Below are 57,671 nucleotides of genomic sequence, written 5' to 3' on the forward strand. Positions count from 1 at the left end.
CATCATTTTCAATTAGGTAATCATAATCCAAGCTTTAGAAGCTAAAAATATAGCTCACGATTTGGCTAGGTGCAAAGAGGTAATTTGTCTTTATTGCAATATTTTTATGCTAAAATATTATAATATATACTCTATTTAATAATAATTAGCTCTGCTATTACTACTCAAAATATACGCCTCTTTGGCCATTCTTTTCTCAAAAAGCCTAATTCGATTTTCTATAATTTGCAGCATAATCAAGAAATTTAGTTCAATATTTGAATTGCAAATATTTACACACGAGACTTGTGCTAGGGGTCGCTACTAGCACTCTTTTAGACGGTATACTCTGATCAAGTTGATGTTGATGCAATCCGTTCTTACCGTAGGAGTCAACGCATATCGACAGGTAAATTGCACCATAAAATAATAGATTCCATTGAGGATATGCTACTGAGTAATACTAACAGCAATTCTTGATGCAATATCAGCGAATACCTCTTGGAGTTCAGTAGCTGTATCGGCCCTATAACAAACACCAAGCTTTTGGCCATCATAAAGCTTCTGCCCACTGTCACTGGATTTTACATTCGACATTGAGTAGTGTTCATTCTGTAAGCTTCGACCAAAAATTACCGTATAGACTGTTGCGTCGTGATCCTCTCTTGCTAACCAGCACTGAACCTCCGTCAGCCAATTAGCCTCTGTTAGAATTTTGCTTTGCGTAACATTCATCCAGCCCCCACTCTTCCAAGACCAGAATTGAGTGGGATGGCCACTAGTAGAGGACTCATGATCACCACCTAGATTAAATTCAGGATAAATTTCCTGCATACGGAAACTTCTATGAGTCCGCTGTCTATTCTTTGTGTTATTACCATCATGCTGTGCAGACATCCATGAGTCTATGCTGATATCTTCGAAAACATTGTCCCCATCATCCCAAGCACCAAACCGCGCATTACCTTGCACAGGTTTATTATTGTACCGTAAGTGATGGTTTTGGAATGATATACAACCGGGCTCCATTTCCAACTCCTCTACATCCATATTCCGGTTAGGATCGATAAGAGTGCTCGTCCAACGAATACTCTCATCAACATCTGGGGTCCTATAATAATAGTAGGGATACCTGTTAGGATTGGTTTGTAGCGCTTTCCATTCGTCGGGCCAACCAGCGTATAAGATCATCGTTGTGACATCAGTATTTTGATCTGTTGTCCAATTCTGACGAGGAGTGCGTATGCGGCCTGGAAATGTTAAAACTGCGTCCCCAGTCACCCTATTAACTTCATTAAAAATAATATCATCCATAAGTTGTTGCCCAACGAGAAATTGAGGCTTAGAAACTGCTGGACTTACTTCCATACCCGTCGCTGGATCAATCTCATTTGCAAAATAAACATAACTTGATCCATCATTGGAAACATAAGCATCCTTGCCAGCATCGACAACAGCATCGTTGTAATTAGACATCACTATTGGAATGGGTGTTTGGTTGACTAAGTTGTTTGCTCCCCCAAAGGTAGCATTTACCCATGTCCAGGGGGCCCAAAAATCATCGTTACGCGAGTCCAAATCGTTACCCCCTCTCACGGCTGCCTGAATACTGTTAACATCTGTGTCAGTCGAGTATTTTTCGCTCGATGCAACGCTGCGCCATGCGACATTTTTGGTATTCGTATACCATTTACTGATGTTGGTATTAATACCCTCCATGGTGGTCATATCCACGCCCTGTATTAAAGTAGCCAAATCATAATTGCCGGAATCCCCTCCGTTAGCACTCCTTTGATTGAATGTCACTCCAGCGAGATTACTGCTATAGCTAACAGGCTTAACGTAGTGAGTCCAGGGCACACTATCTTGGTCGTGAATCGTGTTATAACCAGGTCCTCGAACCATAGTCCTAGCGGAAGTGAATTGACCGTCTGTGAAGAAGACATAAGAAACTTTTACATTATCTCTAGCTTCTGGAACCGCTGAAAAATAATTCTCCACCATGTTATAAGCTAAACGCATAGCCTCTTGAGCATGAGTGTGTGGGCCTAATATGAAATCCTGCTCGATCTCATCATCAGTGTCCATCATATCCGTAATAGTTGCCTGAAAGCCTGTTCGAGGAACAAAGGGGCCATTCTTTGGAAACATAATCTTGCCTTTTCCCGCAAAGTAAACCACTCCAAATAAGTCTTGCGAATCATCAAATTCACTTACAAAATTTTTTACAGCCTGTTGCAGTGCTTCATAACGACGACCATCACCGGTGTCGTTGTTATTCATTGACTGTGAATTATCTAAAATAAGAATGGTCACAGACGGTCTGCGCGACACTTCAGTTTCTTGTGACATGTCTATCGTATCAATCCTAGCTAATGGAAGAAAATAAGTATTATGACTCACTTCAGCTTTCATTCTCACACTAATAGCCTGACTTTGTTGATAAGCCGTTGTATCAAGATTAGTATCCCATTCGTATCCATCGTAGATCGCATCACGTAATCCATTGGTTGCCGTATAGGTATATCCACCTTTACTCCCGCCCATATTATCCTCTCCATCATAGCCAAGCGTATTGGGCAATGGGAAAAGAGAGGAACTATCACCAGCACTGGTGGAAGAGTTGGCCTGAGTAGCCGCAAAGTAAATTGTATTCCCCTTAGAGCTTACAGATCTGAACTGATAGCCATCTGGATCACTGGTTAATTGAGTCCACCCACCAGGATTTCCCCAATTCGGATAATTCGCCTGAATCATATCCGCTACCACATCCTGCTGATCTCCTATATCCGTGCTATAGTTGGAGGCTAATCTCAAGGCTGCACCATCTACTGCCCGAATCAAGCGTGCTTCGTTTATGTAGTACATTCCAAAATCTAGGCCCATGCCTAAGAATAAAAGCATGGGAAGTAAGAGAATAGAGAAAAGGGCGGTATATTGTCCCTTTCTCTTACATCTATTTCTTTGACGGTGGTCAGGGTGCTCGGTTTTATTTTTTATTTTAGATCTCATGACTTTGCTCCTATCTGCGCTAGTAGTACGCTACTTCATAAATCTCATCAAACCCGGCCCAGCCCATTAAATTATCTAGCCCCGATATCATATTCACTTCTTGGAACAGCTCCACAGCGACGAATGTCTGCAAATATCCTAAGTAAGAAACACTGAGATTATAATTTTCAGGATTTTTTATTACATCATAAGTGGTTGCGGCACCGTCTACGGTTATAATCTTTTCCTCTGTTACAAATCGTGATCTAAAGTTATCACTTGTTCCCGGGAAGGATCTTGAATCATCTATGACCAATATATCATCAGCCTCGCCATCTATAACCCCATCACCATCCACATCAACATCATCATTCAGTGTCCCGGTTGAATCGATGCGCTTGACTACACTTACAAAGATATTCCAGGTATCATTATTTTTAGCGTTTTCACGATCAGCATAGTCTGTGGGCACAACCATTTGCATCGCTATATCTATAGCAGCTTGGAAAGGATCCTCACTGCCATCAGATGATTCTATCGATCCAAGGTTGACATCGCTTTCATCTGATGAGTCTACTGCCGTTGAATTTCCTGAGCCCCCAGTATCAATACTAGATTTCACCGATACGTAAGCTCGTGCCGACTCTCTTGCTACCGATGCTAATGCTTGCCCTCGACTCACTTGAAAAGCTAGATCATAGCCCACAAGTGTCATAGATAAGAAAAGCGCCGCAAACATAGCAAATTCAACAGTTGCCTGGCCTCTTTTAGTCGGTCTACTGCGAAATATCTTTAACTCAACATACTGCTTTGTTTTCATACGCATCCGGCCTTCTTGCAGTCCTTAATTGATAAAGAGCACCTCTGGATTCGTCAGACTAAATCCTTGCTCATTAATAACTGTCATTTGTTTGAAAATATTAAAGCTCTCTCCATCTCTTCCTAAAAAGCCCTCAATTAATGGAGTCACAAAGCTAAATTCTGAAGTTATTGTTAGAGTTAGACGATCTGAAGGCTCACCTCCGTCATTTGGAGTCATTGAAAAAGTTGCATCATCACCATCTGCATCTACCGCAATAATATTTGGTGTTGGGTTACTGACCTCTGCCATCTTAATAATCGAAGCCCTTCTATCCAATTTTGTATTAGCATCACTAGGATCCGTTTGGATCACCCTTCCTGTTACAGCAAATCTCGCCGTAGCTCTAAGCAGTCTATCCATACTCTGCGCTTGTAATGAATAGCGATTTAGGTCAACCACCCCAAATACCATCATCACAAATACAGGTAAACAGAGTGCAAATTCTACGGTGGACTGAGCTTTTTTTTGCTTTATTCGATTAGGTGAATATTGAACCAAACTCATTTTAGTTACCTTTATTATAGATAATATACTCGCTATTGTTTTTATAATCCAGGAGTTTTTTATCTTTTTTTGATCAATTTTCTTTTAATTTAGGTCAGCCTTAATATGGGTATCGTCAAATACGCTCCAAAGTTAACGCTTTTATTGACATGGCCATAAGGATTTTAGCCCGGATAATGGGAGAGAAGTAGCACGAGATGTTTAAAAAATTTGAGCAGGCCGACAGGGAGAGTCCAGGAAAATGTATCAACCATCTGATGCCTTTAGGAAACTCCATACTTCCTGGGGGCCAAGATCTTGCGCAGATCTTTAAGTCTCTATGGCATCGTTCAGTGCAGCTACTTTTTAGCAAAGAAGTTTTGCATTCGTATTATTAAGGAAAATCAAGTCAGCTCTACTCATAGATGCTCAAAAAGGAATATAAAAATGACTCCAGAGCTCTATACGGTGCTTATGTTATAACTTCCAAGCAGCCATCTTACCCTCGTTATTACGACAATAAACAACTCCATTTGCAAAGATAGGATCAACCCAGCTTCTACCACCATCTAGGACCTTCAATTCAGAAAGCTTTTTAAATCCCTGTGGACTAGGTTCTACCAAATAAAGAATATTTTTATCTGTGAGCGCTAATAGATGTTCCCCGACTAGGATAGTCATCCCCACACCCAATTTTTCTTTCCACATCAACTTGCCCGTTTTCCACTCAACACAACTGAGGCCATTATCGCGCTTCTTTGATACATGGTTCGTATGAAAACCGTAAAGATAACCATCTTTTAGGACCGACGTGCTAATTTGATTAGAAAAGTCATTATTCTTCCATATTGATTTGGCACTACTTCCCTTAACTTCCAATAATGCACTACCCGTGCCATAACCAGATGATAAAAACAATTCACTGCCATTGATTAAAGGTGTCGCGGCATTCACATCCCAATCTGTCTTCCACGGGAAATGCCAATTTTTACTACCACTTGTCCAATCAAAACTAGTCAATCCGCTGGCTCGAAAAACGAGCGCACTTGCCTTTCCCTCAAAATCACTGAATACAGGCGCGGCGTAACCTGCATCGCCAGAGCCACTTTTCCAAAGCAAACTTCCATCTTCCAATTTCAGTGCAACAACACCCCCACTTGGAGCTCCGGTATCAACAATGAGCTTGTTGTCATAGACTAAGGGGCTCCCAGCATATCCCCAATCTGGTCTTTGCCCTTTAAAATCATCTTGAAGATGCTTCTTCCACTTGATTGCACCAGAAGCTTTGTCGAAGCAAAAGAGATGTCCCTCATCACTCAAGGTAATCAGATAATCACCGGATACGACAGGCGTAGCTCCTGGCCCACCTTCGTACATTTTAGGTGAAAGCATGCAAGGATAGCTATGCTTCCAAATCACTTCACCCGTCTGTGCATCAAAGCAATAGACGGTGTCTTTGTCATCTACATTACCAAGCGTGTAGAGGCGATTATCTGATACCGCCATAGATGAGCATCCCTTGCCCACCTCGGCGGTCCAAAGTTGATTTGGTTTTTGCGAACTCCAATCTAGGTTTGAAATAGTTTCTTTCGAAACCCCATCTCTAGCCATACCTCTCCATTGTGGCCAGTCATCCCCATACAAATGGATCGAACAACTAAACGTCAACAGTATGAGACTAAGATGATGTAATTTTTCCCTCATAGATAAATCCTAAATCCAATTCATTATGCTTGCAACTTCTCAAACCGTTTGATGAAACAATAAAACATTCATTCAATTTTTAATCGAGAAACCGCATACTGTGCCATCACCTGCGCCAATAACCACCCACCCAGGAACTACCGCAGGACTTGAGGATAAACGCGAACCTATATCATACTGCCATACCAGCTCCCCGTCTTCATAAGTGACGCCATAGAATCGCCCGTCATTAGAGGCAACTAATACTACATCCCCGGCTATTACTGGAGATGAATCAACATCCCCCCTGGTCGCAAAATCCCACCAAAGCTCACCCGTATTCCTATCCAAACAATATACAAACTTATCTCGGCACCCGATGATAAGATACTCTTCAGTCACTGCTGGCGATGAAAAATAAGGGAAGTCGTTTCGCTTGAAACGCCATTTTTCTAAACCACTTCTGATGTCCACAGCTAAAACCTCCTCTCCGTAATGTCCTACATACCCAAAGCCACCTCTAACCGCCATAGAGCCCGCAATATATGATCCCGCTTCAATCAAACGAATTTGCTTACCCGTTGCTAAATCAATGACATAGATATTTGTATCGCACCCGCCGAGTAACACCTCATTCTTCTCTGTAACAGCTGGCGTACCATTGACACGATCCCCCGTTTCAAATTTCCAAAATAGATTTCTTTCCTCCGAGTCAAAACAATAGATTGAACCATCATAGGAACCTATTAGAACGAGTGTTTTATCATTCAATTGAGCGACATTAGGTGAAGACTTGATTTCACCCTCCGTTTCATAGATCCAGAGTGTCTTACCAGAATCCATGTCCAAGGCGTAAAACTCCCCTGCCTGGTTTCCCACAAAGATAACATCGCCAACGACTGCGCCCCCGCCTTCAACATTTGATACAAGCTCACGCTCCCATATCACCGATCCCGTCGACAAAGAAAGCGCTACAAACTTGCCAGCATCATTTCCTATAAAGACCTTATCCTTAGCGATAACTGGTGAACTTTTTACGGGAGCACCAGTATCATATTCCCAAGTCAGTTCTACCCCAGGCACTGATACATTCACAACTCCCTGTAACTGTTTGTTGCCACGAAATGGATTCCACTTTGCTTCGAAATTAGATTCAGATTGTTCAATAGTATTGTGGGTAAGATCTCCATCTCCACAGCTAGCAAGTGCAAGAAGTAACACAACTGGGATGCAACTAGATTGATACCTATCCATTTCTACATTAAGATAACTCTACATGGAGAAAGAACAAGCCATCCAACAAATCCGTGAGGCCTGCAATGAGATTTCAACTAGCCTTATGCAAATCCACCCGGCCCTATCAGGACTAAATCATGAGAAAACTAAAGATGCTATCATCAAGACCAGCTATGAACTGACAAAAAATGTTGAAGGTATTAAGAAGCATATCGCCAAACTCGAACAACGAGACAGCCAAGACACCATCACTTAAACCCGTATCACGCCATAGAAGTTGAAGGACATGGGTAAAAGCTTGGGTGACAAGGAAAAACGAAGCAATCAAGTGCGTGGAGCGCCCATCCAGAAAGAGTAGAAACATGGCCCTCAAAAAGGTAATACATCTTGGAGACTTTATGTTTCTTGAGGACAAGGCCTTACATAGATCCTTGAGTCTCTATGTCATTATTCGGGTTAAGCTCTTTGTATTGGTCTCTATCCTATTCTCCAACTCTTACCATCTGTTTAGGGAACGCCTAGGGTATGCCACCCTACTACTTCAGAGATTTCCCAAGAAGCAAGTGCGCGCAAGAACCTTTCCTCTTTGTGAGTGCCTTATGCTCTTTTTTTTCATTTCTCTAAAAATCTCATATGCAAACCTCAATACACCTAAGACATTAGACAACCGCTTTAAAATAGAATTAGTAGCGAAAGAACCTGATATCGTCACACCAGTTGGCGCATGCTTTAATCACAAGGGCCAGTTACTCGTAATCGAATCTCACACCCACCTTGCCAAAGGCAAACAACCCTTTCCTCATGATCGCATACGCATTCTATCTGATTCAGATGATGACGGCATCCCTGACAAATTCGACACCTTTTACGAAGGGTGCACAAACACCATGAGTCTTATCTACGGAAAAGGCAACTGGCTTTATGTCGCAACACGCCAGAAAATATTCAGAATCAAAGACACGGATGATGATCACAGGGCCGACATAGAAGAAACCATCATCACTCTTGAAACTTCTGAGGACTACCCACACAACGGGCTAGCGGGAGTTTGTTTCGATCGAAACGGAAAGCTTCATTTCGGTTTTGGAGAGAATATGGGCAAACCCTATGAGATCTATGGCACGGACCTGATTTGCTACAAAGGTCATGGCGATGGAGGCAGCATCTATCAATGTGACCCGGATGGCAAGAACCTCAAACAGATAGCAACTGGATTTTGGAATCCATTTAGCATGTGCTTCGATTCAGCAGGAAGACTTTTTGCAGTTGATAATGATCCTGACAGCCGACCTCCTTGTCGATTACTCCATATTGTACCTGGTGCTGACTTCGGTTATCAAGTTCGCTATGGCCGCAAAGGCACCCACCCCATGCAGTCCTGGAATGGGGAACTCCCTGGCACCCAAGGTATGGTATGTGGAACAGGGGAAGCTCCAAGTGGAATTATTGATTATCACGGAATGTTGCTAGGCACGAGTTGGGGACATCACACAATTGAACACTATGAAATCAGCCCGAAAGGAGCCACGTGGACTGGACATAAGAGGATCATCGTCCAGGGTAATGGTCAGTTCCGCCCGGTGGATTTCGCCCTAGCGCCAGACAATTCCATTTACATCACAGATTGGGTAGACACTCGTTATCCTGTTCATGGGAAAGGGCGTATTTGGCGACTCTCCTGGATCGAGCAGTCCTTACCTAAGCCATCCTTTGCTCATCTAACTAAAGCGGAAGAGGAAGCACAAATCATCCTTCAAACCCATGATCATAAAACCCTTTTAGCAGCATTATCTCATGAAGACCCAACTATTCGAACTGCTGCTCGCTGGCAACTACAAAATGATTTGAGCATAGAACAAATCAACCTTTCATCACTCCCCCCGCAGCAGCGCTTTGGTCTCTACCATGCACTCCGCAAACAATTCGACCTAGGAAAGCATTCTTTAGCCAAGCGAGATGAGCTTCTTCGCACTGGGCTTCAAGACCCTGACACCAACATCCAATTTCTAGCTGTGCAATGGATTGCTGACCATCACCTTAAAGAATATGAGAAAGATCTTGAGTTTCTCCTAAAAAATAATATTGATCATCCCTATCTTTTCAAAGCAACTCTTGCCGCCATCAGCCTGCTAGAGGGAGCAAAGGCCAACAATTTTAATATCATCAAAGTTCTTTTCAACTTACTTGAAGACGATAAACAAGTCGCCAAAGTTGGGCCACTAGCCTTAAGCCTTTTCCCACCTCATGAAAGCAAGCTAACCCTAGCTCGCCTAAAAGAACTTACTCTAATGAAGGACCCGCAGATTGTACGACAGGCTACTCGTATCCTAGCGCTCCGTGGATCGAATAAAAACCCAGATGAAGAAACCATGGACCTGCTTGCAGACATCGCCAAGTCCAACCCTCATCCTGAGGCACAAGCGGATGCGTTAATGGCTCTTGCCCTAAGTTCGAAACACCAAGCTCTAGTCGAACAATTTGCCCATGAGAAAAGTCCTAAGGGAAGAGAAGCTAAGCGACTTATTGACTGGCCACCATCCGACACCAGACCAACTCCTAACGACCTCGAACAATGGGTCAGAGAAGCAGCAAAAGGTGGTAATGCCGATGCCGGTTGGCGTATTTTTTACAGCCCTCGTGGCGGAACTTGCGCCACTTGCCATACTTATAATGGAAGAGGTATTGCCATAGGACCAGACCTCACTGGCATTGCTCGCAATTCCTCTATGAGGTCTGTTATCAGATCCATCTTAGACCCTAATGTTAATATTTCTCCCCAACACACTCATTGGACCATGGAAACAAAATCGGGACAGACCAAAATAGGCATTCCCTTAGATGATGTTGGCGGAGCAGGAAAAGAGCGCTATGTGGGACCTGATGGAGAAACCTTTATCCTCCGTCCAAATGAGATTACATCTAAAACCATGGCCACTCATTCCCTCATGCCTCCAGGCCTATTAAATACCATCAGCCTACAAGATTTCCGCGACTTAATGGCCTTTCTCCAAGCTGAGAACTAGCAAGTTTATCAATGCAAACCACATAGTGTGCCTCACACTTCTGTCATCTGAGGTAAGCCCGGTTGATGTCATAGAAGTTGAACCAGATTCATAAAAGCTTGAGTGAGAAGAAAAAGAGAGTCGATGTAAATCTATCAATCACATCCTCTATGCCTAGCTCTTATAAGCAAGCGAAGAGAAAGCGATCAAGCCTGCAAAACCCCAGCCCATATAGGAGTGGGACATGGGTCTGTGGATCTCTAGAGCAGTGATAGTCTAGGGGACTCTATACTTCTTGGGGGTAAGATATTGCGCAGATCTTTAAGTCCCTACTGCACTATCCAGATTAAAAGCGACGGCTTTTTTCCTTTTCATAGTCTTTCCATAGAGACCGACATCAATAGTTTGGAAGTTTTGAACGCCAGGCATCTACAAGTTTTTCCAGTTCTGAGACAACCTCTGGTTTCTTGGAGGCAAGGTTGTTCTTTTCTTCAAGGTCCTTACTTAAATCGTAAAGTTGGATCTGACTGTTTTGACCGCTATAATATTTCCAATTTCTCTTTCTTAGAGCTATGATTCCTCCCTGATTTCCATTATTCCAAAATAAAGGCTTCTTTCGCTTACGATCCTCGCCAAACCAAACCACCGAGACATCTTCTCCCTCCAAGCCATCGGGCAGATTTTTAATGCCTGTGATGGCTGCAAGGGTGGGCAACCAGTCTATGAAAGAAGTAACATTCTCCGTATCCACACGACCAGCGGGAACTTTACCCGGCCAGCGGATAATGAATGGCACGCGAACACCACCTTCCCATTGCGTATGTTTTTCTCCGCGAAATATACCGGCGTATCCAATCATATTTTCCGAGTAGGGCCGCACTCCCTTGGGTTTATAAACAACAGGCGCAGGACCTTGATCACTGGAGAAAACAAAAATCGTATTATCTCGGATCCCCAGTTCGTCAATGGCCTCAAGAACGCGCTTCACATTCAAATCAATCGAGTAGACGTCCGCCATATAATGCTGCATAGAAGAGTTAAAATCCCCACCAACCTCAATGACCTGATCAATTCGTGACTGCATGCGATCTGAGAACTTGGAGCGATCTACTTCAATACCCTTAAATTTCTCAACGAGGTTATCGGGTGGATTTACTGCAAAGTGCGTGCTATGCCCCATGATGTTAACATAGAATGGCTGCTTACCTGCAGTCTCTCTCATAAACTCAATTGCTGCATTTGTGAGATCGTCATCACGACCTGCTTCAAGGTCCTTGCTTTTGCCAATAATCTTTACAACATCGAGACCATAGGTTCCATCCACAGCCATCTCCTTCGGACCTATATGCCATTTACCAAAGAGCCCAGTGCGATAGCCCTTTTCTGTTTTTAAGAGCTCAGAAATCGTCATACGGCCTTGGAAACCGGCTCTGGCTGTAAATTTTTCAAATGTCGCGGGAAACCGTCCCGTCATCAAACCCGTTCGACTTGGATTACATGTGACCCCTGTGACATAGTGTTGTTCGAAACGGGTCGCTTCCGTGGTGAGTTTATCTAGTGTAGGTGTTTTAGCATAGGGGTGCCCGTAACACGCCAGATCTCCATAACCCAGATCATCGGCAAAGAACAAGACAATATTGGGAAGCTTTTCTTCAGCTAAAACACTGAAATGGAGACCCATGACAAAAACAAGCGCAAGCATATGTTTCATCATTTTTACTATGGTGGCTTTCATTAGATACTTAGAAGGAAAATATTTTGTAGTTAGACGTTTTGGTTGAAGTTTTGTTGTCACATATTTCATATTTTTTTCTCAAAGAGTTGCACATCATGCATTAACCATATGGTAAAAATACCCTTGCAGTCACGTCAAGTTGTTTAGAAAAATCCCTCATTTCCGTTGCAACACTAAGCCTTGGTGGCAGATCGCTAAGATTGAAAGCACCGACCTTAAGCCTATTCTCTCCTCATGAACTGTCACGACATGAAATCGTGTGTAAAAGCGAGAGCCTGCAAGACTTACGCGGCTTCAGAGATCCTCTCAAAGCATTTTGCATTCATTTTAAATCCGTATGATGTAATGATAGACATTAACATAAAGGTTCAACATGCATTCTTTTCATACTCCGCTTCTACCGGTGGTATCCAGGTAGAAAATAGCCTATGAGGACTGAATCCCCGAATCGAGTCCGGGATGACAGAGGGTCTGTTAGAGTTGATAATAAATTTGTAATTACTCTAACTAATCACTTAAAGCCAACTGCAATCGCCCGAGAGCCGCAATACTATAAACATAAGGATAAAGCTTTTCGTAGTACCATAGTCGAGCGAAATAGAATCCCATAGGATAAGCATCCACTCTTTCCTGGGTCCAGGCTTTCTCTAACCACTTGACAGCACTGCCACATGCTTCAGCCGCTGACTCACTAAAATGAACCTGCGTCCAAGCTGCTAATGCCTCTACTGCTAATGCCGTTTCCTCAATGGATCCGACAACATCTTGATCTCCACCCCAGCTTCCATCCTTATTCTGTGCCCTTAATAACCAGACAACGCCTTTCCTAGCCAACTTCTCTGACAAGCCCGTTTCCGCTAAGGCGAGAACTACACGAGAAGTTCCGTAGGTGCGGTTAACCTCTTCCCTTGTCTCTTGACACCCAAACCACAAAGGACACCAGCTCCCACCCTGCTCTATTTCCTTAGATAAATATTTCATAGCCTTTCTGCTAAAGCGGTCCATTCTCATTCTCAAGTCACTGCCCACTTGACTGCGCCAAGCCATTAGTGCTCTCAGGGCATGTGCTGTGATATCCGGTGAGCTACGATCAAAAGGTAAAGCGCCCCAGCCCCGGCAAAAAGTTGGAACACCTCCGTCCTTATTTTGTAAATCAAGAAGCCACTGAATCCCTTTCTCAGCACTTTCTTGGTTTCCGGATAAATACTTTAAGGCAAGAATAGCTCCCGAAGTATCATCCGCATCAGGAACGCCACCGCTAAGCGGTGTCCAAGCCCACCCACCGGGTAAAGCTTTTGTATAAGGATGCACCTGAGTAAATTGCTGAGTAAGCAACCAATCACTTACTTGCTTTTGTCCCTGATGATCTAGCAGCATTTCTAAACAAGCACCTGCCCCACTTCCATTAACCGCAAGAGTTGTCACCCAAGTATTTAGATTGGTATCAATAGGCCAGCTCCCATCTTCGCGCTGTGAGCGTAGGATAAAGGAAAGCCCGCGCTCAACAATTGGCGTATCCTTCAAACCAGCCTGGATTAAACTCATCGATACAAAACTCGTAAGAGGGGTCGCCTCTAAGAACCCGCCTCTTATCGGCTGGATAGACATCAGCTTCTGCAGCGCTCGAGGAAGGGCCCACTCACGCAACTTAGCTATGAGTGGATTAAGTGGCGGTTTTTTCACGTAACGGACAACGCCAATAGCTATCAGAGCTGGAAGCGCATAACTCACAACCGGCAAATGGATGCGCTCGAACCAACGATGCGGCAGTAAGGCTAATTCAAAAGGAAGTGACCGAACATTCTTCCATGCTTGTTGCTCATCTCCTAGACACCTACAGATAGCACACAAAGTCAGAATCGGAATAGAAAAGGTACGGTCTTTGCCATAGCGCTTTTCAATATGCTTCACTATATGCTCTGGCTCCAGAAGAATCATATCTCTCTCAAGCCAATGGCTTGCAGATTTATAGGACTCTTTAGAAATGTCACTGTCTGCTAAATGATAGGCAGCCCACACCAGCAAAGTGGTACTGACATTGCTTTTACTGCGAACCGTATCTCCCCATCCTCCATCTGCATTTTGATACTTGACCAACCATTCTAATGCTTCATCAACTTGGCTAGCATACTTCCGGTGGTCATAAAGAAATAACACCACCAATGCTGTTGCAGTCGATAATGCACTACTACTTAAAGCACCCATCCAAGTCCCGTCCTTATCTCTTAACGAAACAAGCTCGGTCAGAACCCGGCTTTTGAGATCATCAATGGCACCTAAGGGTGACGAACCTTCTTTTATCATGAATTTATAGACTCAAATGACCCAGTGCTAATAATCCATAGAATGTATACTCCGCATCTATCACCTCATCTGCCCAGTGACCATAGAAGCCTCCATCATTTACCCACAAAGAATCGACAAAATCCAAGCACTTTTCTTTAATCTCATTAAGTGACACCTGCTCACCTGACAAGGCATGTAAAGCTACCGCAGTAGACAGCAGATCAGGCATCGGAACCCGTGGACTAGCGCAGAAACCTCCCATTGGATGCACTCTCTCTAACAACCAATTAGTCGCTTCTTGGTCTTTTACAACTCCCATATTTCGGAACAGAGTTAGGACGGCTGAAGTAGCTGGGGTAGCACCCTCTTTCATACCACATTCATTTGCGAAACCACCATCCGGGCACTTCAGTTCTAATAAAGCATCAACCAATCTCCTTTCATTAACCATTTCAGACTGTAAATCACCAAATGCTCCATACGCGAGGAAACAACCGTAGGCAGAGGCTCTATTTGAATCCTTTTTGGGGTGATATCCCCCATTGGGACATCGGTAGGTTTCTATTCCCTCCAAGATACCGGACACAGAAATCTTCAGTGCCGCACACAGTCTCGCCAAACAACAATAATCAATAAAGGCCAAATCTCTCTTGCGCTGGACGCTCTCTACATAGTTCTTAATTTTTGCTTCCGGCAAATGCGAGCCGATAGATATCAAAGCATCTACCCCAAAGACTGTGTAATAAAGATCTGGCTTACCTTCTCGGTTCTTGAAACCGCCCGACGCGTCAAATTGATTCTTTAAAAAGTTATCAACCAGCGAAACTGACTCTTCAAGAACTTTGGACGACAGCTTCGCTACCTGAAGCATCTCTAGCCTCAAACTCATGACACCAACCCTTGATCTCGATATCATTAAAAATCTTCCCCATCACTCTTCGCAACAGGCCCTTCAGGTTCGGGTTATCGAGATCTTGCAAAGAACGTATGGCCTCTTCTTTGTAATTCTCCAATAAGCGAAGCGCCCGCTCATTAGCTTTCAGCCTGAAAACCATCTCTTTTATATCCTGTGGGGTCGTCCCATTAAGATACCCGCGACTCCACAATGCATCCATGACTTTCCTATCTTCATCCTTGGCTCTTTCCCTGGTTGTGGAAAGAACAATACTGGGTCGAATAGATTGCAAATCATTCAACCCCGTATCTTCACCAATGTCCTCAAGGTCATCCTTGATTTGATAAGCAATCCCTAACGCTTCGCTAAAGGCCTTTAAGACACCTTCTACTTCAGCATGTTTCCCCGCATAGCTAGCTCCTATTCTCAAGGCAACCTCGAAGGCCGGTGCCGTCTTTTGTTTAAAAATGCCCAAGACCTTCTTGGTAGGCAGTGCATTGGGAGATTGATTCCATTCCAATTCTGCACCCTGCCCCAAACAAAGTTCTCGCTGACCTTCACTTGCAATACGAATCATTTCCGAGCGAATTTCAGGAGCCGCTTCACAGCTAGCCAACAGTCGATAGCCTTCTCCAATCAAAAGGTCGCCTACATTTAAGGCAATGGGAATTCCATGCTCGGCATGCAGAGTCTCTTTACCATAGCGCTCTGCATCACTATCCTCAATATCATCATGCACCAGAGAAGCCTTATGAAAACATTCTACTGCCACCGCAACTTTCTTGAGGTCATCGGGAATAGGCTCCCCCTGATCTTTGCGCAACGCTTGAAAAACTGCGGCTGTTAGGAAAGGCCTCCATCGATTACCTCCACAAGCCAACCATTCTCTTGCTAAGGACTCCGGACCCCCTTCGCTTTGACCCATGATTGAATTCAGTGAACTTTCTGCAAACCACCCTTGGATATCCTCTCTCAGAGCATTAAGATTTAAGCGCCTTGTTTTATCTTCACTATTCAAGTGAATCACATCCCAAACCCAGTCATCATCTACTGTGGTATTGATGCAGTCATCTTGCAGTAAAGGCACAGCAATCCCAGGAATAGCTGCAGCATCCATATAGGGGAAGGTTCTCTCAAGGACTGGCAAACAACTTACTCCAACAATAGCTTCTATTTTGCCAGTCTGAATCAAAGACATGACAATCGCCGAACCCTCGGCCACTAGAACCGCATAACCCAATCGCTCTGCTTCATTTTGGAAATCCTGAATCGTGCAAAGTCCGCATTGCTTACATAACAAACCAAACTCGTCAAAGGGCGCCGGACATTTTTCCTCGACTCGAAGGCACTTGGGCAAGAGTAACAATCTTCTCTCATAGGGAATGGTTGCCAAAATATCCCTCCAGACCTCGTTATTGAGCAAAATACCGGTGTAATCTCTATATTGTCTATTGATTCCTTTAGACTCCAACAAGCGATCGGTAAGTGACTTTAATTCATCCAAGGGGACCGGCGGAACCGGGTTCGCTTCTTCTACAAACTCCCGCACATGCTGCAGCACATAATCACGCTCAATCTTTGTTTGAGGGATGTTTTTTTTAGGTTTTCGAAAGCGTGGTGCCGCCACTGCCTTAGGCAACGCAATACCGGTTGAAAATCTGTCTATTAGTTGATCTGCCATATACTCCTCTCCGCAAAGCTTCGCTAACTTTGCTCTTTGTTCTCCAAAGCGATTCTTGCTTTCTCCTTAGCGGCTATTGCCTTTTGTTCAATTTCTTCTTGAGATGGAAGCGCTGCTAAGACTTCTGGTGGAATAAAACCTCCCTCTGAAAGCTTATTAAGACATTTCTGACGCTCCTTTAATGCCCGCTCCGAATCTCTTTCTTTGGCAAAACGAGATTGCGCCTTTTCTGAGCGATTCCTCAAGGCCGAATAAACATCTCCACCCAGCAAGGCAGAAATGTCTACCTTCATTTTCTCCCTACCCACATCCTCGGCGCTTACTTCATCGCCATTGATAGGCCCGGATGCATACTTGGGAAACATGATCGCCACTTCCGGACAGACACGCGAACAAGCTGGACAATTCGTCTTACAGTTGTCTTGGTTTTGCACTTGAATCTGGTTTTGTTCATCTACTCCATAGACATCAAAAAGACAAAAACTTAGACACTGCATACAATTTGTGCAGCGATCATAATCAATAACTGGAAACCAGGGCTTCCAGTTTCCAGGCTGGTTTACCTTGCCCTCACCTTTTGTCTTCTCGATAAGATCTAGAACCTCTTGCGAGGTCAATCCATACCAGTCCTTTTCCTCAAAGATTACCGTGCCTTGTTCCTCAACAGGCTCCCCTAAGCCAATCCTTGAAATCTGATAACCTTTATCAAGAAGATCTGCGAATAATTCGTGGGATAATTGGGCGGATTGATCCCCCAACACAACTACTCGACAAATCTCGGTCTCCGCCAGTGCACTCATGCCACCTCCTCTTCTACTCCAGCGAGCAATTTATCAATAATAGTCTCTGCTAAATCCTCACGCATATTGACAACCTCAACCTCCTTGGGAAGGTCTTTTCCTGCATTATGAAAAAGTCCTTTCACCGCCCTTGGATAACAAGCGACAATTTTACTCGAACACTCTTCTTGACTATCAACCAAATGCTTGAGCCTTTCATCCTTACGAGCTGACATTTCACATAGATCTGACACCATATCAAAAGAGACACCAGACTCTACTAATGCCCGCAAAACATTATCTTTTACATCCTTAGGCACCACATTTGCGAAGGCGCAGCGGCAATAGATAATCTGTGATTTTGGGCTCATCTTTGTAAAAGCTCCACCTCATTCTCTACTTTAGCAGAATGATCTAACTTTCTATAAGCATTGAAATCATAAAACCAGAAGCGCTTCACCAGCCGGTACATCCAATGCTTCTCGGGTATCTCGTCTCCTGGTATATATTGACTTGTCCGCCTTTCCATTTGATCGAGTTCTGCTAGCGCAGTCTTTCGAATTGTGCTATCTTTAGCCTTATGCTTCTGCACCAAGTCTTTGACCAAATCTGGTCGTTCTAATACCACGCAGCCTCTCGTATGTTGGGCAGCAACCTCTCTAAAATCCTGCAAAAAAGCGGACCCAGTCATAGTCTCATAAATACCCCCCTGGTCCTCAATATTCTCTTTTGCAAATTGGATAATTGGACAGGGCTCGATTTCGCCTTTGGGACTGATATGATGACTAATGCCTGTAGCCATGGGGCATAAAGCATTACCCTCACCATCGTAGTATGCATCCACCAGCCCCAATGGCAGCTTAGCACGCATATCCACCACAAAGCGCCTCACCTTACTTACCTGCTCAGGACTCAAGGCAAGTTCAGGCGTCATCTGCGGTCCGACAGGGCGGTAAGTATGATACCAAGCATAATGCACCCCCATATTCATTAACTTACGCAACCACTCTTCTTGGAGTAGATCATCAATATTTGTTTGGCATAAGCTTGTCGCTACCCCAGTAATGACTTTTTCTCTTAAACAATTGTGAAGTCCTCTTAGGGTCCGCGTATAGACACCCTTCTTACCCCGTCGCTTATCGCTCACCACTTCATCCCCCTCTATACTGATTAGGGGTGTAGCATTTCCTAGCCTGCGTAGTTCCTTGGCAATTTTCTCTGTGATCAGCTGACCGTTCGTAAAGACTTGAAAATAACAATCCGGATGCGCCTCTATCACTCCAAGTAGATCCGGATGCATAAACGGCTCGCCCCCCAATAGACCAAAGAAGCGATTACCATGTTTTTTGGCATCCACAATCAATTTATTAAGAGAAGTGAGTGATATCATTTCACGCGGCGACTCTACATCAACCCAACAACCCTGGCATCTCAGGTTACAGCTATTGATAACTGAAATATATAGAAAGGGAGGAAAATAGATACCTTCTTTTAGTCGCTTTTTAAAGGCCTCTACAGACAACATACCTTTCCATCCAAAGTTATAACAAAACTTCCACAGCAACCTTGGGTCAGTTCCCGCCACCATTCTTGCTGCTAGTTTTAAAGTAACCATCAAATTTACACTTATCCTATGGTATCAATCATTCACTCCAACAAGATCTTTGTCTCTGTAAACAGGCACAGGCTTACCAGGCTTGAAATATTCCTGATGCTTTAAGACCCAACTCAAGCCTTGCGTGCTCAGGCTGTCTGTCACCTCTTTAATCACTTGATTGAGCACTTCTGGCTCGCCTTCGGCTCTCAAATTCAAAATCAACTCACCATCTTCCAACGGGTCCATTAATTCATGAGAAAGCTCAATCTCCCCCTCACTTCTAACAAGATTACCTGCTGCAATTTCCAATGGATCATCCATAGGCCCGAGAGTCATTTTTAAGTGAGCAACTTCACAACCAGATGCCTCCAAACCTCGTTGCACCTCTTGCCCGAACCATTTGAGAAATTCGTTGCCGTCTGTCTCTTCATTCCAGTTTAAATGTAGTGTAGCATTCAGCCAGCCCAGCATGGCTTCACCTTTACCATACCGTTCATAATCTATGGCCATAACGGCATTTGGATTCATACCTTCGCTCATCAACAGATCAAACCATGACTCTACCCCCTCCCCCTCCTTAGCCGAACAGACAACCACTCTCTTATCCGGATATAGTTCAAGCAATTTTCTTTTGAGCAAGTCCAACTGCGCCGCCTCGACTAAATCACACTTGTTGATAACCAGTAACTCCGCTTCCTCCAGTTGCTTCTGGTAAATATATAGAACATTTTTTGAAAACTTTTTCTGATCCAATATCCCTAGCACATTCATGGCCCGAATGGGATCCATCACCACACTAAGCGGTGTGACCACAAAATCATCTCCATAGAGACGGCTCATAGGCAAACAGACCGTTGCCATCAAGTCCGTGCAGCTACCTACAGGTTCTGCAATAAAAACATCCGGCTTATTATCCTCCTGCAAACTTCTTGCCGCTTCCACTAGACTATTAAAGCGACAGCAAAAACATCCTCCTCCTATTTCTCTGACAGGGTGTTCGTGAGACTTAACCAACGCTGTATCAACAAGACCTAAGCCTTGGTCGTTTGTAATCAATCCAACCTTGTAGCCTTTTTTAGTCAGATAATCAGCCAACCGAGTAATCGAAGTCGTCTTACCGGCTCCTAAAAATCCTCCTATCATTACATACCGTGCTATCATGATGCGTCTTCCTGCATTTTATCAATGGTTCGATCCAAAAATTCTACATAGCCATGAACATCCACACATTTTGGATCAGGTTTCCCTTTTACACTATAAAGCCAGCCATCGCGATAAGGATCTTTGCGGATGATGCAGGCATCTGCACTGACCAAAGGATTAATATCACCGAATTCACCAGCTATCACACTATATAAATCGCTGGCCGCTTTAAAACCTTCAATCCAGCCTATCACCTGTCCAGCCTCTATCAATTCCCCTTGCTTAACGTCAAACTCGCACTCGACTATTTCACCAAGCATACGAGTAGCAAATTTTGTAAAACCTATTTGCCAAACTCCATGATCTCCCAGCTCTTTCAACCAGAAATGTGAAGGGGAGTACATTTGATCGACAGGTAATCGAGTAGAAAAATGGGATCGCTTGTAGGCTATTTGTTTGACATTGTTTTGCGCTATGTTTTTCATTTTTCGCAAGATGAATACGCATCCATACGGATGGCATTTTCATATACTTTCACAAAATCCTTTTGCTCAAAATCTCTCGGATTAAATTGAGCTGTCCACTGTTTAGAAGCCATCTCAGCCATTGCTTCGACTCGATCCTTGGTTACCGATATCTCAGACACCATCTCGTGAAAACCTAACTCATGAAGCATCCGCTCAATATAATCAATGACACTATCATCCTTTGATCCTAACTCTAGGGAATCATACATGTGCTTGACATTCTCTATCTCCTGGTTGAGTCGCATGACCTCTGGCAACATCAAACCTACTGTTACGCCGTGAACAATCTTATAATGAGCAGTGAAGGGATTGGCACAGGAATGAGCACAACCCAGCATACTATTTTCAATCGCCAATCCTGCATAACTAGCACCTAACAACATGCTGCCACTTGCTTCGATATCACCGGGCTCAGCAAGAACCCTTTCAAAATGACTACTGAGCAGATGGAACGCCTCTCTTGAATAAAGCCTGGAGAAGCGATTCGCTCTTTTACACACCAAGCTTTCTATCGCATGCGCCAGCGCATCCATGCCTGTTGCCTTAATCACACTTGCAGGAGCTGTCATGACAAGCTCAGGATCAAGAAGCGCTACTTGAGCCATTGCCTTAGGATCCCCTAGAGCTCTCTTAACATGTGTTTTTTCATCGGCAATTAGAGCATAAGCCTGGCACTCGCTACCTGTCCCTGCTGTGGTGGGCACCGCCACAAAAGGCAACATCGGCTTCCTAGCTTTACCATAGCCAACATAATCAGAAATTGTCCCACCGTTAGTGAGTATGAAATTTGCGCCTTTCGCCGTATCCATGCTACTACCACCGCCAAACCCTATAATCAAATCAACTTCACCATAAGACTTGATAAAATCTAAACACTTGATTAGTGACCCCTCTGTCGGGTTCTCCTCCGCTTGGTCAAAGTAGCAGACTTCAACTCCATGCTTTTTCAAAAAGGAAAGCGCTCGGTCAGCATGACCTGCTGCCGCAACTCCGGGATCGGTCACCAGCAAAGCCTTGCTAGCCCCCAGGCTAGAAACTACTTCTCCTAGTCTAGCCACCACTCCCGCACCAAAAAATATTTTAGGCGCTCTCTTTGACTCAAATCCATCCATCATTTCTTTCATCAGGGCTTCAATTGGTAACAGTATAAACGTTCCTTATCCCTGACAAAAAAATGTTTTCCCGAGAGTGCTGGCAAAGCCTGCGTTTCCTCTGTCAATTGAGCCATCCCCAGAACTTTAGGCTCTTCCTTAGAAACGGGTAAAAGTATCAATTTTCCCTCTTGTGTAAAGACAAGCAACTGCGTGCCGTTGGTGATGAATGTCATCATTTCAGAATTAAAAGGCTCCTTTTCAAAATTGCTTTCCATATCTAGAGGCCAGTGCGTTTTCAGAGTGTCAGCATCCGCGCATGCTAAATTATAACTACTAAAGTAAACCAAATCACCCACGACAAGTGGAGTCGCTAATTCACTGGAGTAATCTTCCCCTTCCAACACCACCTTGTCGATGATTTTGCCCTTTGCATCAAAATCATAAACTCGGGCAGAATGATAATCATCTACCAGTAGCAATTTATCCTTCAACTTCACTGGTGCGGGAACTATATAGCCATTGGGCGATTCCAAATCTAATTTCCAAAGCTCTTTACCATCTTTTGGGGACCATCCCCTAAGTGTCTTAATATCAAAACCGATGATTTGCTCCACTCCAGCAAACTTTTCGACTAAAAAGCCTGCATAGTTTGCGTCGTAACACTCTGAGATCCAAACATCCAGGCCCGTTTTGGGATTTAAAGCTATTAGTCCCTCTTCGCCTCCTGCCATTAGAATTAAGTTACCTCCCGCTACTATCGGTGAAGCACAGTACCCCCAAATAGGCACCTTGCCTCCGTAATCTTCTACCAGATCGACTTCCCAGACTTTTTTACCGTCAGCAAGCTGGACTGCTATCACCTTACCAAAGGCGTTCACTAAATAGACTAGCTCATCAAGTATCAGAGGGTTGGCACGCGGACTTGCTCCAAAGTCCATCTCCTTTCCATTTGCAACCTCCACCTTCCACAACTCTTTTCCTGTAGCAGCGTCAACACACAAAAAGAAGTCTTTGCTGCCATCTTCAGCATGATCTGTGACTACTACATATTGATCCTTTACCGCAATACCCCCATAACACTCACCTGCAACATTCGTTTTCCAAATGAGCTTGGGTTCATGCCATTCCTCGGGCACATCAAAACTGAATCCATCCCCAGATGAGCCTAAAAAGCCTAACCAGTCTCCAGCATACAAATCATCTGTTAAACAACACGTGGACCATGCACTGGCCAGACTGAGAGCTACTAATTTATTGAGAAAGTGCATGGGTAGCTTTTACGTAACTTTACATTTTTGAGTGGGCCTAAGTTGTATCCATCAATCAATTATTCAAAAGCATACATATACTCAGATGCTCTAAGATACATTCGATTCCCAATAAAAACAGGGCAACTACGAAACTTTTCTACTTTATTCAGAGCAATTTGCTTGAGGCCCTCGTCCAAGTCCAACACAGCTGTCTGTCCTTCATCAGAACTAACCAGTAAATATTGACCCCCAAGTGTCATACTCGGAAAAGCAGTACCCTTCATTTCATCAATTTTTTGTGATTTTAAAATCTTACCTGTCTCACGATCCAAAACAGTCAATGTATACTCGTGACCCAAAGCATACACTTTTCCCTTGTGCACAATCAACGATGAGTAATAGCGCTCCTTGGCAACTTCGGCTTCCCATATTTTCTTTAGACCGTCTTTAATTTCTGATACAGTATCGGGTATTTTAAAGGCCTGAACCACACCTACTTTGCCATTATATCCCTGTGCATTAAATAACACACCACCATCAACGACTGGTTTATTGAAGGTCGACCACGGTTTTTCAGCCAATGTTTCGGCTAGTTCCAAATTGCTTAACATTTCACCTGTCTTTGCCACTAATATCTCTCCCTTATTTGTGAAAAGCATATCTTTACCCTCCACCTGAAAAACCACCGGGGTGCCAAAGTTCTGAGCAACCTCTGTTCTCCACACTTCCTCACCCGTCTTGGGGTCGAGTGCCACCGCGTCTTTGAATCTCACAATCAACTTGCCTGCGGCTAGCAAGGGTGTTGTCGAACCACCCCAGTTTTTGTGATCAGGCTTAGCCATCTGTTTGATCCAAAGCCGCTTACCTTCCAAGTCATAAGCTGCCACTATCCCAAGGCCATTTGCCACAAAAACAGATTCTCCATCAGTGACCGGTGTATAAGAGCTATATCCATTCGCATCATGAGTTTTGGGTTTTGAAGGCTCTCCCGGAAGAGCCGCTCTCTTTTCCTCTAGCCCCTTTATCTCCGTCACTATCTCCTTCCTCTTAGCTTTTGCGTCTGCATCATCCGGCTTGCGCTTTAGAATGCGTCCCAACTTCCTGTTCTCGGATTGCAAGCTTGCCAACTCCTCATCCAATTTCTCTTTGTCCTCCTTGGCCGCTTCAATTTTTTCTTTCTCTGCCTTAGACAGCTCCATGACATCTAAGTAACCATTCGTTCTCTCCCACAATACTTTACCGCTCTCTAGGTCTAAGCAAATAAGACTGGTTGGCTCAGAACAAATAAAAATTTTTCCATCTAAAATAACCGGACTCGCATTGCTCCAATCACTCATAGCAGTCTTCCAAAGAACATTTTCTGTAGGAGACCATTGCACCGGTGGCTCAATTCCTAGAAACTTGCCGCTGCCATCCCCACGCCATTCATAAATTTCTTTCCCGGGAGTTGCTCGCAACTCCGGCAATGGACTACCTAACAAAACCAAGCCATAGACCAAAGCTAATAACCTTCGACTTTCAAAACATAGCTTCCCTGATATAACAAATTTAAGTTGAAGGCGCGCACCCTTCCATGTAGCGCTTTTGCTTTGCTTTAGCATCGTTGCTTTTCTCCGTTTTAAAATACTTCCTACATCCAGTTTAGGCCGTTGTCTACATATAGCCTATGAAGGCAAAAATGGAATAAGTAATTAAATATTGCCTACCGCTTAAAAACCTATGACAACTCCCTTCGATGTCTCTCAACTCATTGCCATTCAAACTATTTCTAATCAATCAGAAAACGTAAGTCAGCTTTGGTGAGATGCTGTCAACTTTTGCTCGATTAGATCAATCATTTGACTAGGTGAAAATGGTTTAGATAAAAATCCTGCGCCATCAACTTGCTCTAGCAGAACTTGATACCTTTCGCTCATGTTACCCGTCATAAAGATGACAGGAAGAGAGACTGAATCGTTGAGATGATTAGCCTGTGCATAGACATCGAAACCATTTCCTACCTCGAGCTCGATATCAAGGACCAATAAATCAATATTCTCTCTAGCAACACAGTTTAATGCATCCTTTTCGTTGGTTGCTTTAAAAACTTTGTAACCAGATGCATTCAGGCAACGAGCCAAGCTATCAACCATCAACTGTTGATCATCCAATAGCAAAATTTGGAACTTTTCACCCATTTTTGTCCGATAAAGCCCAATAAGCTACCTTTAGATAGGTGTAAGAATCAACTAAAAAACACAACCCTTCTTCCATGCCAGAGCGACTCATTGATTTTCTGCATAGAAGACTCAAGCAAATGCGTTGGGAACGCAAGATAACCCAAGAGGAATTGGCAGAAAAAGCGGGCATGTCTTACAAATACTATCAAGCTGTTGAAGCTGGCCGGAAAAGAGATCTACGTCTCTCAACTCTCGAAAAAATTGCCCGAGCCTTGGACCTTACTGTATCCGAACTTCTGAATACCCAATACAAAAAATCAGGCTCACTCGCGGAAGCCCCTGCTCATTTCAAAATTCGCAAAATATCCAACTCCAAACGATAAACTCCATAGCCCTAGGATCTCATACAGATTCTCTTCTCTCTAACCCATCATGCGGATTCCGTTCATCTGTTCTCCCATGGCTACCTAGCGCAGCAATTTTAGCGACATGGGACACACCTCTTACTGAAAATAATTTAGAGCACTTTTGTCTTACCACAGTTCAACCGGGGTATCCAGGCATGTGATTTCAAGTTATTTTAGAATATAGTTTATTTTGTGTTAGATAAAATCTGTTTTTAAAGCATGCCCCATCTCTTTGATAGTAGGAACACCTACTTGCCTGGCTAGTTTTGTAATCTTTGCTTTGATTCTTTGGCCAACTTCTTTGAGTTCGGTAAATCTACCATTGGTCGCCAGCCCGTTTTTAACGAGGTCGCCATATTTAGCTCTCTTGCCGCTCTGCGCAGCCTCTAGGCATTATGCCAATGCAGGCCACTAGCTTCTTTAGGATTAGCAAAGCAGCTTATCTCTCCAATGATAGCACCCGCGCCAAAGGCTACCACTTCACGCATGCCCATCAGAGGTATGAGTTTTAAAAGCTCTGGATCTTCAAGAACCTCAGCAGCCATGCTCGCTTTAAGTTTTTTTCTGCACGCTTCGGCTTCCATAAACTGGTTAAAGAAGTCTTGGAGTAAAAGCTTTTGCATCGGTTGCCAGTTTCTTACTTTAAGAGCTCGGTCTCTTTGGCTAGTTTGTGTCAGTCGACATCCTTTGGCCAGGCGGACGCAGTAGTCACTTAAGAGGCTGCGAATATGGTTAGATTGACGCGATGAGTTCTTAACAGCTTTACAATATGCGTAAAAGATGTCTCGGCGAGTTCGGATTTTCTCATCAGGCTTCCATACACTATGAACCATACCACTTAGGTAGACACCTGCGAGTTTGATTGCACTGATCTTATCATTGCTACACTAGCTCTTAGGTATCTGACCAGATCATTTTTTCTGTAGATGCTTTTCACTCCACGTCACTGCGACGTTGAATACAAAATGAGAACTGAAGACTATATAGATGCATTGTTTACTTTAATACCTGGATTAACCTAGTCATTTGGGCAGGACGATCCATCTTGCTTGGATTATGGAGCAGTAGGTGGCCGAGAATACCTTGTAAGATAGACTCTTTGAGTTATAGACCTGAAGATTGTGCCAAGTCTTCAATAAACCGATTTCCGAGGTTATATAGAATATTTGCATCCTACTCTTGTGAAGTAGATGGGCGTGTCATCAACTCGTCTAGAATTGCATTTTCAGATATTATTTTTTAGAAGTTAAGTATAAGCAATGCAGTTTATAGAAAAAGTCGAGCGGCATCCTCAAACCTCATACAATCCTGATAACCCCTTACTATCGTGTCTTGTAGCTGGTCGAACATGAGAGGCGATAATAGCTAGTGTATTTGGATTTATATTAGTAGCCTTTTTATAGGTATTGTTTATTAGGAAAATATAATGGAACAATCTAGTCGATGCTCACGCTCTCAGCCGCCAGCTGGAGCTGCTCCTTCTTAAGAGATTGCGCTCCTCACCCCGCTCTGGCACAGTCTCTTAACCTGAGGGGATTCAGATCAACTTGGACATTGGAGAGAAAAAATATTGAGTATGAAATCTATCACTAAAATCCTTACCCTGTGCTTAGGCTTGTTTCTGCCCATAGTGATCGAAGCCGAAGTAACTGTAATGGGAAAAGTCCAATCACCAACTTGCTCCCTAGACGAAGAAGCCCTTGAGGAACGTAAAAACACCATCCTAAAGCAGATCAAAGACAAAACGGACCAAGTCGAAAGAATGAAAGAGGGATACAGATTAAGGTTCCCTAGAAGTGAAGAGAATATCAAGCTAACTACCTCCATCATCTTGCTGGAATCTCAGTGCTGCCCATTTTTAAATTTCCATATTACAGCCCTCGCTGGTTCGGATGACATCCAGTTTACGATCACGGCACCTCCCGATGCTCAACATCTCATCGATGAACTCTTCGTTTTAAACGAAAAATCCTCTAACAAGCTGCTTCAATCAACCTCGGCCAACGCCGAAGCCGACTGAGCTAATCGTTAGCAGTAATGAAACCAATCGTATTAATAGCGATCACAACACGTTTTTGTTCCTTATACCTTTTATGTCTAGCTATAAGCACAGGAATAAAACTCAATAATATCTATACAAATTATTCACTTAAACAAACATTTGGAGAAATAACAGAATGACAAGAAGTCGAATGCACTTCATACGCACAGCTCAGAAAAAAGCTAACGAGTGGTTTCATGGATTCTGGACCTTCTTTTTATCTCCTTTGTATTTCAAGGTCAACAAGTTGAACAACAGTCTAGAATAAAGATGATTAGAATATTTCAGCATGGTGACCATATTGAAATAGCCGAAATTTTTTTTAGGGCTATTCATGAAATTGGTTCAGAGGCCTACAATAAAGAGCAATGTTTAGCTTGGTCTGATAGAATCCCAGATTATGAACATTGGAAAAGCCGCTGCGAATTAAAAAAGCCATTCGTTTCAACTGAAAAGAGGGAAATCACTGGCTTCCTAGAGTTAGATTCCAATGGTCATATCGACTGTGCATATATTAAACCAGAGTTTAAGAGAAGGGGGATTATGACCAAGCTCGTTGAACACGCTATTCAGACATGCTTTGAAAACAAATTGGACAAAGTAGTTGTGGAGGCATCAATCTGTGCAAAACCTTTATTTGAGAAACTAGGTTTTACTGTGATGGAGGATTGCTTGGTAGATATCAAAGGAGTTAAATTAAGAAATTACAAAATGGAATTTCTCAAAAAGCACCCAGCCAAATTCAGTCGAGCAAATACACCTTGCTTATGAGCCTGGCTCTTCGTTAATTCCAGGTTCTTGCTAAATTTCTTGCCACATCATCCTCTCTGTCATTACGCCTGGCCGCCACCAAGCGGCTTTTATAAGAAGATGCATCAAATCCCTAAGCTGATCAGACTTACTACTAGGATCAAGTATCAGCATATTGCCATTCTCAATAGGTGCTCAGACCAGACGAAAGAAATCATGATTTCACGCAGTATAGCTACAGGTTGATTGAAGATGGTGTCTGCAATCTATTGGTAATAGTAAAACTAGAGATAGACTAGGTGAAGGCAGCCAACCAGTCTCGTCCTAACGCCCTAGCATCACTCAAAGGATCTTGCGTTAAAAAATTACTTTCCACAAAATTCCACCATGGACTTTAAGAATGGAAAACCTCTAAAGTATCTCCGTGAAACACTAGCCTATAAAGCTACCGTTCCCGTTTTTAAAGGAATTCCCATCATCCTTTTTCTCTTAAGATCGGTTATAATCCTAACACTAAACCTCCCGTCTCCATATATAGGCCTGAAGATGAAAAAGAAAATAATTTTTGAGTATTTACTACTGACCTTTCTAGCCTCCGCTAGCGAGATCATATATAGCCTGGTAAAGTTCTAGTTACGAGTGGCTCAATCCAGCACCCATAAGACACCTTTGAACATAGCTATGTAATCCCTCGGGTATGGAAGTCACCCACTTTGATTCTTCATGATGACTATCCAGCTTAGGCTCGAACTCTGCATTTATTGGATAGAGAAAAAAACAGCTGTTTATACTGTGAACTGGAATACCTTCAGGCCCATCGTGAAAGATTGTTTCCGTTGTATAGATAATCGGACCGACATGACAATCAATACCAACCTCTTCTTTGGCCTTGCGACAAGCGGTCTCTTTCATCATTTCCCCTTTTAATACTCGACCGCCCGGCACCCACCATTCGCCCTTTGCTGGAGAATCTTTACGCCTCACCAAAAGGACAGCGCCCCGTGCGACGATAGCTACATCCACACAGGCAATGGGCATGTTTGTTAATATCTGATAGTATAACGACTGAGGGATGAGTGAATGGGACACTTTTTCTCCTGATTTTTACTACATCTCATTAGTTCGACATTGCTTGAGCTTTTTTAAGCTCGGTATAAGGTCCAACAAAGAGCTGATGATACCATCTGCCAGCTTGCTCACTTCCTCCGTAGGCGGCAATAAATCAGGCACCATCACTACCACTGCGCCCGATGCGTGGCCCGCCCTAACACCTGGATGCGAGTCTTCTAAAACAAGGCATTTCTCGGGCTTAACCCCTAAATTTTCAGCTGCTTTTAAATAAATATCAGGGAAAGGCTTTCCTTGTTCCACTTGGTCGCCAGCTACTACCTGCTCTACTTTTGCCAACAGGCCTGTTGCCTTTAACTTTTCAAGTGCCTTAGCACGGTGCGTAGAGGTAGCTATTGCGCTGGGAATATTAATCTCATGAAGGATTTCAAAGACTTCGGAGACGCCTTTCATCACCGGTATTCCCTTCTCTTTCACTTCTCGATCATAATGTTGATAAAAAGCTTTTTCATATTCACTATAGGGAAAGTCTGGAGCTATTATCTCCTGAAACCTTTTCTTTGCATCCTTACCATTCCGACCAATTAGACCAAGAGAAAATGCCTGATCTAGCTCATAGCCAAAGCAAGCTGCTGCCCTTCGAGATGCTCTCTGGCTCATGCTTTCCGTATCCAACAACAATCCGTCCATGTCAAAAAGCACGGCCTCAATCTTTTCTATTTTCTTTTGCCACATTTTTCTAATCAATTTATAGAAGCTCTTTTGGAAATAGCTAGCAGTGGCTGTTCAAAAATTTGCCATATCCCCTAGCTATTTCACCTTGCCAAATCAGCACATATCTCCAACTATAAGCTTGAGAATGATCTATTTTACTTTGCAGCCACTTAGGGTCGCCATTGATACCTCGATTCTCAACGGAACGGCAAAAAAGATTTTGAAAGGATGCTCAACTTTAAAAGGGCTTCAAGAAACATTGGGATATGAAGATCAAACTTCAATGCCAGAGGAAATTATTAAAGGATTTCAGCCTCAGAAAAATAACAGAGATTTTGTTGACATCGTTCTGAATAACCAGAAACGCTCTAGTATGCGAGCCAAGCGTATTGCCAAAGGGTTTCCCGACTTCCAAAACCGTCTAGGCATTCGAGGATGGGTCCAGAAGACTTTTTTTGATAAGTCGGAGCTCTCACTCAATATCGAGTATGAGGCAATCGAATGGATCCATCAGTCGCTTCGGTTCAATTTGCTCGTTAGCCTACATGACATGCTTATTGGCACGGTTGCTTCAGGGGAGCCTAGGGAAGTCGATTTTTCGGAGATATCCAGCTACCCTAACCCTATATCTGAAATGTTAACAAATCATGACAGGGGCAGGGCCCAACGCATCACCCAAGCACTCAGCTCACCTCTGGACAAAGTTTCGCCAGAGGTGCTTGTGGACGATTTTGCAGGTTACGTGATCTACCAAAGATCCAGGGGGTTTGCCTACTATTATTCTGAAAATGAGTAAAACTGCCTCAGGATTTAGGCGCAATATCTTTTCTTAATTCTTCGAAGTCAGATGACTCACATTTAAGAACAAACCCCTCGGTACAGGACTTTAAACGCTCCCAGTCTTTTCTTAAATCCTCTGCTTCCTGAGTTGTGATCTTACCATCTTCAGCTGCCTTTGCGACCACCATTAACATATCGGCAAAATTCTGCACGACTTGGTTGGTTGCAGAAGAGAGATTCGTATCTAGCTCTATAGCCTTTGGGTCCTTTAAAAAAAAACCACCCGCTTGGTTGCAGAGCCATTCGATTATGCGCCTTTCTTTTGTGTAGCGGATTAGTAAAGCAACCCGATCCAAGGGGTTCCTACTCCCACTCTGATCTTCCCCATAAGGCTCCGACCATTTATAGACTAATGACAGCGAGACACCAATCGCGTTTGATATCTCCTTGGGATTCTTCTTTTTAAAAACCTCTCGAAATACTTCCCAAGACTGCATTCAAGCATTCTCTTTGGATTCTAAATTAAATAAAGCATAATTAGCTTGAAAACTTTTCTAAGGAATCTTGACGTGAAACATAGCTCTTTTGGGTGCTGGGTATCCTTCTATTGTCTTGCTTCTATCATGTGAATCTAGGAAATCTGGTAGTGATTCAAAGCGCATCCACTTAGTAGAGCGCTGCTCTGCTTGGGTAGTGTTAGTGACATCCAACAAGACAATCTCCTTCATACCTACCCGCTTGAGCCAACGCTCTAATTCAAGACAGGAGGGAATGAACCAGACATTGCGCATTTTGGCGTACCTACCTCCTGGCACCAGAACCTCTCCAGCTTTTCCATCTATGACTAGCGTCTCTAGAATTAATTCACCTCCATCTCGCAAGCAGCTTCTCAATTTAATAAGATGGTCAAATGGCGACCTTTGATGATAGAGCACACCCATAGAGAAAACGGTGTCAAATGCCGTAACATTCTCTAGAACATCTTCGAACCCAATGGGCAAGACCCAGAATCGTTTTGCATCTTCTGGAGAAGCAAAACGTTTAGCAACCTGGCACTGCATCACATATAGCAAGTAGGGATCAATGCCTACCACATATTCAGCACCTTCACCCAACATCCTCCATCCATAATACCCATTCCCTGACCCCACGTCTAAAACGCGCTTGCCTGCTAATGATATTCTCTTTGTTTTCAAGCGATCCCATTTAACATAAGAGCGCCATTCAGTATCTATTTCGACACCTCCTATTTCAAAGGGCCCTTTTCGCCAGGGATGAAAGCTTTGTAATTGATCCGTTAGGATCTTCCTATTTGGCAAATCTAAAACATTACCTAGCTTGACAACATCTGAGGAAAGCGAGCGTGTCTTGGCAGACGCTGAGGGCATTTTAGCTAATTGATCCAACCAAATAGATAGATGCCCATTTTTCTGAGTGTCAAAGGCTTCCTTGAGTTTAAAGGTTAGTTTATCTACCCAAGAGCTAAGAGCCTTATCTCTTTCAAATACCTGGTAAAAGTTTTGATAGAAATCTTCCGGCATGCACAAAACAAATTAGCGCTCAAGAACTACCCACCCAACTTTCTGCAGAGCTTGACATCAGGTTCAGATACTAATAATCCATCCAATTGCTTAAAGCCATTTTGAATATGCGACTTTTGTAAGTGCTCATCTAAATCCTGCATAGATTCCCATTCTTCTACAAAGCTGAATTGTGCTTCATTGCCTGCACTTACCCACAACTCATACCGTATACAACCTTTATCTTGCGCGTGGGTGGGCCCAATGAATCCCTCTAAAATCTCTTGAACTTTGTTAGCTTTTCCGGGCAAAGCCTCAGCACATGCAATGACATAAACTTTGGAATTCTCCATAACTTATGTTATATGGCAAATGACTCTTTAGACAAGAAAGAGAATTCACCATAAAACTAATATAAGGAAAAAGTATGAAATCATTAAAAGCATTAGTCGTTACGGGCTTAGCGCTCTTTGCACTTAGCTCTCAAATAACCCTGCAAGCACATTGCCAAGTACCCTGTGGTATCTATGGCGACCCTACTCGCTTTGAAATACTCAAAGAACATGTTAAAACCATCAAGAAGGCAATGACTGAAATTGAAAATAGCTCTACCAATAAAAACCAAGTAGCACGCTGGGTTCTAAACAAAGAAGAGCACGCAAGTAAAATCATTGATGAGGCAGGTAACTACTTTTTGGCTCAACGAATCAAGTTTGATCAAAAAGACTATGAGGAAAGTTTGAAACTTTTGCATCAAATGATTGTTCACTCCATGAAGTGCAAGCAAACCACTGATCCCACAAATGCTGACAAGCTAGAAAAAGTCATCCTAGACTTTGAAAAGCTTTACAATACCAAATAGATTCAACTGCTTTTCATAATTTTCTCAAAAAGGCTCTTCCCATAGATGAGGAGCCTTTTTTATGGAATAAATACACGTCACAAGCATCTAACTTCGTATTGTGAATAGAACTATAAATATTAGATGCATTATCACTCTGCTACTAATGTCTATATCTGCACAAACTGCGCAAGCGACCTTCCTTTTTGAAAGCACCGATAAGCAAAGCACTCTCCTAGAACTCTATACTTCGGAGGGGTGCAGTAGCTGCCCTCCTGCCGAAAAATGGCTCAACTCCTTGCAATCACATCCCGAGCTTTGGAAGTCTTTTGTTCCTATAGCTTTCCATGTAAATTACTGGGACTATCTTGGCTGGAAAGACCAGTTTGCTGACCCTAACTATACGAAACGCCAAAAGGAATATTCACGCGCCTGGAAATCGCAGTCTGTTTACACACCAGGCTTCGTTAATAATGGAATGGAGTACAGGCATTGGTTTCAGACTAAGAAGCTGCCCCATCCATCAAACAAAAATGTAGGGCAACTTAGGTTAGAAAGCTCTGAAAAGGGCTATGTCAGCATATTGTTTACTCCAGCATCGCCAGCAAAAGGACTATTTTCAGCCCAATTGTCATTATTAGGTTTTGATCTATCCTCTCAAGTAACACGAGGGGAAAACAGTGGCAAAAATCTTAAGCATCAGTTCGTAGCACTCTCATTGAATAAGGTTGCTCTCACAACAAATAATAATCGTGCTTGGACTGGACAAGTGCCCTTTCCTAAAAATAAATTCAAATCTGAGAAAACAGCCATGGTTGCTTGGGTCCATAGAGAAGGGGCGCTAACACCCATACAAGCTACAGGAGGCTGGTTAAACTAATGTTTAAAATTAATGAATAAATTAACACAATATTTCGCAATAGTTCTTTTGCTAGGATTTCTAAATACCTCGATCCAGTCTAAAACAGAAAGTGCAACTTTTGGTGCAGGATGTTTCTGGTGCGTTGAAGCAATCTATGAAAGCTATGACGGTGTCATTGAAGCAGTATCTGGCTACACAGGAGGAAGTGCATCTAACGCCACTTATAAAAAAGTAAGCAGCAAGCAAACCGAGCATATTGAGGTGGTTAGAGTCACATTCGACCCAAGTAAAATATCTTATGAAAAGCTACTCGACCTTTTTTGGGAAATACATGACCCTACCAACCCTAACGGAGTATGGCCAGATTTTGGGAAACCCTATCGATCTAGTCTCTTCTATGAAAATGACTCTCAGAAGGATATTATTGAAAAATCCAAACAGAGGCTGACCGCGTCCGGAGTTTATAAAAAGCCAATTGCAACACTTATCCGTCCTCTAGAAAAATTTTATCCAGCCGAAGACTACCATCAGAATTTTGTCAAACGGAACCCGAATCAAAGGTACGTTAAAAATATAGCTCTTAAAAAATTAAAGAAGCACGGCTCTAAATAAAACAAGCGTTTCCAGCTTTTCATATCGGCTTGTAACTCCCCATCCGCTCAGCAGCGAAAACCCCCGCGAACATTGCTTTCGCTATCTGAGTAAATCGCATTAGTAAGGAATTTAAACTTTATCTTAGCTCGTGCTTACTGTAGTATTAGTTTTTGTTATTAAACTAATAACCTCATAAGAACTACAATATGAAGTGTGATTTATGAAAAAAATTTACTCTACCACTACTAGAAGCACGCGACGGGACTTTCTTAAAAAATCGGCAATCTACGGCACTTTTAGTATATTACCTAGTTATCTTGCTCTGGGAAATAAGTCGGGTAAGCTCCCCGCTAGTGAACGCGTAAACGTAGCTTTTGTAGGAATTGCCAATCGGGGTAAAACCAATCTTGGGGGCTGCAAGAAAACAGGCCTTGCCAACTGTGTAGCACTCTGCGACATAGATATTCATAGCGAAGAGGCTAAAGAACAGACTACTAAATTCCCAGACGCCAAGACGTTTACGGATTGGAGAAAAATGTTCGATGAGATGGGCGACGAGATTGATGCCGTAGTCATTAGCACCCCTGACCACTCGCACTTTTCAGTAACTATGCAGGCCATGGACCTGGGTAAACACGTTTATTGTGAAAAGCCACTCGCGCACACCTTTGGTCAATGTGAAAGACTCATTGCTAAAGCAGAGAAAACCGGTGTTGCCACCCAGATGGGCAACCAAGGCCACTCGGGTGGCAATTACTTCCAATTTAAGCTATGGTCAGAAAAGCGAATCATCAAAGATGTTACCAAGATAACGGCTCATATGAATAGCAAGCGTCGCTGGCACAGCTGGAAAAACATCTCAGCATATCCAGAGCAATCAGTTAAAGAGGGCGTTGACTGGGATCTTTGGCTTGACTCTGCACCAGAGCATCCTTACAGCGACAAGCTTCATCCTGGAGACTGGAGAAGTTGGTATGACTACGGAAGCGGAGCCTTCGGAGACTGGGGACCCCATATATTAGATACCTGTCACCGATTCTTAGAGCTTGGATATCCCACCAAAATAAAAGCTGTCAAACGTGATACGACCAGCAGCCTTATTTACCCTGTTGCCAGCACGATTCAATTTGACTTCGCCCCTCGTAATAACATGCCTGCCTGCCATGTAACTTGGTACGATGGACAGGGTAATTTTCCTGAGGTTGAAGAGGAACTAGGTAGACTCAATTCAGATGGCATAAGACAACCAGTTAATTTGAGCAAGCCTGGTAAGATCATCTATGGAAAAGCAACTGATGGCTCTGATCTCGTTTTCCAAGGCGGCTCACACGCTAAAACTTTACGCATCATTCCCGATGAGAAGCTAAAAGAATTAGCAGCTACTCTTCCTAAGATCGCAACTAAACAATCAGGACACTATAAAAACTTCCTACTAGGCTGTAAAGGAGAAGAGGAGCCCCGTTCTCCATTTGCAGTGGGAGGCACGCTAACTCAAGTATTCAACCTAGGTATTCTAGCCCAACGTTTTGGAGGTGAAATTCAATTTGACCCGAGCACCAAGCAAATCACCAATCATCCAGAAGCTAATACACTTCTTGACCCCGAGCCACGCAAAGGATGGGAGCAATACTACAAGGTATAAAAATTTCCATTTCGATTGATTATGTCATTACTCAAACACTATGAAACGAACAAAAGAGCCTGATGACCCGAATAAACATATCGTTTAGAATTTAAACAAAAAAAACTGGCACTTCTCTCAATTAAAAAGAAGTTTTTTTGATGATCTGAAAACTAAGCATTCCTCGCCCGATATCAGGAGAGGGGGACTAGATTTAGCCCGGATTATCTAATAGAAATTGAACGAGATGCGTTAAAGCTTGAGCCAGAAGGAAAAGAGAGTCGACGAAGATGTATCAAAGGGTGATACCTCTAGGAGGCTCTATGTTTCTTGGGGCCAAGATCTTGTGCAGATCTTTAGGTCTTTGCTGCATCATCCGGGTTTAAGGTAGAAGACCTCGCTAGGTTTCGTAGGAGGAGGGAACACTTGATATTCAACCTAATTATATGTTACTTACAAATATAGAGCTTATAAAAAAATAATTAATCACACTTCCAACAATCAAAATCTTATGTTAATCTATAAATATGTCTACTTCTTCTAAAATCAATATTTTTAGGTTAAGCACGCCTTTAGTAGTATCTATTCTATTTCATGGGCTACTGTTTGTGCTAATTGGGGGAACTATCATTTTCGAAAAGCAGCTTACTCAGACCTTTTTCGAACCTGCCAACATTACACCTTCAGTCCAAGAAGACACCTTGATAGAGGATGAGCTTGTGTTGGAAGAACCTCAAGAAGTCGCCTTGGACTTGCCTACCGAAGAGCTAGAGGTTGAGGAGGTAAGCTCTGCCGCACCAGACTTTTCTGCGCTTGCTGAAACAATTACCTCTACTGCAACGATCGATACGGGATTTAATACTTCTTTTTCGGAGGATGCAGTATTCGAAATTAATGCAGTACCCACCTCGAAGCTGGAAGCCGGAACTGGGGTAGGCAAAGGATTAGGTAAGGTAGCTTCTAAAGTTAATTTCTTTGGCCTGCAATCTGAAGGCGGGGATATTGCTTTCGTTATCGACCTATCTCTGTCCATGAAGCATAGAGGAAGGACTGAAAAACTAAAGGAGCAGCTGACGAAAGCCATTCGTGGAATGGGTGAAGGAACCCGCCTTTCGATTATTTGTTTTGCAGGACCGGTGTGGAACTTTGGTGAAAAACCTCCACCAAAGAAGCAGAATCCGCCTAAGCCTAGGTGGATCGAAATAACCAGCGACTCAAAGCCTCAAATAATTTCAGAGATCAAGGGTCTTTCACACAAGGATCTAGTTCTTGGGACAAATTGGACCAGGGGGGTAGTTCAAGCAAAAAGGCTTTCTCAAAAGCCAAGCGCGGTTTTTTTCATGACCGACGGAAATTTACAAGGTTCATTACCTGATTTTAAAAAAGAATCTAAAAGTTGGGCGGCTGGAGGCTTCCCCATCAACACCATAGTGCTAGGTGCCAAAGATGTTAACAAAAGCCCAGATATTAAAGCTCTAAAAGAAGTCGCATCAACTTCAAAGGGCTCATTCAAAATTGTAGACTAGTAAATATACCAGTCATACTGGCTTAAGCTGGTTGTTTAGACCTGCTAAAGGGAAAGTAGTTTTTAGCATTATTGTAGCAGATATCTTGGACCATTGCCCCTACAAGTTTCATATCATTGGGTATCAGACCATCTTCTATATCTTGTCCAAGAATATTACAAAGAATTCTTCTAAAATACTCATGACGTGAAAAAGACAGGAAAGAACGACTATCTGTAAGCATACCAATAAAGCGACTAAGTAAGCTCAGCTGCGAAATTGCCTCCAGATTTCTCTGCATTCCATCTTTCTGGTCTTGAAACCACCAACCACTACCAAGCTGAATTTTACCCGGAATGGAACCATCCTGAAAATTACCTATCATCGTAGCAAGCATCTCAGTATCTCCCGGATGGTGATTATATAAAATAGTCCTCCCAAGCAGTTTCTCGGTGTTCAAAACATCCAAGTGCTTGGAAAGAGCCTCTGCATAGTTTCCTTCCCCAATGGAATCAAAACCTGCATCTGGTCCAAGCTGTTTAAACATGCTTGAATTATTATTTCTCATGGGGCCAATATGTAGCTGTCGCACCCAATCTTTTTGTCCGTCCATGCGAGCTAGGTCTAAAAGTAATGCTGTTTGGAAGATCTGAACCTCCTGTTCAGATGGAACCCTACCCTCCCTTACCCTTTCAAAGATACCACTCACCTCTTCTATAGAGTAAGGAACAAAATAAAACTGGCTTAAACCATAATCCGAAACTCGGCACCCTTGCTCATGAAAAAACTCATGCCTTTTTTGCAATGCCCTGAGCAACTCAGCATAACTATTAATAGAAAGGCCCGAGACTACTTCTAGTTTTTGCATATAGGCATTATAACTTTCTGGATCTCTAATATGTAGATTCTTATCAGGTCGCCAGGCGGGAAAAACTTTAAAACCAGGATCAGATTCTGTAGCCATTTTCTGGTGGAAGCGCAAATCGTCAATAGGATCATCGGTCGTACAGAGTATTTCTACCTTTTGCATGCTCATGCAATCTCTAGCAGTTAACCCATTGCTAAGCTTAGCTTCTGTTTCAGACCAAATTTGATCAGATGTTGACTCACTGAGAAGCTCTTCAATCCCAAAAAAACGCTTCAATTCTAATTGGCTCCAATGATAAATCGGATTTCGCAGGAGTTTAGGCATGGTAGCGGCAAAATGGTCAAACTTTTCGCGGTCGGAGCACTTGCCCGTGCAGTATCTCTCTGCAACTCCATTCGTTCGCATAGCCCTCCATTTATAGTGATCCCCATACAACCAAACTTGTGTCATATTATCCCAGCTTTTATTTTCCGCTATCTCCCTGGGAGAGAGGTGGTTATGATAGTCAATAATTGGCATCTCCTCAGCATAGTCGTGGTAGAGTATGCATGATGACCTGCTTTTAAGCATGAAGTTATCATTAATAAAAACTGAACTCATTCCTCACTTACTAACACAATCTTCGCTATCAATCCCAGTTTATTTATCAAGCGCAAGCCTTGTTTTCATTATTATGAGGCTTTGTTAAAAAAAATTCAAAAGATGACTAAAGCCCATGGGATCTTAGTCGAATTATTTAACTACAGTTTTAACCGCGAATTGCTCATGAAGAGCTAACAAAGGAAGCACGGATGCTAGATAATCAACGCAACTCACCAAGTCAGTCAGAACCACCAACCGAACAATCGCTTCGCTTCCACCTTTCCAAACAGCGCGGAACACCTTTCTCCGACCAGGAATGGGTCAGGGCCAAGCACGGCATGCTCTTGCTTGATTATTCACAGGACCACAACAACCCGAAAAGATATAAAATCAGTAAGAAATACGCCAACGAGACCAACCAACCAATGCCATTAAATAATGCCACAATGTTTGGTCCTGGCCCATCCAAGTCGAGGTCTAAAAAGACCACTCCTCACAATACCAAGATGGAATTCATCTATTACTTCGCCATTGCGGCTATACTATTTTGCAGCAATACACTTCTACCACCAGAGATGGCTGCATTAGCCTCAACTGGATTTATTTTAGGCCTAATTGGAATCGCAGGCATCTACTGCTTTCGCCTCATTCGTAATTCATAAAACCGCTAACTTCTCTCAGAGAATACCTACCTCAATCTTTTTGTTAGGGAATGGACACAGATGCCGAATTGGCATTAGTATAAGTAATGTAATGATTATGGGGTTAACATATATTGGATGCTATGATGGATAGAACTAGAGGTGTCACAATCGCTATTTTAGGAATAGCATTGGTGTCTTGTTCAAAGAACGAGACAAATAAAGTTTCTAGCACTCAAGATCCAATGCTCCAAGTAGAAACAGTTGAGGAGCCTCAATCTATGGCCTCCGCTGAAGAGCTCGTAGTGCCTAAGGTGCCTGAAGTCATTATTGACCCGAAAGTAGAGGCTCTCACTAAGTATCTAGAAGAAAGCCTACCTTCTCTAACAAACGCTAGCACACTTGCTCAAATACAGGACTTCTATAAAACTAATAGTCACGAATTGGCTTGGTCCTTAGAAGAGCAACAACTCTCCGTATACCCACCTACTGAAGGACTTTTCCGGGCCATAAGATCTTCCAGCACTCATGGACTCAACCCAGAGAGATATGACTCAGAGCTACTAGAGGCCAACTTACATAGCCTCCTGAAGACTAATCCCGCCGAACGCACTGCCCAACAACTCGCAGAGAACGACGTTTTGTTAACCCTTATTCTTCACACCTTTATTAAAGACCTGCGGTATGGTCATGTTAACCCCTACAGAGCGATCGGTCAAAAGTGGAACAGGCACTCACGCAAAGTAGCATTGCATGATCACATCAATCTCATTCTCAAACTCCAAACTAGCTCAGAAATTGAAAAGGCCATTCTATCCCTTGCGCCACATTGCTCAGCCTACCTTGAATTACGCAATCAATTAGCCACCTATCAAAAGATTGTAAATCAAAGAGCATGGGAAGCCATTCCTAGGCCTTCTGATCGAGCTGACTGGACTATAGAGCCAGGTCAGCGATTCTCTAAACTACCTCTATTGAAAAAGCGCTTGCGGGCAACGGGGGAATACCGCCATTCAAGAGAAAAATCTGAAGACCCGACATCTACTAGATACAAAGGAGAAATAGTAGAAGCGGTCAAAAAATTTCAGCAACGTCATAGTCTTTATGTAGACGGCATTCTAGGGCCCAATACGCTTCGCGAACTCAATGTCCCCGCAGAAAAACGCATCGAACAAATTTTAGTCAATCTGGAACGCATACGCTGGATGCCTAGAGAATTAGGGAATCGCTATATTATGGTTAACGTACCGGAATTCACACTTCGCGCCTATGATCAAGGCCAGCAAGTCGAGAATATGAGGGTAGTGGTGGGCAGCATGAAAAAAAGGACCACCACACCTGTCATTCATAAGCCCATGAAGCACATCATCTTTCGCCCTTATTGGAATGTTCCATTTAGCATTTCTCGCGATGAACTCATACCCGCTGCTGAAGCCAATGAAAATTACCTTGCTCACTACCATTACGAAATCATCTGTAATGAAGATCAAAGAGTCATAGAAGATCTCGAAGCAGGCCTTGAGCTCGTAAAAACTAATGGGGCATACATCCGCCAAAAGTCAGGCAGCTTCAATGCTCTAGGGCATGTGAAATTTATTTTTCCAAATGATTATTCCGTTTACATGCACGACACCAATGAAACGCGATACTTTGACTATACTCAACGCGATTTCAGCCACGGTTGCATAAGACTCCACCGCCCTGATGACCTAGCAGTTTATGCCCTTGGCAGCGTAAGAAATTGGGACAAAGAAAAAATACACTCTATGATGTACGGAGAAAAACGAAAGTATGTGCCCCTTAAAAAACCTATAGAAGTTTACATCTACTACATGACTGCCTTTTATGCTGATGAAGAAAGGGAATTTCGTTTCTGCCATGATATCTATGAACATGACTCCAGAGTGCTCCACATTATCCAAAAGAAGGAGCACCTGGCCTTAAAACTGGCTTCTACGCAATAGTATTATCATTAAGTGATCAACCTTCTTCTATCGGGCTTTGCCCTCTGCTGACCTCTCTCCATTTATAAATATAGCGCCTCATGGCCAATACATTTTAACCCTTTCTGGCTTGAATAATCATTTGGTCTCTTCTTTACATTATGTCTTCAATTTATCTGCTTGTAAATACATGCTATACCACTTTGTAAGGAGCGAGTAACAGCTTATCACTGAGTGTTGACCAAAGCCTACGAAAGTAAGATTAAGGCGAAATGGTGAAATAGAGACTTAAAGATCCAGGTAAGATCTTGCCTCAAGAAACGTGAAATCTTCTAGGAACATCACCTACGAGACCCATGCCCGGTCTATCCGAATTGGTGCTCTGCACTTGATAGTTTGGCCTTCACTTAGCTTTTAAGCTGCGCTCAGAGGATGAGATTGAATACATCTTCGTCGACTCTCTTTTTCATCTGGCCAAGCTTTTACGCATCTCGTCCCATCTCTATGACATCGTGCGGATTAAAGTAGATAAAAATCACAGCATTTAACCTATAGGGTATAGATCTTGCTGAATCAGTAACACCAAATTAATTCAACAAAGGTCAAGATAATATGAGACATGGAGATATTTCAAGTAGCGCAGATACTGTAGGGGTAGCCGTAGTAAATTATAAAATGCCCAGGCTTCATACACGAGAAGAAGTCTTAGCTAATGCACAAAAGATTGCAGATATGATCAAAGGAATGAAGGTCGGGTTACCAGGAATGGATTTAGTAATTTTCCCTGAATACAGCACAATGGGCATTATGTATGACCAAGATGAAATGATGGAGACCGCAGCAACCGTGCCAGGAGATGAAACTGCCATTTTCTCTAAGGCTTGCATAGAGGCTGACACCTGGGGCGTTTTCTCGCTTACTGGGGAGAGACATGAAGAACATCCAAATAAGGCGCCATACAACACGCTCGTCTTGATCAACAACAAAGGCGAGATCGTTCAAAAATACCGTAAATGCATTCCATGGTGCCCAATCGAAGGATGGTATCCAGGAGAAACAACTTATGCTACAGAAGGGCCCAAAGGTTTAAAAATCAGCCTCATCATATGTGATGATGGAAACTATCCGGAAATCTGGCGAGACTGTGCCATGAAAGGGGCTGAATTAATTGTGCGTTGCCAGGGCTACATGTATCCTGCTAAAGAGCAGCAAGTCATGATGGCTAAATGCATGGCCTGGGCCAATAACAGTTATGTAGCCGTTGCTAATGCCACAGGCTTCGACGGTGTTTACTCTTACTTTGGACATTCGGCAATCATTGGTTTCGACGGACGCACCCTAGGAGAATGCGGCGAAGAAGACATGGGGGTACAGTATGCTCAATTGTCGGTAAGCCAAATTCGTGACGCTCGAGCCAATGACCAATCTCAGAATCATCTCTTCAAACTCCTTCACCGCGGGTATACTGGAGTTTACAATTCTGGCGATGGAGATAAGGGAATGGCCACTTGTCCCTTTGACTTTTATCGAAGCTGGGTGATGGATGCTGAAAAGACCCAAGCTGATGTAGAAAAAATCACAAGAAGCAAAATAGGCACAGCCGAGTGCCCAGTTGGCAGCTTGCCCATGGAAGAGACCAAGGAGGCCACTGCGGGTTAGTGAGCCCCACCCACATCATACCAACGCTGAGGTGAATCAATGCCTTTTATTAATGATGTGCTAGAAAACAATCGAGAGCAACTTGAAGAGAATAATATCAAAAGAGCGGGGCAGCGCGTGTCCCGCTTTCGCTTTGAGCCAAGCGAAGTGATTGAACTTCTCTCTAGTCGTATAGTGGGGCAACAAGAGATGATCACTGCTGTTGGCGACATGCTGCATATGACCAAAGCAGATTTCAACTCACAAGACCGCCCCCTTGCTGTTTTCTTCTTTTTAGGATCCACAGGCGTGGGCAAAACAGAAACTGTTAGAATACTTTCTGAAAAAATTTTGGGGAGCAAGGATCAGATCTGTCGGATTGATATGAACACATTGGTCCAAGAACACTATGCTGCCGCTATTACTGGCGCGCCTCCTGGTTATGTAGGAAGCAAGGAAAATAACACGTTGTTGGATAGCGAAAAAATAGAAGGCTCATTCAGCCGCCCTGGCATTGTACTGTTTGATGAGATTGAGAAAGCTAGCAAAGAAGTTATACGCACCCTTTTAAATATTCTAGATACGGGCCAATTAAATCTATCTGGGGGCACGAAAAATATAAATTTTCGAAACGCCATGATCTTCATGACAAGTAATCTTGGCGCGCAAGCTCTTATGAAATATCGAAGGAAATTCGAGTCCGGTTGGCGATCCTGGTGTAGAATGAACCCAAGCAAGAGCCAGGAAAAAGGGATATTACAAGAGGCACTACAGCGAAAATTTGACCCTGAGTTTCTCAATCGGATCGACCGAACTGTTTTTTTCGAACGTCTGGATTCGCGCTGGCTAGACCAACTATTGACTTTAGAACTATTAAAGCTAAACAAACGCCTTTCAAAATGCAGAGCATCCATAGAATTAACAAAGAGCGCTAAAACTTTTTTGCTTACGCAATACGATAAAGAATATGGGGCACGTCACTTAATACGAATGCTTCGGAGTCAACTTGAGCCTAACATAGCAAAGGCATTGAATAGTCATCCGGATAAAACAGCATTCCTTGCACGACTCCAAGGGACAAATTTAGAAGTGATCCCAACTTCCGCCACAAAATAGAACAATTTAGGCGCTATGCGACTCTCCTTATACAATCTAGTCTTTACAAAAACATAGATCCGTGTCATCTAGAAAACATCCATGAATTTTGAAGAGCTAGAGAAGAAACTCTGCTACACCTTCGAAGATAAGGATCTATTAGATCAGGCCTTGACTCATCCCTCAAAAGGATACGAGCTAAAGCGTAAAGTTCCTGACAATCAACGTTTAGAATTCTTAGGCGATGCAGTACTCCAACTTGCATTGACGGTACTTTTGTACCAAGAGCTTCCGGAAAAACCTGAAGGGGAGTTAACTCAGCTTCGGGCCCGCTTGGTGAACCGTGATTGCCTAGCCACAGTCGCTACAGGCTTTGATCTAGGAAACCATTTACAACTCGGTAAAGGAGAAGAACTTAATAAAGGAAGAACCAAAGTTTCTAATCTAGCTGATGCACTTGAGGCTATCATTGGAGCAATCTATCTCGACCAAGGCTTTGATCAAGCTTCTCTATGGATTTACCGCCACTTCAATCACCTCATCCGTACTCAAGAGGATAGCGAATCATATTTTAACCCTAAAGGGGCCTTGCAGGAACACTTACAAAGCCAAGGCAAGGGAACTCCTGTTTACGAGACTCTCGAGGAAACTGGCCCCGACCACAGTAAGAGCTATAAAGTTGCCGTCAAGATTGGCCAAGTTCTATTAGGAATAGGCGAAGGCTCAAGCAAAAAGAATGCTGAAGCTGAAGCAGCCCATCATGCTCTGCTAAAATTTAATAGCGACACATCCACTTCACAGAAAAAAGAAAGTGACAGCATTTGCTGAAAATCCCCATAATAAGTTATGCCATCATTTGACGTCGTTTCTGAAGTAGACATGACTGAAGTCAAAAATTCTGTCATGCAAGCCCGCAAAGAGCTTCAAAGCCGCTATGATTTTAAAGGACTAGAATGGGGAATCGAAGAAGAAAACAAAACAGTGATTGTCTCCTCAAGTGAAGAGTTCAAGGTCGATGCTATTCGCGAGATCCTTTTCAACAAGTTTTCTAAGCGCGGCATTAGCCTCAAAAATATAGAAGTCGGCAAAACAGAGAGGTCTTCTATGGGAAGGGGTCGGCAAGTGCTTACTATGAAGCAAGGACTCGAATCACTAGTTGCTAAACAACTTTGTAAAGAGGTACGAGGAACCGGTCTTAAGGTGCAAGCGCAGCAGGAGGGCGGCAAAATAAGAGTGAGTGGGAAAAACAGAGATGATTTGCAAAAAGTAATCAGCTACCTCAAAGAAAGAGATGATCTTGAAGTGGGCCTGACCTACGAAAATTTCCGCGACTAATGAAGCGGCAACCGCTAAGCAACTAACATCACACCCTATTACCTGTTATCTCCGCCTTCACCCATTGGGTAGGATAGGGGTACGTATTTTCAACCCAAATGATACATGGAGAAAAGCTATAAAAAGGTATCTTTGACTTCTTGTGCTATTTTCAGAGACGTATCTAGTTCTTGGTTAACAATATTCAGGTGACCCATTTTTCTTCCAGCTCTTGCTTTATCCTTGCCATATAGATGTAGTTTGAGACTAGGGGGCTTGAGTAGTTGGCTCCAATCTGGTTTGTTATCCTCAGACTTAAGCCAAGTATCACCTAAAATATTTACCATAACAACTGGACTTAGGAGTTTGGTAGAGCCGAGCGGTAAATTGCAGATAGCCCTTACGTGTTGTTCAAATTGACAAGTGAGGCAAGCATCTAAACTATAATGGCCAGAATTATGGGGTCTAGGAGCACATTCATTGACCAGTAGCTCACCATCTACTGTAAAAAACATTTCAACAGCAATAAGGCCTATCACGTCTAGGGTCTCCGCAATTGAAATGGCCATCTCTCTAGCTTGTTTCTGCACTTTTTCCGGCACTTGCGCAGGAACAATAGAAAGATCCAGTATGTGGTTGGTATGTTTGTTTTCAGCTACTGGAAAGGTAGAGCATTCTCCACTACGAGAGCGGGCACAAACAACTGAGAGCTCACTCTTATAGTTGACCCATTTTTCAAGCACTGCCTTAGAAATCGCATGCTCATTAAGTTCTTGCCAAAGCTTAGAGACTGCATCTATGTCCATAGTATTTTCAGGGGTCAATTTTATTTGTCCTTTACCGTCATACCCAAAGTCTGCAGTTTTTAAAACAGATGGAGTGCCTATTTCCTCTATGGCTTGGGAAAGTTCACTAGGGGAAGTAACCATCTTAAAAGGAGGTAGCGGGTAACGATTTTGGTTCAAGAAGAGTTTTTCGCGCTCTCTATTTTGACAAGTGTGAAGCACCGACCAGTGTGGAAATATTTGGTCGGTAGTAGTGTATTCTAACTCCTTCAAGACATCTCCAGGGATGTTCTCAAATTCAAAGGTAATGAGATCTATTTGCTCAGCAAATTTCTTGAGAGCTGTAATATCACCATAATCAGCTTGGACTGTCTGGTCCGCTACGTGACTGGCAGGACAATGCGGATTCGGATCAAGCACCAGAATTTTATAGCCGAGTCGTCTTGCAGCTATCGCAGTCATGCGCCCGAGCTGACCTCCGCCAATAATGCCAATTCTGGCGGGTGGAAGGAAAATTTGTTGATTCAATGCTTAAAGATTTTCTGAGGTTTTGAGAACTTTATCGGTCTGGTTTTTTCGGAAGCGTTTAAGTCGCTGTTTGACTTCTCTGTCTTGTAGCGCAATGATAGCAGCAGCTGCTAATCCGGCATTAGTAGCGCCTGCTTTACCAATTGCTAAAGTTGGGACAGGAATCCCTGCTGGCATCTGAACGATTGATAAAAGCGAATCCACACCCTTGAGTGTTCTGGATTCCACAGGAACTCCCAATACGGGTATTTCTGTCATAGCTGCTGTCATTCCCGGTAAATGAGCTGCTCCACCAGCACCCGCGATAATGCACTGTAGCCCCCTACTTGCAGCTTTCTTAGCGTAATCATAGAGAAGTTCGGGGGTACGGTGGGCGCTAACCACTTTTTTTTCGTAGCACACAACAAGCTTCTCAAGCGTTTGGGCACTGTATTGCATGGTTTCCCAATCTGAAATGCTACCCATAATAATGCCTACTTGAGGTTTGGAGTTCGCTTTGGTCTTTGCTTTGGTCATGGAGCTCTAACCAGTATCTTCATCTATGCTTTGACAGGCTTGCATAAGGTTGCCCATAGAGTCTCCGTGGATCGTTTTCATAGGACTATTCTCGTCAAATTTAAAATTGAAGCTGCCGTTGCGTTGGTTCACTATGCGTTTGAGCCCATTAACACCAGTATGTCTATCTGCCGTTTCTGCATGGATTATGACCCCTTCATCGAAATAGATATGATGATTTTTTTCATCTGGATCGGTAATAATCAAGTGCCCCGTCTTGGTTCCTTGAACAAGTATTTGACATAGATCAATAATACTAAATTCCGATAGGTCTCCGTTTAACAAATGATTACTGTTTTCAGGAGTTTCCGTGTCTGGTGAATGAACCCTATCTTCGATTTTCTCTGCTACATCTATAATAGACTCCAGTTTTTTCATCATGGAGTCAATGTGGTGTTCTTTATCGATGAGGTTGGAGGCAACAGATCGAGCGAGCCCAATGGCTTTTTCATCCTCAAGTTTTAGCTGGATGGCTTGGGTGATTTTTCCTGCTGACTTTTCCTCAGACTCGTCAAATACCTGATGAAGAGCTTCAGCGGGTTCCATTTCCCCTTGACCAATCTGAACAATACTCAAAATAACGAGTCCTGTTTCCTGTGCAAGCTCCGTGCAGATCTCTACAGAGAATGTAGGACCCGCTTCGGGGATCATATTCAATTGGCGGAAGACAGGTTGTGATACTTTTTGTTCGCGCCAATTAGCACTGAGTTCATTATACAGAATGTCAAAATCAGTTTCAAAAATTTGGTTAAAGGAGTATCCTGCTTGAAGATTGCGTATTTTACTCTGATGGATATGTGCAAATCGAGGATTTACATTGATGAGCCGACCATTCTGATCAAATGAAGCTACCGGCAAAGGCAGATGGTCAAATAGTATTTGGAATTGTTGGTCGACTTGTACCTGCCTAAAGCTATCGCGGAAGAGTTCTTTATTCCTTTTGACTAGTGCTGCCTGCTGAGCTTCCATGGCAGTTAGGCGGTGCATGAGGTCCTCGATATGGTCGACAATAAGATCTCTTACGGAAATAAGACCAACAAAAATGTTATCATCTCGCACAACGATATCCGTGAGAAAAGATTCCTCATGCCCTTTCTCAGTAACCAGGGCAGTGACAACATCACCAATAGGCCTATTGATTTCTACCACAACAGGGTCATCAATCATGAGATCTTGAATAGGTGTATCAAGAATAGCTGGGTCGAGGCCTCTACTGACTAATATTTCGTTTAGATGGAAGCGACTGATGACGCCAAATTTCCCAGGCTCGATTACGACACCCAAGCAGGAAACTGACGGTTGTGTTTGGAACCAGATCTTAACTTCACGCATCGGCAGCCGGCCCTCGACATAATTGGTAGTGTATACGAGATCTTGAGCAAAATTAATCTTAGTAGACGACACGGCTATTAATTAAGGAGGATTACACCCAAGTGGCAAGTTTTCACTCGTTTTTTATAAAACAGTTCTAGAATTAACAAAAGCCAAAAAGCTTGTTATATTACGTCTTATTTCAAAAATCTTCTGGAGATCCAAGGAAAGATAGCTAGAGTTCTGCTTTCCTTATGAAAGAGATACGGAATCTTCATGTTAAGAACTGTGAGCGCCTTATATCACCCAAGGCATTGCGCCATGAAATCCAGCTGTCTGAAGCAGTGGTTGATTCAGTACTAGGCGGAAGAGAAGCCGTCCGGAAGATTCTAATGAAACAGGATAAACGTTTCTTAGTTGTCGTGGGACCTTGCTCTATTCATGATCCTATCGGGGCATTGGAGTATGCGGAGAGGCTTAATCAAGTAAGGAAAGATCTAGAAGACCGCTTATTCATTATGATGCGTGTCTATTTCGAGAAACCTCGAACGACTATTGGCTGGAAAGGGCTTATAAATGATCCACATTTAGATGGAACAAATGATATTCAAGAAGGTCTGAAACTAGGTAGAAAGCTTCTTTTGCAAATCACGCAAATGGGGCTTCCTGCGGCCACTGAATTTCTTGATCCCATTGTGCCACAGTATACTTCTGATTTGGTGAGTTGGGCGGCAATAGGTGCACGCACTACCGAGTCACAGACTCATCGACAAATGGCTAGTGGTTTATCTATGCCTGTTGGTTTTAAAAATAGCACGGATGGAAGTTTACAGGTGGCGATTGATGCCATGGGAGCTGCTATGCATCCGCACTCTTTTATCGGAATAGATGAGGACGGTGCAAATTGTATTTTTCATACAACAGGTAATAGTTGGGGCCATATCATTTTAAGAGGCGGTGCTAAGCGCACTAACTATGATACCGAGAGTATAGCTGAATCTATGGGGCGTCTGGATTCATCCAGACTTAACCCTGTATTGATGGTAGACTGCAGTCATGCCAATTCAGGCAAAGAGCCAGCACGTCAAGAGTTGGTCTGGAACAGTATTTTGGATCAGAGAATCGCTGGTAATGATGGAATTATAGGTGCTATGGTAGAGAGCAATCTTTTTGAGGGTAAGCAGTTTATTGGGGACGGTAAAAACCTATGTTATGGGGTTTCTATAACAGATCCTTGTCTATCTTGGGCGAGCACGGAAAAATTGCTGCTTAGTGGCTATGAGAAATTGGCTGCAAATGGTACAAAGTAAGTATCCTGAGGATATTCGATCTATCCTTTTCTATACTAGACTAATTTTTGTAATAGGTTAAAGTATGAAGCGTAGGAGAGAAGATCGCAGTTGACAATTTTTGTAGTAGGATATGGCTATTCAAAGACCTTCAAGGAGAACTATTTTATCAAGCCTCATATCACTTAATTTTTTGGAAAGTGAATATGCACTACTAAGACCTAGGCAATATGAAGCTAAAAAGAAACTTCAAAAGGAAATAGACCGGGATAGAAAAAAGCTTCCTCACCCTATTTTAGGTCATCATGACCGTATTAGAGTCAAAGGGAGATCCAGTACGAGTCCTGTTATTAATTGGGTTTGTCGTGGTTGTTTCATAGCGGTCCCAGTAGGTTTAAGATCTGCTTTGGCTCAAAAAGAGGACATTTTAATCTGCGAAAATTGTGGATCCTATATTTATATAGGTGATGAGACTGAAGATCTCTTAGGTAAAAAGAAGTTCAAAGAGCTCTTTCCAGAGGATGAAACTGAGTCTAAAAAAGGGTCTTTGGCCAAGAAAGCACCAGCTAAAAAAACAGCCACTAAAAAGGTCGCAGTCAAGAAGAGAACTGCCAAAAAGACGACTAAGTAGTTGCCTACAAAAATTAGTCCTACACATTCACTCTATAAAGAGGTATCCAGCTCTTCTTCTACAATACCTACTTTTGCTTAAATTTACTTTTGAAGGCTTTTGGTGCGTCATGAGTAGTCTTACAGCCTCAATTTGGTCGTAAGATGGAGCCCTGATGTTTTGAGAATGTAGCCAGCTTCTAATGTAACGCTTCTGATACGCAGGGTGTTTATGTTTGATATCTTTGATAAATACTTTGGTGGGCAACTCGTTGGGAATTAATTTTTGCCAGTAATCATTTTCATCAGAGATAAGTTTTGCAGTTCTTAAGATTAGAGGTGCACTCTCTCTGCCACTCATTTGGCTCATCATGGGCAACAATTGGTGTCGTATACGGTTGCGAAAAAAATCCAGTGATTTGTTTGTTTTATCCTCTTTCCAAGCGACTTTTTGATCTCTGGCAATTACCTCGAGTTCCTTCCTGCTAAATTCCAACAAAGGACGAATAATTTTTACACCACCTCTAAAACGCTCTTTTATTAGGCCTGCAAGACCGTCGGGACCGGCTCCTCTACAAAGTTGCAAAAGGAACGTCTCTACTAAATCGTCAGCATGGTGGGCAGTCCAAATAGAGTGTAAATTGTGCCTTCGAGCCTCTTTAAGTAAGAATTCCCAGCGTTCATTACGGGCCTGGCCTTCACTGGTAACTCCTTTGGTCTTTGCTTTGCCAATGGAATAGGGCATCTGAGTCTTTTCACAATGGACTTCGATCCAGGTCACAACCTCATCGCTTTCCTCTTTCCTCCATTTGTGATTAAAATGTAGTAGATGTATAGGAACCTTTGATTCGTTAAGAATATGCAGAAGTAACATAGAGTCCATACCTCCTGAGCATGCCAATCCTATAGATCGTCCGTCATGAGGCTTGCAAGAGTGAATTTCTTGTATTACGCGGTTTAAGATCATTTTCTTCTAAGGGGGCTTGCGAATTATAAAAATACTGTCATGGTTCTAAAACAATGAAAAAATACGCCTTGGGCTGCATAGGCTCTATTCTAATTGTCGCCCTAATGGGTAGCTTAATAGTTAATCTAGTGCTAATCGTCTCGAAAGGTGCTACATCGAGTGGAATGTCTGCTTCTAGTGGCTTTCTGGATCCTTTTGAAGAAGTTGTTGTCACAGGTAAGGGATCTTCAAAAGAACAGATAGGGCTTATTAATGTATTTGGTGTTATAGGTTATTCTCAGCCTGGAGATGTTTACGACTCTATGGTGGACGATATTATTGCAAAGATTAAAAAGGCCAAAAAGGATTCATCTATCAAGGCAGTGATTGTTCGCATCGATAGTCCTGGAGGGGAAATTACAGCTAGTGATGTCATTTACCACCACATCAAACAATTAGACGAGGTGAAGCCTGTGGTTATATATATGGACAGTGTAGCTGCTTCAGGGGGGTATTACTCTGCTATTGCAGGGCGTTACATCATGGCCAATGAGCTCACGATTACTGGAAGTATTGGAGTCATTATGCAAACCCTCCAATTTAAAGAATTGATGGACAAGATTGGTGTAAACGGAGTTACCATTAAATCAGGCAGGCTTAAAGATCTGCTAAATCCCTTTCGTGATGCAACTCCTGAGGAAATTCAACTCCTTCAAAACATGATCGACGAGAGCTATGCTAAATTTGTAGGCCTTGTCGCCGAGGAAAGGGAGCTAGCCATAGACTTATTAAAATCAGAAATTGCGGATGGCCGCATTTTAAGCGGTAAGCAGGCCCAGGAAGTTGGACTAATTGATCAAACAGGTTATTTCGAAGACGCTATCAAGAAGACAGCTGAAATTGCTGGAATCAGTGAAAATTCGCAGGTTATCAGATATGAGACACCATTCAGCTTTAACCGGCTGATCAGAATATTCGGTAAAGCTCCAAGCCATCACGGTAAGAAAGTGGAGCTAGACCTAGGCTTAAATGGTGTTCAGCTACAGCCGGGGAAACTTTACTACATTGCCCCGACATTTGTTCGGGGCCTTTAATAGATGCTCTTCTCTCTTATTACGTTGTAGCTTAATCGCCAGGCCTAGGTAGTTTTCTATCTGTGGATGATATTTTTTCCCAGCAATCGATGATACAACTACTTTCGGGGTTGTTGATTTTCCCTATTAGTTTGCTAGCCCTTAACTATGTGAGAAAAAGGCATAGAGAGTTATTGGCTTATCGCAATCATCTAGTAGAAGCAGACGTGCCTTGGTCTCTTATGCTGATGATTGTCTTGTCAGTAGCTTTCATTCCCCTCTTACCTGGCCTTAATATGTATCTAGCTGCACTCATGCCTTTCCTCATAGTGCTTGGAGCTATCATGGTCTTTCTTTCACAGCGAATAGACATCGAGCAATTGTGGATTGGTGGGAAGCTACCCTATCTATTCGTTCTAAAATGGATGATCATCATCTATCTTGCTTTACCTCTACCTATGGCGCTGTTAGCCGCTCTCTCAACCTTAATTTTGCATTTCGTTGGGATTGAGACAGATGCTCAAGATACTGTCCAACATTTTTTAACTTTAGAGAACACTGAGGACTACTTGTCATTTGTGATCTATGCTTGTGCTATAGCTCCTGTTTTGGAAGAGATTTTCTTTAGAGGATTTTTATTTCCTATTATGAAAAAGAGAGCAGGTTCCTTGTTTGCCTACTTGGTGACCGCTATTTTGTTTGGTGCAGTGCATGGTCATCTCCCTTCATTCATTCCACTTTCATTTTTGGGACTAGTCTTAGCTTGGTTGTATGATGCCTCAGGCAGATTATGGCTATCTGTATTACTGCACGCGCTCTTCAATAGCATCTCTCTTGCTCTGTTATTTGTGCTTAAAATGATGGGCATATTGACGCTTTGAATCTTGTTTTCAAACAGTTACTAAATTTTTTATGTAAAACATCGTGAAAAATTGATTAAAGTTAATTTATTATGGCGATGTTATTTTTTGCAGGTTTCACTCGACTTCTTTTTTTTAAGGCAGAATATGGAAGTAGCTCATGAACAAGATAAACGCAATCTTACGAAAATGTTCCTCTGCTTTTGGTGCTAGCAAAGAGGAACAGCATTTCGCCTTTGCTCGCTTTCATCATGTTGATTTTAATTCTCAGACACTTAGCCAACTAATGTTAGTGCAAAAGAGAAAAATTAATCTAAATGCCCCATCTAGGGAAGAAGTTGAGTCTCAGAGTCCTAGATATTGAAACGAGGCCCTAAATAAAGCTCCCTAGCAACAGAGTCGTTGATCAGAAAGTCGCTCGTTCCCTCGCTTTCCACACGCCCTTCACATATGAGGTAAGCGCGATCAACAACTGATAAAGTCTCTCGAACGTTGTGGTCCGTGATTAGAATAGCCAGTCCTTTTTCCCTCAAAGACAATATAATTTGCTGAATATCATATACGGCCATCGGATCAACGCCACTAAAGGGCTCGTCAAGCAGCAAGAGAGAAGGGTTCGTAACCAAACAGCGTGCTATGGAGAGCCTCCTTTTTTCACCTCCAGATAGTGTGTACGCTTTGCTTTTACGAATATGTTCAATACCTAGTTCCATCATGAGCTCTTCACATCTGTCACGACGCTCCTTGGGGGTAAGCTGCAGAGTTTCCAAAATTGCCAGGATATTATCCTCCACCGTGAGCAGGCGAAAAATCGATTCCTCTTGGGGCAAATAACCAATGCCATGCCGAGCTCGGCGGTACATGGGCATATCACCAACGCTCCTTCCGGAAAAGGAGATGGTACCACTTGTTGGTTTGATAAGACCAACTATCATGTAGAAGCAGGTGGTTTTTCCTGCTCCATTCGGTCCTAATAGCCCGACAATTTCTCCATTGCCCACACGCATACTAACGCCGTTCACTACGTTGCGGTCGCCATAATTTTTAATGAGAGACTCAGTAACAAGCAATTCAAGCATAAGCAGGAGGTAAGAGGAGATTGAGAAGTGAGCTTATTCTAAGTAAAACTGAAGCTTACTGCGGCCTGTTACTTCCATTTTGTCAGTTTCAGGATAGATATTAATAGTATTGCCCGAGACGATGTTCTCACCCTGGGTTACAACAGGGTTCCCGGTTAAAATGATCTTCTTCTCACCCACAAGATACTCTGCTTCGCGGCTTTCAGATGATTTATCGGCTTGTTTGATACGCACCTGCCCCTTGGCCAACATGCGCTCTACTTTGTTGTCCACAGTAAAATAGACAACCATTTCTTCGGTAAATAGTTCAAATTTGGGGTGAGAAACAACTACCTTGCCAGCGAAGACCCCTTGTTTTTCTTCTAGGTTTAGAGTAAAGCTCTCACTTGATATAGTTGTTTCGGCGTTCTCATTTTGTGCCAGACAAGCGTGCTGCCATGTGAGCGTCAGGATGAGATTAAGGTAGATGAGATGTCTTTTCATTTTACTAATAAATCGTCTTGGTTCGTGAGTTTAACTTTTACATTGCCTTTTAAATTTCCTTTAGAGCCTGCAAGCTCCCAGTCCATTTGCTCTGCCTCTATGATAAGGCCAGGACGAATAATCTTAACACCTTTGTCAGTTGTAAGTCGGTTCTGGCTTCGCCAGAAGTCGCTTTGAGTAGAGGTGATTTCCATCACTGTGTCACCCTTTTCAAAGAATTCAATTTTAAGTCCTCTAACTTTAATACGGCTGGAGGTCATGACCGTGGCCTCTTTACCATGTATTTTCGCTTTGATTTGCCCTTGAGAGTCATGTTGAGGCATTTCAAAACCCTTAATGATTGAGCCTATGCTGAAATCGGTTTGAGCGAAAAGCAGAGCCAAGGGTAGACATAAGCAGATTAGGATAATAAATACTGCACTTACTTTGGTGTTTGGTCGACGCAGTGAACGCTTGTATTTTCTGTCTGCAAACAGTTGACCAGTAAATCTCTCAAGATTGGCTTGCTTCATGAATAATCTTTAATTTTCGCAAAATTTTGGGAAGAAGAGCAAGAGGAATCATATTCGCACCATCAGAAGGAGATTGAGAGGGTTTCGGATGGGTTTCCATAAATAGACCGTCAACTCCAGTGGCCAAAGCAGCTCTAGCTAAATGTGGAGCCATAGCCCCGTCCCCACCTGTGGCTTGGCCTAGAGCTCCAGGCCTTTGCACCGAGTGTGTGGCATCAAAGATGACTGGATGCCCTTGTTCTCGCATCCAAATTAACGAGCGCATATCTACTACTAGGTTTTGATAACCAAAACTTGAGCCACGCTCTGTTATGTAATACTTCTTACACCCTGCCTCTTTTAATTTATCTGCAATAGGTTGTATCTCAAGTGGGGAAAGGAATTGGCCTTTCTTGACATTAATGGTTCTCCCTGTTGCTGCAGCCGCGGAAATGAGGTCCGTCTGCCGGCATAGGAAAGCAGGCACTTGGATGATATCAAGAACCTTTGAGGCGGGTTCGGCTTCCTCAACCAGGTGAATATCACTGGTAACTGCAATGTTCAATTTGCTTTTGATCTCATAGAGAATTTCAAGTCCCACTCTAAGGCCAGGGCCTCTATAGGAATTGATGCTTGTGCGGTTAGCCTTGTCGTATGAGGCTTTAAAAATAAATGGAAGCTCTAGACTCTCTGCAATACTTTTGAGGCGTTTGGCAATTTTTAAGGCAGAGCTTTTATCCTCAAGAACGCATGGACCTGCGATGAATGTAAAAGGCTTTATTTTCTTAGGCATCTGCTTGAGTATAAAACGGTGGTTATGAGGCCTTATTCGCTTGAGAGTGCTCCAAGCTGGCCTTTACAAAATTAAAAAATAAGGGGTGAGCTGCTGTAGGTTTTGATTTAAATTCTGGGTGGTACTGTGCGGCAACAAACCAAGGATGGTCGATCACCTCAACAACCTCAACTAGATCTCTATCCTTATAAGTTCCAGCAACGCGCAGTCCTGCATTTTCAATTTGTTCTTTGTAATGGTTGTTGAATTCATAGCGATGACGGTGCCTCTCGTAAATAAGTTCCTCTCTATAAGCAGCATAGGCTTTACTACCTTTTGATAAAACACAAGGAGAGTCACCTAGCCTCATTGAGGCGCCCTTTTGTTTGACCTCCTTTTGCTCCTCTAGCAATGAAATAACTGGATCAGGGGTGGCCTCTTGAAATTCCGTACTATGAGCACCATTCATGCCACAGACATTGCGGGCAAACTCAATCACCGCGATTTGCATACCTAAGCACAGACCCAAGTAAGGAGTTTTATTTTCTCGAGCAAATTGTGCGGCTGCAATCTTGCCCTCAATACCACGCGACCCGAAGCCGCCAGGGATCAGAATACCATCAATCCCTGACAGAAATTTTCCAGCACCTTCTGCTTCAATGTCCTCAGCGTCCACCCGTAGAACATAAACGCCACAGTCGGCCTTAGCTCCAGCATGAGTCAG

Annotated in this window: 55 protein-coding genes (1 of these 55 running past the window's edge); 21 read left to right on the forward strand and 34 right to left on the reverse strand. The window is 43.0% G+C overall.

Features of this window, described 5'->3' with window-relative positions; genetic code table 11:
* Window positions 1-429: 429 nt before the first annotated feature.
* The 5 genes from AAGA18_03610 to AAGA18_03630 all read right to left on the reverse strand — a co-directional run bounded on the left by AAGA18_03610 (window position 430) and on the right by AAGA18_03630 (window position 7,252).
* Complete coding sequence (locus tag AAGA18_03610; protein ID MEM9444416.1) at window positions 430-2,991, reverse strand: VWA domain-containing protein; 2,562 nt, start codon at window positions 2,989-2,991, stop codon at window positions 430-432.
* Between the two features lie 19 nt (window positions 2,992-3,010).
* The gene (locus AAGA18_03615) at window positions 3,011-3,790 is read right to left on the reverse strand and encodes a TadE family protein (GenBank protein ID MEM9444417.1); all 780 of its coding nucleotides are present in this window, start codon (window positions 3,788-3,790) and stop codon (window positions 3,011-3,013) included.
* 24 nt (window positions 3,791-3,814) lie between these two features.
* Window positions 3,815-4,336 (reverse strand): TadE/TadG family type IV pilus assembly protein, encoded by a 522-nt coding sequence (locus tag AAGA18_03620; protein ID MEM9444418.1) that lies wholly within the window; start codon window positions 4,334-4,336, stop codon window positions 3,815-3,817.
* Between the two features lie 456 nt (window positions 4,337-4,792).
* Window positions 4,793-6,019 carry a PQQ-binding-like beta-propeller repeat protein gene (locus AAGA18_03625; protein MEM9444419.1) on the reverse strand — a complete coding sequence of 409 codons (1,227 nt, stop codon included), beginning with the start codon at window positions 6,017-6,019 and terminating at the stop codon, window positions 4,793-4,795.
* A 72-nt stretch (window positions 6,020-6,091) separates the two neighbouring features.
* A complete protein-coding gene (locus AAGA18_03630; protein MEM9444420.1) occupies window positions 6,092-7,252 on the reverse strand; it encodes a PQQ-binding-like beta-propeller repeat protein in 1,161 nt (386 codons plus the stop codon).
* Between the two features lie 22 nt (window positions 7,253-7,274).
* On the opposite strand from AAGA18_03630, the gene AAGA18_03635 reads away from it, so the two are divergent.
* A complete protein-coding gene (locus AAGA18_03635; protein ID MEM9444421.1) occupies window positions 7,275-7,490 on the forward strand; it encodes a hypothetical protein in 216 nt (71 codons plus the stop codon).
* 106 nt (window positions 7,491-7,596) lie between these two features.
* A complete protein-coding gene (locus AAGA18_03640; GenBank protein ID MEM9444422.1) occupies window positions 7,597-10,257 on the forward strand; it encodes a PVC-type heme-binding CxxCH protein in 2,661 nt (886 codons plus the stop codon).
* 376 nt (window positions 10,258-10,633) lie between these two features.
* On the opposite strand, the gene AAGA18_03645 is transcribed toward AAGA18_03640, so the two are convergent.
* The 13 genes from AAGA18_03645 to AAGA18_03705 form a co-directional block, all read right to left on the reverse strand.
* Window positions 10,634-11,950 carry a sulfatase-like hydrolase/transferase gene (locus AAGA18_03645; protein ID MEM9444423.1) on the reverse strand — a complete coding sequence of 439 codons (1,317 nt, stop codon included), beginning with the start codon at window positions 11,948-11,950 and terminating at the stop codon, window positions 10,634-10,636.
* A 528-nt stretch (window positions 11,951-12,478) separates the two neighbouring features.
* A complete protein-coding gene (locus AAGA18_03650; protein MEM9444424.1) occupies window positions 12,479-14,275 on the reverse strand; it encodes a prenyltransferase/squalene oxidase repeat-containing protein in 1,797 nt (598 codons plus the stop codon).
* A gap of 4 nt (window positions 14,276-14,279) precedes the next feature.
* The gene (locus AAGA18_03655) at window positions 14,280-15,146 is read right to left on the reverse strand and encodes a prenyltransferase/squalene oxidase repeat-containing protein (protein MEM9444425.1); all 867 of its coding nucleotides are present in this window, start codon (window positions 15,144-15,146) and stop codon (window positions 14,280-14,282) included.
* A complete protein-coding gene (locus tag AAGA18_03660; protein MEM9444426.1) occupies window positions 15,091-16,833 on the reverse strand; it encodes a polyprenyl synthetase family protein in 1,743 nt (580 codons plus the stop codon). The genes AAGA18_03655 and AAGA18_03660 overlap by 56 nt, the downstream gene beginning before the upstream one ends.
* Before the next feature lie 23 nt (window positions 16,834-16,856).
* Entirely contained in the window at window positions 16,857-17,633 is a 777-nt protein-coding gene (locus AAGA18_03665; GenBank protein ID MEM9444427.1) for a ferredoxin family protein, read from the reverse strand.
* On the reverse strand, window positions 17,630-17,983 hold the full coding sequence (locus AAGA18_03670; GenBank protein ID MEM9444428.1) for a hypothetical protein: 354 nt from the start codon (window positions 17,981-17,983) through the stop codon (window positions 17,630-17,632). Before AAGA18_03670 ends, AAGA18_03665 begins: the two co-directional genes overlap by 4 nt.
* Entirely contained in the window at window positions 17,980-19,227 is a 1,248-nt protein-coding gene (locus AAGA18_03675) for a radical SAM protein (protein MEM9444429.1), read from the reverse strand. Before AAGA18_03675 ends, AAGA18_03670 begins: the two co-directional genes overlap by 4 nt.
* A 24-nt stretch (window positions 19,228-19,251) precedes the next feature.
* Window positions 19,252-20,370: a GTP-binding protein gene (locus AAGA18_03680; protein MEM9444430.1), complete on the reverse strand. Its 1,119-nt coding sequence runs from the start codon at window positions 20,368-20,370 to the stop codon at window positions 19,252-19,254.
* On the reverse strand, window positions 20,367-20,837 hold the full coding sequence (locus AAGA18_03685; GenBank protein MEM9444431.1) for a glycine cleavage system protein H: 471 nt from the start codon (window positions 20,835-20,837) through the stop codon (window positions 20,367-20,369). Before AAGA18_03685 ends, AAGA18_03680 begins: the two co-directional genes overlap by 4 nt.
* Window positions 20,834-22,003: an iron-containing alcohol dehydrogenase gene (locus AAGA18_03690; GenBank protein MEM9444432.1), complete on the reverse strand. Its 1,170-nt coding sequence runs from the start codon at window positions 22,001-22,003 to the stop codon at window positions 20,834-20,836. The genes AAGA18_03685 and AAGA18_03690 overlap by 4 nt, the downstream gene beginning before the upstream one ends.
* Window positions 22,003-23,241: a PQQ-binding-like beta-propeller repeat protein gene (locus AAGA18_03695; GenBank protein MEM9444433.1), complete on the reverse strand. Its 1,239-nt coding sequence runs from the start codon at window positions 23,239-23,241 to the stop codon at window positions 22,003-22,005. Before AAGA18_03695 ends, AAGA18_03690 begins: the two co-directional genes overlap by 1 nt.
* Before the next feature lie 59 nt (window positions 23,242-23,300).
* Entirely contained in the window at window positions 23,301-24,824 is a 1,524-nt protein-coding gene (locus AAGA18_03700; GenBank protein ID MEM9444434.1) for a PQQ-binding-like beta-propeller repeat protein, read from the reverse strand.
* A gap of 189 nt (window positions 24,825-25,013) precedes the next feature.
* Window positions 25,014-25,400 (reverse strand): response regulator, encoded by a 387-nt coding sequence (locus tag AAGA18_03705; protein MEM9444435.1) that lies wholly within the window; start codon window positions 25,398-25,400, stop codon window positions 25,014-25,016.
* A 74-nt stretch (window positions 25,401-25,474) separates the two neighbouring features.
* Between AAGA18_03705 and AAGA18_03710 the strand changes: the two genes are divergently transcribed.
* Complete coding sequence (locus tag AAGA18_03710; protein MEM9444436.1) at window positions 25,475-25,765, forward strand: helix-turn-helix transcriptional regulator; 291 nt, start codon at window positions 25,475-25,477, stop codon at window positions 25,763-25,765.
* A 410-nt stretch (window positions 25,766-26,175) separates the two neighbouring features.
* Here the strand turns inward: AAGA18_03710 and AAGA18_03715 are convergent, their stop codons facing one another.
* A complete protein-coding gene (locus AAGA18_03715) occupies window positions 26,176-26,622 on the reverse strand; it encodes a hypothetical protein (protein MEM9444437.1) in 447 nt (148 codons plus the stop codon).
* A 743-nt stretch (window positions 26,623-27,365) separates the two neighbouring features.
* Between AAGA18_03715 and AAGA18_03720 the strand changes: the two genes are divergently transcribed.
* Both AAGA18_03720 and AAGA18_03725 read left to right on the forward strand, forming a co-directional pair.
* Complete coding sequence (locus AAGA18_03720; protein ID MEM9444438.1) at window positions 27,366-27,809, forward strand: hypothetical protein; 444 nt, start codon at window positions 27,366-27,368, stop codon at window positions 27,807-27,809.
* 291 nt (window positions 27,810-28,100) lie between these two features.
* Window positions 28,101-28,601 (forward strand): GNAT family N-acetyltransferase, encoded by a 501-nt coding sequence (locus AAGA18_03725; protein MEM9444439.1) that lies wholly within the window; start codon window positions 28,101-28,103, stop codon window positions 28,599-28,601.
* A 612-nt stretch (window positions 28,602-29,213) separates the two neighbouring features.
* On the opposite strand, the gene AAGA18_03730 is transcribed toward AAGA18_03725, so the two are convergent.
* Window positions 29,214-29,669 (reverse strand): NUDIX domain-containing protein, encoded by a 456-nt coding sequence (locus AAGA18_03730; GenBank protein ID MEM9444440.1) that lies wholly within the window; start codon window positions 29,667-29,669, stop codon window positions 29,214-29,216.
* A gap of 18 nt (window positions 29,670-29,687) precedes the next feature.
* Window positions 29,688-30,383 (reverse strand): HAD family phosphatase, encoded by a 696-nt coding sequence (locus AAGA18_03735; protein MEM9444441.1) that lies wholly within the window; start codon window positions 30,381-30,383, stop codon window positions 29,688-29,690.
* A 124-nt stretch (window positions 30,384-30,507) separates the two neighbouring features.
* Here AAGA18_03735 and AAGA18_03740 point away from each other — a divergent pair, with 124 nt between their 5' ends.
* The gene (locus AAGA18_03740; protein MEM9444442.1) at window positions 30,508-31,158 is read left to right on the forward strand and encodes a hypothetical protein; all 651 of its coding nucleotides are present in this window, start codon (window positions 30,508-30,510) and stop codon (window positions 31,156-31,158) included.
* 7 nt (window positions 31,159-31,165) lie between these two features.
* Here the strand turns inward: AAGA18_03740 and AAGA18_03745 are convergent, their stop codons facing one another.
* The 3 genes from AAGA18_03745 to AAGA18_03755 are packed head-to-tail and all read right to left on the reverse strand — an operon-like array spanning window position 31,166 to window position 33,015.
* Window positions 31,166-31,639, reverse strand: a complete 474-nt coding sequence (locus AAGA18_03745; protein ID MEM9444443.1) for a phage regulatory CII family protein — start codon at window positions 31,637-31,639, stop codon at window positions 31,166-31,168.
* A 57-nt stretch (window positions 31,640-31,696) separates the two neighbouring features.
* Window positions 31,697-32,683: a tRNA 5-methoxyuridine(34)/uridine 5-oxyacetic acid(34) synthase CmoB gene (gene cmoB, locus AAGA18_03750; GenBank protein MEM9444444.1), complete on the reverse strand. Its 987-nt coding sequence runs from the start codon at window positions 32,681-32,683 to the stop codon at window positions 31,697-31,699.
* Window positions 32,684-32,709: 26 nt separating this feature from the next.
* Window positions 32,710-33,015: a putative quinol monooxygenase gene (locus AAGA18_03755; protein MEM9444445.1), complete on the reverse strand. Its 306-nt coding sequence runs from the start codon at window positions 33,013-33,015 to the stop codon at window positions 32,710-32,712.
* Between the two features lie 74 nt (window positions 33,016-33,089).
* On the opposite strand from AAGA18_03755, the gene AAGA18_03760 reads away from it, so the two are divergent.
* From AAGA18_03760 to AAGA18_03780, 5 genes are all read left to right on the forward strand, one after another.
* Window positions 33,090-33,524 carry a superoxide dismutase [Ni] gene (locus AAGA18_03760; GenBank protein MEM9444446.1) on the forward strand — a complete coding sequence of 145 codons (435 nt, stop codon included), beginning with the start codon at window positions 33,090-33,092 and terminating at the stop codon, window positions 33,522-33,524.
* Window positions 33,525-33,669: 145 nt separating this feature from the next.
* Window positions 33,670-34,383: a DUF1223 domain-containing protein gene (locus AAGA18_03765; protein ID MEM9444447.1), complete on the forward strand. Its 714-nt coding sequence runs from the start codon at window positions 33,670-33,672 to the stop codon at window positions 34,381-34,383.
* A gap of 12 nt (window positions 34,384-34,395) precedes the next feature.
* Window positions 34,396-34,977: a peptide-methionine (S)-S-oxide reductase MsrA gene (msrA, locus tag AAGA18_03770; protein ID MEM9444448.1), complete on the forward strand. Its 582-nt coding sequence runs from the start codon at window positions 34,396-34,398 to the stop codon at window positions 34,975-34,977.
* A gap of 202 nt (window positions 34,978-35,179) precedes the next feature.
* Window positions 35,180-36,601, forward strand: coding sequence for a Gfo/Idh/MocA family oxidoreductase (locus AAGA18_03775; protein ID MEM9444449.1), 1,422 nt, complete (start codon window positions 35,180-35,182; stop codon window positions 36,599-36,601).
* A 506-nt stretch (window positions 36,602-37,107) separates the two neighbouring features.
* Window positions 37,108-38,106, forward strand: a complete 999-nt coding sequence (locus AAGA18_03780; GenBank protein ID MEM9444450.1) for a vWA domain-containing protein — start codon at window positions 37,108-37,110, stop codon at window positions 38,104-38,106.
* 22 nt (window positions 38,107-38,128) lie between these two features.
* Here the strand turns inward: AAGA18_03780 and uxaC are convergent, their stop codons facing one another.
* Window positions 38,129-39,553: a glucuronate isomerase gene (uxaC, locus tag AAGA18_03785; protein MEM9444451.1), complete on the reverse strand. Its 1,425-nt coding sequence runs from the start codon at window positions 39,551-39,553 to the stop codon at window positions 38,129-38,131.
* Window positions 39,554-39,744: 191 nt separating this feature from the next.
* Here uxaC and AAGA18_03790 point away from each other — a divergent pair, with 191 nt between their 5' ends.
* From AAGA18_03790 to AAGA18_03815, 6 genes are all read left to right on the forward strand, one after another.
* Window positions 39,745-40,197: a hypothetical protein gene (locus AAGA18_03790; GenBank protein ID MEM9444452.1), complete on the forward strand. Its 453-nt coding sequence runs from the start codon at window positions 39,745-39,747 to the stop codon at window positions 40,195-40,197.
* 122 nt (window positions 40,198-40,319) lie between these two features.
* Window positions 40,320-42,140, forward strand: a complete 1,821-nt coding sequence (locus AAGA18_03795) for a L,D-transpeptidase family protein (protein MEM9444453.1) — start codon at window positions 40,320-40,322, stop codon at window positions 42,138-42,140.
* 591 nt (window positions 42,141-42,731) lie between these two features.
* On the forward strand, window positions 42,732-43,778 hold the full coding sequence (locus AAGA18_03800; GenBank protein MEM9444454.1) for an aliphatic amidase: 1,047 nt from the start codon (window positions 42,732-42,734) through the stop codon (window positions 43,776-43,778).
* 39 nt (window positions 43,779-43,817) lie between these two features.
* A complete protein-coding gene (locus AAGA18_03805) occupies window positions 43,818-44,873 on the forward strand; it encodes an AAA family ATPase (GenBank protein ID MEM9444455.1) in 1,056 nt (351 codons plus the stop codon).
* An 81-nt stretch (window positions 44,874-44,954) separates the two neighbouring features.
* Window positions 44,955-45,680 carry a ribonuclease III gene (rnc, locus tag AAGA18_03810; GenBank protein MEM9444456.1) on the forward strand — a complete coding sequence of 242 codons (726 nt, stop codon included), beginning with the start codon at window positions 44,955-44,957 and terminating at the stop codon, window positions 45,678-45,680.
* A gap of 18 nt (window positions 45,681-45,698) precedes the next feature.
* Window positions 45,699-46,187, forward strand: coding sequence for a YajQ family cyclic di-GMP-binding protein (locus tag AAGA18_03815; protein MEM9444457.1), 489 nt, complete (start codon window positions 45,699-45,701; stop codon window positions 46,185-46,187).
* A 116-nt stretch (window positions 46,188-46,303) separates the two neighbouring features.
* Here AAGA18_03815 and AAGA18_03820 read toward each other — a convergent pair whose 3' ends face one another.
* Genes AAGA18_03820 through AAGA18_03830 form a run of 3 tightly spaced genes read right to left on the reverse strand, consistent with a single transcriptional unit; the run spans window position 46,304 to window position 49,438 of the window.
* The gene (locus AAGA18_03820; GenBank protein ID MEM9444458.1) at window positions 46,304-47,479 is read right to left on the reverse strand and encodes a 5-(carboxyamino)imidazole ribonucleotide synthase; all 1,176 of its coding nucleotides are present in this window, start codon (window positions 47,477-47,479) and stop codon (window positions 46,304-46,306) included.
* 3 nt (window positions 47,480-47,482) lie between these two features.
* On the reverse strand, window positions 47,483-47,995 hold the full coding sequence (purE, locus tag AAGA18_03825; GenBank protein ID MEM9444459.1) for a 5-(carboxyamino)imidazole ribonucleotide mutase: 513 nt from the start codon (window positions 47,993-47,995) through the stop codon (window positions 47,483-47,485).
* A gap of 6 nt (window positions 47,996-48,001) precedes the next feature.
* Window positions 48,002-49,438, reverse strand: coding sequence for a DUF4388 domain-containing protein (locus AAGA18_03830; protein MEM9444460.1), 1,437 nt, complete (start codon window positions 49,436-49,438; stop codon window positions 48,002-48,004).
* Window positions 49,439-49,599: 161 nt separating this feature from the next.
* On the opposite strand from AAGA18_03830, the gene AAGA18_03835 reads away from it, so the two are divergent.
* Together AAGA18_03835 and AAGA18_03840 are read left to right on the forward strand one after the other, a co-directional pair.
* A complete protein-coding gene (locus AAGA18_03835; GenBank protein MEM9444461.1) occupies window positions 49,600-50,655 on the forward strand; it encodes a 3-deoxy-7-phosphoheptulonate synthase in 1,056 nt (351 codons plus the stop codon).
* 112 nt (window positions 50,656-50,767) lie between these two features.
* Window positions 50,768-51,265: a C4-type zinc ribbon domain-containing protein gene (locus tag AAGA18_03840; GenBank protein ID MEM9444462.1), complete on the forward strand. Its 498-nt coding sequence runs from the start codon at window positions 50,768-50,770 to the stop codon at window positions 51,263-51,265.
* Window positions 51,266-51,292: 27 nt separating this feature from the next.
* Here the strand turns inward: AAGA18_03840 and tilS are convergent, their stop codons facing one another.
* On the reverse strand, window positions 51,293-52,210 hold the full coding sequence (tilS, locus tag AAGA18_03845) for a tRNA lysidine(34) synthetase TilS (GenBank protein MEM9444463.1): 918 nt from the start codon (window positions 52,208-52,210) through the stop codon (window positions 51,293-51,295).
* Window positions 52,211-52,263: 53 nt separating this feature from the next.
* On the opposite strand from tilS, the gene sppA reads away from it, so the two are divergent.
* Window positions 52,264-53,283: a signal peptide peptidase SppA gene (gene sppA, locus AAGA18_03850; protein MEM9444464.1), complete on the forward strand. Its 1,020-nt coding sequence runs from the start codon at window positions 52,264-52,266 to the stop codon at window positions 53,281-53,283.
* An 89-nt stretch (window positions 53,284-53,372) separates the two neighbouring features.
* Window positions 53,373-54,143 carry a type II CAAX endopeptidase family protein gene (locus tag AAGA18_03855; GenBank protein MEM9444465.1) on the forward strand — a complete coding sequence of 257 codons (771 nt, stop codon included), beginning with the start codon at window positions 53,373-53,375 and terminating at the stop codon, window positions 54,141-54,143.
* 332 nt (window positions 54,144-54,475) lie between these two features.
* Here the strand turns inward: AAGA18_03855 and lptB are convergent, their stop codons facing one another.
* The 5 genes in view from lptB to AAGA18_03880 are tightly spaced (at most 33 nt apart) and all read right to left on the reverse strand, a layout consistent with a single transcriptional unit that may run on beyond the window.
* Entirely contained in the window at window positions 54,476-55,201 is a 726-nt protein-coding gene (gene lptB / locus AAGA18_03860; protein ID MEM9444466.1) for an LPS export ABC transporter ATP-binding protein, read from the reverse strand.
* Window positions 55,202-55,234: 33 nt separating this feature from the next.
* Window positions 55,235-55,684, reverse strand: coding sequence for an LptA/OstA family protein (locus tag AAGA18_03865; GenBank protein MEM9444467.1), 450 nt, complete (start codon window positions 55,682-55,684; stop codon window positions 55,235-55,237).
* A complete protein-coding gene (locus AAGA18_03870; GenBank protein MEM9444468.1) occupies window positions 55,681-56,196 on the reverse strand; it encodes a hypothetical protein in 516 nt (171 codons plus the stop codon). The genes AAGA18_03865 and AAGA18_03870 overlap by 4 nt, the downstream gene beginning before the upstream one ends.
* Window positions 56,177-56,968, reverse strand: coding sequence for a 3-deoxy-8-phosphooctulonate synthase (kdsA, locus tag AAGA18_03875; protein MEM9444469.1), 792 nt, complete (start codon window positions 56,966-56,968; stop codon window positions 56,177-56,179). The genes AAGA18_03870 and kdsA overlap by 20 nt, the downstream gene beginning before the upstream one ends.
* 22 nt (window positions 56,969-56,990) lie before the next feature.
* A protein-coding gene (locus tag AAGA18_03880) for a CTP synthase (GenBank protein ID MEM9444470.1) crosses the window boundary here: on the reverse strand, window positions 56,991-57,671 show its end. Its footprint extends 936 nt past the window's final position; only the last 681 of its 1,617 coding nucleotides appear in the window; the start codon falls outside the window, past its right edge; its stop codon occupies window positions 56,991-56,993.

It is taken from the genome of Verrucomicrobiota bacterium (assembly GCA_039192515.1).
Taxonomy (GTDB): domain Bacteria; phylum Verrucomicrobiota; class Verrucomicrobiia; order Methylacidiphilales; family JBCCWR01; genus JBCCWR01.

Bases quoted from the DNA above. Each gene is read 5' to 3' on its own strand.
- AAGA18_03735 (MEM9444441.1), bottom strand. From the start codon at position 30,383: ATGTGGCAAAAGAAAATAGAAAAGATTGAGGCCGTGCTTTTTGACATG.
- AAGA18_03670 (MEM9444428.1), bottom strand. From the start codon at position 17,983: ATGAGCCCAAAATCACAGATTATCTATTGCCGCTGCGCCTTCGCAAAT.
- AAGA18_03665 (MEM9444427.1), bottom strand. From the start codon at position 17,633: ATGAGTGCACTGGCGGAGACCGAGATTTGTCGAGTAGTTGTGTTGGGG.
- AAGA18_03745 (MEM9444443.1), bottom strand. From the start codon at position 31,639: ATGCAGTCTTGGGAAGTATTTCGAGAGGTTTTTAAAAAGAAGAATCCC.
- AAGA18_03835 (MEM9444461.1), top strand. From the start codon at position 49,600: ATGAAAGAGATACGGAATCTTCATGTTAAGAACTGTGAGCGCCTTATA.
- AAGA18_03840 (MEM9444462.1), top strand. From the start codon at position 50,768: ATGGCTATTCAAAGACCTTCAAGGAGAACTATTTTATCAAGCCTCATA.
- AAGA18_03725 (MEM9444439.1), top strand. From the start codon at position 28,101: ATGATTAGAATATTTCAGCATGGTGACCATATTGAAATAGCCGAAATT.
- AAGA18_03805 (MEM9444455.1), top strand. From the start codon at position 43,818: ATGCCTTTTATTAATGATGTGCTAGAAAACAATCGAGAGCAACTTGAA.
- AAGA18_03610 (MEM9444416.1), bottom strand. From the start codon at position 2,991: ATGAGATCTAAAATAAAAAATAAAACCGAGCACCCTGACCACCGTCAA.
- AAGA18_03645 (MEM9444423.1), bottom strand. From the start codon at position 11,950: ATGATGAAACATATGCTTGCGCTTGTTTTTGTCATGGGTCTCCATTTC.
- AAGA18_03765 (MEM9444447.1), top strand. From the start codon at position 33,670: ATGTCTATATCTGCACAAACTGCGCAAGCGACCTTCCTTTTTGAAAGC.
- AAGA18_03740 (MEM9444442.1), top strand. From the start codon at position 30,508: ATGATCTATTTTACTTTGCAGCCACTTAGGGTCGCCATTGATACCTCG.
- kdsA (MEM9444469.1), bottom strand. From the start codon at position 56,968: ATGCCTAAGAAAATAAAGCCTTTTACATTCATCGCAGGTCCATGCGTT.
- cmoB (MEM9444444.1), bottom strand. From the start codon at position 32,683: ATGCCGGAAGATTTCTATCAAAACTTTTACCAGGTATTTGAAAGAGAT.
- AAGA18_03660 (MEM9444426.1), bottom strand. From the start codon at position 16,833: ATGGCAGATCAACTAATAGACAGATTTTCAACCGGTATTGCGTTGCCT.
- AAGA18_03635 (MEM9444421.1), top strand. From the start codon at position 7,275: ATGGAGAAAGAACAAGCCATCCAACAAATCCGTGAGGCCTGCAATGAG.
- tilS (MEM9444463.1), bottom strand. From the start codon at position 52,210: ATGATCTTAAACCGCGTAATACAAGAAATTCACTCTTGCAAGCCTCAT.
- AAGA18_03815 (MEM9444457.1), top strand. From the start codon at position 45,699: ATGCCATCATTTGACGTCGTTTCTGAAGTAGACATGACTGAAGTCAAA.
- AAGA18_03790 (MEM9444452.1), top strand. From the start codon at position 39,745: ATGCTAGATAATCAACGCAACTCACCAAGTCAGTCAGAACCACCAACC.
- AAGA18_03775 (MEM9444449.1), top strand. From the start codon at position 35,180: ATGAAAAAAATTTACTCTACCACTACTAGAAGCACGCGACGGGACTTT.
- lptB (MEM9444466.1), bottom strand. From the start codon at position 55,201: ATGCTTGAATTGCTTGTTACTGAGTCTCTCATTAAAAATTATGGCGAC.
- AAGA18_03650 (MEM9444424.1), bottom strand. From the start codon at position 14,275: ATGATAAAAGAAGGTTCGTCACCCTTAGGTGCCATTGATGATCTCAAA.
- AAGA18_03630 (MEM9444420.1), bottom strand. From the start codon at position 7,252: ATGGATAGGTATCAATCTAGTTGCATCCCAGTTGTGTTACTTCTTGCA.
- AAGA18_03755 (MEM9444445.1), bottom strand. From the start codon at position 33,015: ATGGAGAATTCCAAAGTTTATGTCATTGCATGTGCTGAGGCTTTGCCC.
- AAGA18_03620 (MEM9444418.1), bottom strand. From the start codon at position 4,336: ATGAGTTTGGTTCAATATTCACCTAATCGAATAAAGCAAAAAAAAGCT.
- AAGA18_03695 (MEM9444433.1), bottom strand. From the start codon at position 23,241: ATGCACTTTCTCAATAAATTAGTAGCTCTCAGTCTGGCCAGTGCATGG.
- AAGA18_03675 (MEM9444429.1), bottom strand. From the start codon at position 19,227: ATGGTTACTTTAAAACTAGCAGCAAGAATGGTGGCGGGAACTGACCCA.
- rnc (MEM9444456.1), top strand. From the start codon at position 44,955: ATGAATTTTGAAGAGCTAGAGAAGAAACTCTGCTACACCTTCGAAGAT.
- AAGA18_03690 (MEM9444432.1), bottom strand. From the start codon at position 22,003: ATGAAAGAAATGATGGATGGATTTGAGTCAAAGAGAGCGCCTAAAATA.
- AAGA18_03710 (MEM9444436.1), top strand. From the start codon at position 25,475: ATGCCAGAGCGACTCATTGATTTTCTGCATAGAAGACTCAAGCAAATG.
- AAGA18_03625 (MEM9444419.1), bottom strand. From the start codon at position 6,019: ATGAGGGAAAAATTACATCATCTTAGTCTCATACTGTTGACGTTTAGT.
- purE (MEM9444459.1), bottom strand. From the start codon at position 47,995: ATGACCAAAGCAAAGACCAAAGCGAACTCCAAACCTCAAGTAGGCATT.
- AAGA18_03760 (MEM9444446.1), top strand. From the start codon at position 33,090: ATGAAATCATTAAAAGCATTAGTCGTTACGGGCTTAGCGCTCTTTGCA.
- AAGA18_03615 (MEM9444417.1), bottom strand. From the start codon at position 3,790: ATGAAAACAAAGCAGTATGTTGAGTTAAAGATATTTCGCAGTAGACCG.
- AAGA18_03685 (MEM9444431.1), bottom strand. From the start codon at position 20,837: ATGAAAAACATAGCGCAAAACAATGTCAAACAAATAGCCTACAAGCGA.
- AAGA18_03780 (MEM9444450.1), top strand. From the start codon at position 37,108: ATGTCTACTTCTTCTAAAATCAATATTTTTAGGTTAAGCACGCCTTTA.
- AAGA18_03795 (MEM9444453.1), top strand. From the start codon at position 40,320: ATGATGGATAGAACTAGAGGTGTCACAATCGCTATTTTAGGAATAGCA.
- AAGA18_03715 (MEM9444437.1), bottom strand. From the start codon at position 26,622: ATGGTTCATAGTGTATGGAAGCCTGATGAGAAAATCCGAACTCGCCGA.
- msrA (MEM9444448.1), top strand. From the start codon at position 34,396: ATGAATAAATTAACACAATATTTCGCAATAGTTCTTTTGCTAGGATTT.
- sppA (MEM9444464.1), top strand. From the start codon at position 52,264: ATGAAAAAATACGCCTTGGGCTGCATAGGCTCTATTCTAATTGTCGCC.
- AAGA18_03870 (MEM9444468.1), bottom strand. From the start codon at position 56,196: ATGAAGCAAGCCAATCTTGAGAGATTTACTGGTCAACTGTTTGCAGAC.
- AAGA18_03700 (MEM9444434.1), bottom strand. From the start codon at position 24,824: ATGCTAAAGCAAAGCAAAAGCGCTACATGGAAGGGTGCGCGCCTTCAA.
- uxaC (MEM9444451.1), bottom strand. From the start codon at position 39,553: ATGAGTTCAGTTTTTATTAATGATAACTTCATGCTTAAAAGCAGGTCA.
- AAGA18_03655 (MEM9444425.1), bottom strand. From the start codon at position 15,146: ATGAGTTTGAGGCTAGAGATGCTTCAGGTAGCGAAGCTGTCGTCCAAA.
- AAGA18_03640 (MEM9444422.1), top strand. From the start codon at position 7,597: ATGGCCCTCAAAAAGGTAATACATCTTGGAGACTTTATGTTTCTTGAG.
- AAGA18_03800 (MEM9444454.1), top strand. From the start codon at position 42,732: ATGAGACATGGAGATATTTCAAGTAGCGCAGATACTGTAGGGGTAGCC.
- AAGA18_03705 (MEM9444435.1), bottom strand. From the start codon at position 25,400: ATGGGTGAAAAGTTCCAAATTTTGCTATTGGATGATCAACAGTTGATG.
- AAGA18_03680 (MEM9444430.1), bottom strand. From the start codon at position 20,370: ATGATAGCACGGTATGTAATGATAGGAGGATTTTTAGGAGCCGGTAAG.
- AAGA18_03720 (MEM9444438.1), top strand. From the start codon at position 27,366: ATGAAATCTATCACTAAAATCCTTACCCTGTGCTTAGGCTTGTTTCTG.
- AAGA18_03855 (MEM9444465.1), top strand. From the start codon at position 53,373: ATGATACAACTACTTTCGGGGTTGTTGATTTTCCCTATTAGTTTGCTA.
- AAGA18_03865 (MEM9444467.1), bottom strand. From the start codon at position 55,684: ATGAAAAGACATCTCATCTACCTTAATCTCATCCTGACGCTCACATGG.